Genomic DNA, 56,878 nt, shown 5'->3' with positions numbered 1-56,878 from the left:
CCGCGTCCGACGTCGTTGCCAAAGAACCAAACGCAAGGCAAAACCAGGAACAATGGAGTTGCTCGCCGACCCAAACCTCCTCGAGTACTGCTTAACTTGATGCCTATGAGGTGGCGCTGCGCTGACCGACGGCTATTTTCTATCATCCCTTTCGGGATACTTCAGGGTGTCCAGCAGCTCGTTGCTTCGTCCAATACGACACTGATTGCTCCCGCGCTCCTAAGCAGCGGACTGGGTGGCCGGCGGTTCAGGAATCGATTGTTCCCCAGGGGAGTCCTTTACCGCGTCAGGTTTTTCCTCGGCTGCGGGGGCATCTTCAGCCGCAGGCGCTTCTTCAGCTGCGGACGTTTCCTCAGCTGCAGGCGCTTCCTCAGCAGTTTGGGCTTCCTCCTCTGGATCGGCTTCCGCTCGGGACTCGATGTCTCGCTGCAGTCGCGCTTGTTCGGCTGCAAATTCGAGTTCCCATTGCTCAGCGACTTCGAGTTTGCGGACTTCTGCAAGGAGCAGCTGCGAGGCGTGCAGCCGGCCACTGTGGCGGTAGATTGAGGAGAGCAACAACAGGGCGGGCGGATCGCGGGGCTCGATCGCGAGTGTTTCGTTGAGCAGTTTCTCCGCCTCGGCATAATCCGCCTGCAGATACGCCAGTTGGGCCTGCGGGAACGGATCCGGCTCAGCGCTGGCTCGTCGCGGCGTCAGCAACAGTGGGAGTTCTCGGATCGACCGGACCGTCAATACCACCCAGGCGGCTGCGACCACCCAGCAGGCGAGCATCACCAAGCCGCCCGAGAGCCAATCGGAATAGATGAATTTTGCGACCAGCAGCGCGTTGACGACAGCTGCAAAAGCGACCGCGGTCGGCAACGCCGAGACCCGGCCCCGCCACCACAATTCAGCCATCCCCGGCCAAAGGCAGGTGAGATAGTGTTTCGGCTGGATCGAGATCTCTTCCATCGTGGAAGAGATACAGTTTGAGGCGTCTGCGAAGCAAGAGAATCTGGGTAACTACACCCACTCTTGTGTCGTCGGTTTGATGACGATTTCCGGTACGCAGGCACGCGGTGGCAGCCGACAGATGGTCAGGACGAGTTCGGCAATGTCTTCGGGTTGGAGGATCGACTCGCGATGTTCGTCCGAAACGGGCACCGGCCGCTGGTCCAGGATGGGTGTGTTGACTTCTCCGGGATAGACATTGGTGATCCGCACGCCCTCGTGGCGGACTTCATTGGCCACGGCGGTACCCATGGCGGTCATCGCAAATTTACTGGCGCAGTAGACGACTCCGCCCAACGAAATGGCCCGTTTCCCGGCAATGGAGGATACGTTGACGACTAATCCATCGCGACGATCTCGCATCGCGGGCAGGACTTCACGCATGCAGCGATAGGCGCCCGTGGCGTTGATCCGCAGCACGCGGTCCCACTCATCGGGATCCATTTCCGCCATCGTCCGTTTGGCAATATTGATCCCGGCGCTGTTGATCAGGATATCGACTTGCCCGGCCTGGTCACGAATGTCGCTAAAAAACGCCTCGATGCTGGCGTTTTCAGCGACGTCGATGGTGTGGGTGCGAATGGGCAGAGGCGAATCGACTGAATCCGCAAGGGTTTGGAGTGGTTCACTGCGGCGTCCGCCGACGGTCACGTTGGCGCCGGCCAATGCCAGCCCACGGGCCAGTCCCGCGCCGATTCCCGTCCCGCCACCGGTGATGGCAACAACTTTCCCGTTTAACGTCATCTGAATTCTCTCTCTCGTGGCTGCGGTCAAATAGGGGTAGAGCCAAATGAAAAGCCTGTTCATTTCCTATCGGCTTGCCTACTATCATATCGTGAGTCCCCGATTCTCTCCCTCTGATCCTGTTGGAATTCGACCGATGACACGACTTTTTTTACTCGCTTTGGCCCTCGGATGTTTCATGACCGCACCTCTTTCGGCCGCAGACGCCGTCTCTGCTGAGCACAGTAATTCTTTGGATTTCACCGCCAAAACGATCGATGGAAAATCCGTCGACCTGGATGACTATGAAGGCAAAGTGGTGCTAATCGTGAACGTTGCCAGCAGGTGCGGCTACACCAAACAGTACGCTGGATTGCAGGATTTATACGAGAAGTACAAGGACCAAGGACTGGTCATCTTGGGATTCCCCTGCAACGAGTTCGGCCGTCAAGAACCGGGCACGAACGCGGAGATCCAACAGTTCTGCAGCGCCAAGTTTGGCGTCACCTTCCCGATGATGAGTAAGGTTGAAGTCAACACAGACGACGCCAGCGAACTCTACCAACACTTGACGAGCGAAACGGCCCCGCCAGCGGGCACGGGGGCGATCAAGTGGAACTTCGAGAAATTTCTGATCGGTCGCGATGGTCAACTCGCCAACCGCTTCCGTTCGGCAACGAAACCATCGGATGCGGAAATGACCACCGCGATCGAAAAACTCTTAGCCGAGAAGAGTTAGTTCTCGCCGATGAGTAGGACCGCGGCCGCAGGATCAGCCTGAGGACTCATTGCCCATCGGGTAGAGTCAACTCGGGCAATGTCATCTCGGGCTGTTCCGACTCAGGCAGCGCCAATCCATCGAGAGCATCTTCGGGTGATTCATCGAGCGGTTCGAGTTCGCCGAACGGAGCTTCTAATTCGATGGCATCATCGAGTGCATTGGACTCTTCGAGCAGTTCTCGGAATTCTCGCGGTTCGAATTCTTGATAGATTTCTGGTGGCGAAAACTCTTCGTCGGTCTGCGACGTTTGCATGCGATCGTCGCGGGGACCCACCAGAAGCACCTCCCAAGGCTTGGGGTAGAAATAGTGCTGCTCGACCCGCTCTGGTGGACAGTGCTTCCCAGCAAATGCCCCTTTGATCCCGTTGTCGTCGTAGAGCCCGAGTTCGTTGGAGCGATGGAATGCCATCGCCTCTTGGCTCGAAGGTGCAATTTTGGCGGCAATCTTGCCGCCGATGTAGCTGGGGCGATTGTATTGGCGTCGGTACGAGGGAGGCAATCGGTTTCCGATGGGACCGATCACGTCGATTCGTCGCGATCCCTCAAATCGCGACCAGGGCCACGGGCCTTCCCATGGCACATACCAGGGTGATCCTGCCTGCAGTGAGGACGTCATCAAGAGGATGGCGAACGCCGTCCATGCCAATCTGCTGCGCTGAGTTGGGATCATCCTTGATCGCATTGCTGAGTTGCCTGAATCGAACCGGGTGAAATGGACGCGTGCCGCTGATGAAGATCATCGGTCTGTTGGGTCCACTGATGTCAGGAAAAGCGATCGATCATGTTGTGCTCAGCAGTCATTTCGTAACGTTCGATCGGGTTAGTGAAGCTTTGCGGGGTGCCCGCTCGCTCCAACTCAATCGATCACCATGGTGGATTCGATTAACGACCCCATTTCGTGACCGGCGCAGTGTGCTTGTTCGTAGTACAGTTTTTCACTGTGGTGATTGCCAACGGTTTGGGCGCAGTCGAAAGCGCGGACGGGCAGCGGTGTCCCGTCATGACGGCGGGCGAAGCAGCGTGGTCCAGTGTACCCCAGTGCTTGACCGCCAGGATTGCGCGAGACGAGCTTGAAGAATCTCAAGGCGATGTCACGGCGGTTGTAGAGCAGCGACAAGCGATTCATGTTCTGGGTCGCTAGCCCATGACGCCCCTGTGGCATCATCCAAGTTGTGTCGACCGCGGGAGCGAGCAACCCCACATCAATATTGGCGCCGGTGATGGCGGGGGCCCCGGTCGTGCGTCGTCCCACCGTGCCGCCAGCCAAGGCGTGCAGGGCTCCGGTAACAATTCGTCCGCCGAAACTGAAGCCAATCAATCCGGTCGGTTGAGAACGCTGGTAATGTTCGCGGAGCAACCAAGCCACGTAGAGGCCTTGAGAATCGGTTCGCTGTGCTTTTTCGCGTGCGTCGGCGATGAATAAAGCACTCGCATCGCTCGGCCAGCTCCAGATCACCCAGTCAAAGGGTTGGTCCCCGTGCCGGTGGCAGGCGAGTTGACGATAAACATAGAGTCCTTGTGAGATCGCTCTGCATGAGTCGCGGCGATTTCCATGAACGTAAATGATTCGTGGGCGTGTGGAATCCATTGATGAAAGGTATTCCTCGACACTCGAGGCCCGGCGGCGGCCGCAGGGATCGAGTCGCTCGACACGAAAATCAGGCCGGTTCAGATCCATGCAGCAAGTGTGGTGCGACAGACAACGCGTATTGATCAGCCAGATTCGGTCGCTGCGTAGGTCTTTGGTCAAGCTTGATGGCAGCGTCGGCATCTCGGACGCCGGTTCGGAGAGCGCTCCCAACTCTGCTGGGGTCGCGGAATGGTCTGTCGCCGTCAGGAGCCGAACATCGGGCCCGAGGTGGACGCTCAGGTCAGGGTCGGGGATCGACGAAGCCGGGTCAGCCGAGGGAGTCGGTGTCGGCAATGGAGGATCCGACTCTTCGAGCCATTGGCGAGGCGTCGCGGAAAGCCCCCCGTTCGCGGACGGTTCGGCGTACGTGGATGGTTCGGCGTAAGCGGACGGTTCGGCGTGCAAGGGCGGTGTGACGAGAGTGACTGTGAGGGTTACCCAAAACGCAGCGAGGATCTTTCGAGCAACCAATGAGAACGTGTTCGTCGCGGTGATTTCGTTGCTGCGCAGTGCGTGGCGGCAGGTTGCCGCCGGTGTGTTCCGCGTTGGGAGGGCTTGCGCCATCGAAAACGCGGTTGTCGCATCGTGAGAGTACCGAGGGTGCATCATCGCTGAGACCAGACGTGCAAAAAAAGGAAGTCAACCAATAACCGACCGTTGGGGATATCGGCCAATGCGCCGCATCGAGCATCGCTGTTGCGCCCCAACAACCAATTGTTGCTGAAAAAAAACAATGTTGCGTTTGCACAACACGAAACGCGACCTAGTTTTCAGTGGTCTCCCATCGGAAGCCACCGTTTACACCTGCTTTGCTTATGAAGGAAACTTTGATGACTATCCGATCTCTCACACTTGTTGCGCTCGTGATGGTCATGGGCAGTAGTTCCGGTTGCTGTGGCATGAAGAACTTCTTGTTCGGTCGCGGTGCACGTTGCGGCTTGTGCAACCAGGCCCGCGCCATTGGCACCGCCATCAATCCTTTGGCGAACAATGGTCCAGCGGCTCCCATGGCGGCGCCGGGTCGGCCTGGTTGCTGCCTGCCTCGTTGCGGGCTGCTCGGTTGCAACCAGCCACGGGCCGCTGCCCCGGCCTACGCTCCAGCGCCGAACTACGCCCCGGCTCCCAACTACGCACCGCCGCAGGCCTGTGCTCCGGCACCGACCTGTGCCCCGGCACCGAACTACGCTCCCAACTACGGTGGCTGCCAAGGCGGCTATGCGGGGCAAGGGTATGCAGGCCAAGGTTATGCGGGCAACGGATGCGTCGACGGTGGATATAGCGCGGCGATGCCCGGTGATTGTGGCTGCGGTTCCTCTTGCGGCGGTACTTGTGGGTCATCATACAGCGGCGGTGTCGTCGACCCGTACCTGGGCAGCGGAGCGGTCGGTGGCGGCTACCAGGGTGGCGAAGGCATCCAGGGTGATGGGTTCCAGCCCCGCACCTACGAGTCCCGCCGATATGATGACCAGGGCGATCGTATCATCAGTGAGGATCCGATGCCTTCGGGGGTTCAGTACATCGACTAGGGGGCGTGCTTGTGCTTCCCGTGAGAAATCGGGATGATGGTGGCTTCGTTCCCTGCAAAAATCACGCTCGTTTGCAAGTTTGCCTGTCATGTTCCCGCTTCGACGCACGCCGAAAGAGCCGGAGATCGATTGGCCTGCATTGTTAGGGTTGTTGGAAGACGACGATCGCCGGGCAGCGGTCGCCCGTTTGGCACCGGTTCCGGGGCGTGAAAGCTACCTGATGGCGTTGCGGCGGATGCAGTCGCCGGTCGCCACAGAAACCCTGACGGCGGGTCGTCGTCTCGATACGGCAGCACGCTTGGTCGATCGGCCGACCCTGGCCGTCGCTGGCATGCTCAACAGTGGCAAAACGAGTCTGGTCAGCTCCTTCCTCAGCCCGGCTGGTCAACAGCGAACCCTGCGGGGCACGAGCAACCGCGAAGGCACCCACCGGTTCGTTTTATGGCTGCCTGAGTCTTGGCGATCGGACGTCGAGTTGTGGAGTCTGTTGGTTTCACGCATAGGCGATTCGCTGGGCCAACCACCGGAGAATCTTGCGGAAGACCCTGTTGAGGCGGCTGCCCAGTACAACAATCGTTCGGGAGAAGAATCACAACTCGCCGTCGCGTTGTTGGCGACCGATCCCGGCCTCGACGAGGTGGGCGTGGGGTTGTTGGATTGTCCTGACATCGTCTCGGACGAGGAGCTGGGCTTGGGATCGCCGCAGCGGCGCAAGGAGTTGCTCGGCCGCGCAGCAACACTGTGCTCGGCATTTCTTATCGTCAGCGATGCGGCGTCGTCGCGCGACACGACGCTGGCTGACTTAATGCGGATCGCCGCCGACCTGATGCCGGGGGTGCCCCGCATGCTGGCGGTTAACAAAGTGCGTCCGCGGCAGACACCCGACCAGATCTTTGAGACCTTTTCGCCGCTGTGCAAGAAAAACGGTGTTTCCTCGATCTACGCCGCCTACGACTACGACGTTCCCGCCAGCCGTCCGTTCATTCCACAGCAAAACGATGACGACGACGGCGGTCGGGGTAGTCCCTCGCGAGACAACGCGGTCGCCGTGGGGCTGGCGGGCTCATCCCTCGACGACAATGAACCCTTGCCCGTGTTCTTTGAGGTGGCGTCCAATCCGGATGAGAACCCTCCGGCGTCGATCGATGACGAGCGGTTCCTGAAGTCACTTCCCCAAAGGCTAGATCGTGGGGTCCTGTTCTCTCAACTGCACCGCGCCTTGCGGATTAATTTAGAGAAAATCGTTTGGGATCAAGGACTCGAGTCGATTCGGGAGAACGCGGAAGCCTCCTTTGTCAAAACTCAACAGTGCCAACGTGTCCTCTTGGATGCGTCTTTAGAGTTTTTTGCCAACCATAATATGAGCGGTGAAGTTTCCGAGCTGCGTCTTCATCAGAGCGAACGGATCGTGCGTCAATTGTCGGAATCCTTCGCCGCCACGGCGCCCTGGTACGCGAGATGGGGCGTGCGACTGAACGCTACGATTCGCAATTTCGTCGGCGGTGCCGGTGACCTGATTCGATCGCTCACGCCGTCGGCGCTGAGCCAGCGTGCGGCCGACGACATCAAGGGACGGTTCCGCAGTGGCGAGTATGGCGGACTGATAGCGCCGGAACGTTTGCTAGCTGAGATCGGACGACAGGGCGGCACGGTCGTGTTGTCACACTATCGCGATCAACATGCCGACTCCGAGACACCTCCGCGGCAGGCGGGAGATGTCGTGACGGGGGCCGAGCCAGCGGACGATCGCTCCCCGGCTGCCGTCCGCCCTCGAGCGACCGATCGCGGCAAGGAGGATAGCCGTGGCGATGACGAACTCTTGCTCGCCCCGATCGAGCGAGCGGTGACGCGATTTGAGCAGGATGATTTCACGACGCTCGATCCCCGGCGGCTCGACGATGCGATCCGCCAGATGTGGAGCGAGATTCCGATGCACAAGAAACTCGCTCATGGATTGACGCCCTTAGCGACGATCCTGGCGGCGTTCGGGGCAGCTTTGATGGTCCCCATCGACTTTGGTCACAGCTTTGTGCTCGCGGCCTCCATCCCCGAGTTGTTTGCGGCCGCGGGTCTGGGGGCGCTGGCGGCGATGTGGGCGGGGAACCAAGGCGCCCGCGAGGTGGGCCAGCAAGCGGCGCGGCAGCAGCTCGCCGATTTCCTCGCCGTGCTCTGCGACGAACTGGGCATCGCCCGACCCGACCCACCCATGAAAGTCCGGGTCGCCGGCAATGACGTGACCCTCCCGCCCTCGCGGATCACCCGCAGTGAAACGAGCGGACCGAGTATGCCGGTCTATCGTGTCCGCGATGAATTTGTCGGTGAGTTGCAGAAACTGATCCCACGGTCCGCGGAGTCGACGAAATGAATGACCCTTCGCCAACGACTCACCCCGATCCGCTCGCCGGCGATACGGGAGATCGTTTTGTTCGGCGCGTCCAGCGGGCTTCCCGCCGCGTGCTCGGCGGCAGCGAAGCAGGCCGAGAGATTACCGAACTCTGCCGGGCGCACGAAGACGCAGCAGCCGCGGTCTTGGCCGACCGCGCCGATAACGCGACCGTCATCGCGATCGTCGGTGCGACCGGACAAGGCAAATCGTGGATCACCCGGCAACTGGTCCATGAACCGTCCATCGCAGCGGCCATTCGCAGCGGCAACCAGCTCGACGACGCTACTGAAAAGTTGACATGGATTGGTCCCCGGCCGCCCTCGGATCTGGATTCGCGTCACGAGCGGTTCTTAGCCTGTGAAGCGGCCAAGATGCAGTCCATTGGGACGCCTTATTTGATCGTCGATGCGCCGGGGGCGACCGATGACCGGAGGGCCATCGCCGGGGTAGCCGAGCGAGCCCTCTCGTTAGCATCGGTGTTGCTGTTGGTGGTCCGTCGAGATCAGCTTCGTAGTCAGCGGGTTACTGGACTGGCGTCGGCGTCCGAAGGCACGATCGTTATCCCAGTCGTCAACATGGTTGGTCAGGACGAGCCAGCTCCGGTGCAGAACAAGGTTGGCGGCTTGGCGAGCCACGACGATTTGTCTGCCGACGTCGAAACACTCGTCTCCCGATTGCGCTCGATTGCTCCGCAGAGTCACATCGCCCCGGCCGTCCGGGTGCCCGATTTTGAGATCGATCCCCGTGGCGAAATGGAAATTGGCGGTGAGGCGGCAGAACGGATCGCGGCGGCCGTCAAGGCGGCACTGCTGGAGTCAGGCAGTGGCGATCATCGCCGACACACTCGCTTGGCGGCGCTCGATGCCCGGTTCACTGCCGCGGTGGCCTCGGTGCTGACGACGGAACTACCCGAATTGACCGCCGCGGTCGATCGACTCGACGCGGAAGCGCGGAAATTACCAACGCAGATCGCGGGCACCTTGCTCGGCGGTGACACGCCGCTGCGGGCAGCGATTCGCAGTCGTCTGCGGTTGACCCTGTTGGCCGACACGGCTGCGATTTGGTTCCCCTATCGAACCGTTCTGTCCGTTTTGAACCTGACTCACGGCGCATGGGACCGCGTGCTGTTGACGTTCTCGGGATCCATCCCGTCGCTCGTCGGTGCTGTCTACACCAGTGTGCAGAATGTTCGGGGAGGTCAGGAAACCGCCCATGATCTGCGTAATGGATTGCGACAGCGGGCTGCCGCCGCGGTTACCGATCGGCTGGGACCGATGGCGGATCGGTTTCGGCATCAACTGCGAGGTCTCGATGTCACGCCCGAGAGTATCGCCGATCCGACCTCGCCCGATGACCAACCGCTGGCGATGCTCGCGGGTATCGATGCGTTGCAAGAGGGTTCGCAAACCGCCTTTGATGACAGCATCGATCGAGGAAGTGTTTCATCAGGTTTCGCGTTGCTCGGCGGGTTGGTGGGAACGCTGATCTTTTGGGCGTTGATGGCGGGGCCTCTGGTGGCTTTGTACCGCGGCTATCTCGACGCGAGTTATCTGGCAATCGGCACGCCGGGCGAACCGGCACACGTGCACCATTGGCTCGATCAGTTCCCGCACCCCAGCGCTGCGATGCTGTTGACGAGTTTGTTTTTGTCGCTGTTGCCGATGGCGATCTTCTCAATGATTATTCTGTCGGTCTGTCAGTCGCGGCGGCGGGTTGACCGCATCGCAAAATCTCTCCGTGATCAACACGACACCATGATCGAAAAACTGCAGAGAGAGGGAGTGCTGCGGTTGCGATGGAGTGACCCGGTCTTGGCGGATGCCGAGTTTTTGCTATCGATCGGCCGCTCGGTAAAACCGTCCCGCACTTCGCAGGCGAGTACCAGTGGGGAGGCCGAGGAGACGTTATGAATGGAGTCGAAATGTTCAACAGCGAGCAAGTGTTGGCGCAGCCCGAGGCGACGATCCCGCCATCGGTAGATGGATCGACAGGTGGATCGGCCTGGGAGATCATCACCAGCGGCGGTGTTCCCGGATTGGTGATTCTGCTGGTCTTGGTCTTGCTGAGTCTCGTGGCGGTTTATCTCGTCATCGACCAAGTCATCTCATTGCGGCGTCGCGATTTTATTCCCGAGGGATTGGCGAGCGAAGTCGCCGCGGCGCTGCGTGAATCGCGTTGGTCCGATGCGGAGTCTGCTCTGCAGCGGCGTCCCAGCGTGCTTGCTGGTGTCGTTTCGATAGCGCTCGCCAATCGAGAGTTTGGTTGGTCAGAGATGGAAAAGTCCGTCGAGAATGCACTTGTTGAGCAATCGGCCCAGCTGCACCGCCGGATCGATTACCTGTCGATGATTGCGAACCTCTCGCCGATGGTCGGCTTGCTCGGGACTGTATCGGGAATGATTTTTGCGTTTCGTCAGGTTGCCGCCAGTCGCGGGGCCGCAGGGGCGGGCGATCTGGCGGAGGGGATTTATCAGGCGTTGGTGACCACGGTCGGAGGTTTGATCGTCGCGATTCCTGCCTTAGCCGCTGCCGGGATCCTCCGCGCGCGTGTCGACGAACTGCTCAGCGAGGTCACTCGGAATGCGGAGGCGGCGTTGTTGCCGCTGCGGCGACGAACTTCGCCGGGCAACCCAGCCGCTGGGAATCCCAGCCGCATGATGCCGGTGGCGCCCGCCCGTATGCAGGGCACGAAAATGAACCCAGCTGGGGGCGGCACCAGTCCACCGCCAGCGGTTCCGACCGATCCCCAAGGCGACCCACCTCGTACACGCTCTAGGAAATCATCGTGAAACGTAAACCACTGATCCACTCATACAATCCCATGCCCATACTCTTTAGCAACGCACGATCCATTTCTGTCGTAGTGAACGAGGCGACGAGTCCAAAGCCGCAGGACTCGGCGCCTCGTCCACTACTAAAACCGACACTCATTCATCGTGTGTTGCTTATCCTGGTGGTCTTGTTCGCTCACGCCACGTTCGATAGCACCCATCTCGCTGCGCAGACGCAGGAGCCGGGACAGGAACAGGCCCCGGCGAGCGACGGTCAGGCAGCGCCACCGATCCCCACTGAGGAGGTGGCGGAGATTCCACTCCCGAATTTTGACGCGCCGCCTGAGCAGCCGGGAGCAGCGGACAAGATCGAGGCCGCACTCCAGGGCGACTCGTCGGCGCCGCTGCCCCAGGGAGTGTTGGGAGACGTGATCGGTATCATTCGCCAGAACGGCAGCGTGCTCGATGGATCGAGTCTCGATCCCCGGCGAGAAACAGAGCTGGGCGGTCACCAGGTGCAGGCCGAGCAGGCTTCACCCGCTGCCGCTGCGGCACCCTTCGAGACGGCGGAAGCTCTTTTGCGATCAGCCCGATTGCTCGAGTCTTATCATGATCGGCGTCCCGAAGTGAGTGACGCTGCTGGCAAGCGGATGCCCGTTCTCACGCTCGTCCGTCAGATGCGGATGCAGGCCGCTCGCTTGCTCGCCGCTGAGTTTTCCCCAGCCATTCCCTAGCGATCGCGTAACTTTTTTGGCGGTGATGGCTCCCTCGCCGGGGCCATTCCGCTCGCGAAAATCCTGTCGCCTCTCCCAAGTCTCACCGGAATCCCTCGTTGTCAGAGAAATCACCTCACACGCTCCTCCGCCGGCCCACCATTGTCGCCTTCATTGCTGTGTGCGTGTTGATCGCCGGTGGAGTGCTGGTGGATTACTATCGCGGTTTGCCTACCGATGCGGTAGCAACCTTCGTCGGTCGTGATGCCTGTGCCCAGTGCCATCCAACCCAAATGGATGCCTTTCACGGCTCGCATCATGATCTCGCCATGGACCATGCTACCGATGAGAGCGTGCTCGGGGATTTCGACGATGCGACGTTCGTTCATGATGGGATCACCAGCCGGCTGTACCGCGATGGATCGAAGTTCATGATCCATACCGAGGGCCCCACGGGAGAGATGGAAGACTTTGAAATCAAGTATGTCTTCGGAGTCGAACCGTTGCAGCAATACATGGTCGAATTTGATCGCGAGGTGGATGCTCCCGAAGACGAGGTTGGTCGCGTCCAAGTGCTCCGGATCAGTTGGGATGTCCCACGCCAAAAATGGTTTTATTTGCGGCCACCCGACGTGAGCGAGAAATTGGCTCCGGGCGATCCGCTGCACTGGACCGGCATTGCCCAACGCTGGCAAACGATGTGCGCCGAATGCCACAGTACCGATCTGAAACGCAATTATGATGTCGCGACGCAGCGGTATCACACGACGTTTTCAGAGATCGACGTCAGTTGTGAGGCTTGCCATGGCCCAGCGAGTCTGCATGTGGAGATGGCGCGCAGCCACTCATTGTTTTGGGACAGGAAACGTGGCTATGCCTTGGCGGACCTCAAAACCGCCGACACCAAGCCGCAGCTGGAAACCTGTGCTCCCTGTCACAGCCGGCGCGGGGTGCTCGACGCTGCCATGCAGCCGGGTGCCGAGTATACCGATCATTACAGTTTGGAACTGTTGCGTCCGGATACCTATCACGATGATGGCCAAATCAAAGATGAGGTATACGTTTATGGATCTTTCCTGCAGAGCAAGATGTACCACAAAGGGATCCGCTGCACGGATTGTCATGACCCCCATTCGTTGCAGCTGAAGCATCCCGGTAACGAAACATGCACTTCCTGCCACCAACATGCGCCCGGTAAATATGACGTCCCTTCACACCATCACCACGCCGTCGGCAGTGAGGGGGCGAAATGTGTGAATTGCCATATGCCTCATACAACCTATATGGCAATTGATGCACGCCGTGATCATAGTTTGCGTGTTCCTCGCCCTGACCTCTCCGTTGAGTTGGGCACTCCCAATGCATGCAGCAGTTGCCATGTGGAAGATCAGCGTGAGCTGCTCGACCCCGCTGTCAGCGAAGAACTCGATCTCTATCAAGATTGGTTGCAGGCTGCCGAACAGGGCAACGAAGAGGTCGCGGAAGCGATCCGCATGACTGATCAGTGGTGTGATGATGCGTGTGAGAAATGGTACGGGGAGGCCCGATTGCAACCATCTCATTATGGCGAGGTGCTCGCGAACCTGCGGGCCGGGGATCGTTCGGCCGTGAAAGACGCGCTGCGATTGATCGCTGGATCTTCTACCCCAGGGACGGAGTCGTTGACCCCGATGATCGCTCGGGCAACAGCCTTGGAAGAGTTGGTCCAAAGTGGTCACCGTGATGCTGCAGTGGCGGCCCAGCGTTTGATTGATGAAAACAAGGAATCGCCGGGGGCGGTGCCTCCCGTTTTGCTCGCGACGGCCGCGCGTGCGGTCGGGGTTCTAGGTGCTGGCGGAGCGATTGCTCCTAAAGACATTGTGAAATTGTTATTGCCCCTGAGCAAGGACTCCTCACGGTTGGTGCGCAGCGAAGCGGCTCGTGGAATTCTCACAGGGGGTGCCTACCCTCAGGTGACCGGTTCAAAACGCCGCGAACTCGATAAAGTGCTCGCCGATGCGGAAGAGGAATACATGGTTGCCGATGATCGTGCCAACTCGCACATGGGCTGGGCAATGATCAGTGAACAGCGTGGGCAATGGGCTGACGCGGTTCGCGCCTACAGCAACGCGATGCGTGTCGAGCCCCAGACGACGGGACCGCGCAGCAACCTCGCGACGTTGCTCGATCGAATACGTTCGGTAGCCGATCAGGACCCTGCCGCTGCAAAAGTTTTGGCCACAGTTGGTGGTTCCGAGGGCATGGCGGGCGTGCAAAATCAAATTGATCAATTGCGACGTGACGAATTGCCGCTGCTCGCTCGCGACGCCAAGCTCGCCCCGGGGCTGGCCGACGTACAGTATCGTTACGGTTTGGCACTCTATCTGTCGGGCGATTCCGAAGGTGCGCAGAAGTACCTCAAACGAGCAGTCGAATTGGCGCCCCACGTGGAGGCCTTTGGCGTCGCGTTGCGAGCTCTCCAGCAACAGATGAACTCACCGTAATCGGGCTCGCTGCCGGTTTGTTTGACGGTCTATCGTCAATGAATACGAGGGGCCGCCGAGCGGCTTCGGTCGACGTCTCATGACCTTGGTCTTGATCAACACTCTTCTTTTTTATTTCCGCTCTACGTAAAACAATCTTATGCTTCACGCAATCATCATGGCAGGCGGCAGCGGCACTCGGTTTTGGCCAGCCTCGCGGCGTGCGATGCCAAAACAATTGCTGCCGTTGGCAGGACCCCGCTCGATGCTCCAGGGGACTTGCGACCGGATCAGTACCATCACCGATGCTGAGCGAACTCTTGTGGTGACCTCGATGGATCTGGTGCAACCGATCGTTGATCAACTGCCCGAGTTGCCAGCTGAGAATGTGATTGGTGAACCCAGCCGAAGGGATACTGCCCCTTGTGTCGGGTTGGCCGCTGTGTTGGTCCACGCCAACGACCCTGACGCGGTGATGTTGGTCTGTCCATCAGACCATGTCATCGAGCAACAGGATCGGTTCGCCGAGGCGATCGGCCGAGCCGAAGCGGTCTTGAAACAGCATCCCGATGCCATCGTGACCTTTGGGATCCAGCCCAGCTATCCAGCTGAATCGTTCGGCTACATCCAGCAAGGCGAGAGGATCGAGGGGCATGAAGCGTTCACTGTCGAGCGATTTCGCGAAAAACCGGACGCCAAGACGGCTCGAGAATACGTCGATGCCGGGAATTTTTTGTGGAACAGTGGGATTTTTGTATGGCGTGCTGATGCGATCCTTGATGCACTGAAAACGCATGAGCCCGAGATGTATGCGAGGCTGCAGACGATTGCTGCGTCGATCGGAAAGGACGATTACGACGAGGTTTTGAAGCGTGAGTTCAAGGCCATTGAAGGCAAGTCGATTGATTATGCGGTCCTGGAGAGACACGAAAAAGTGATCGTGGTCGCCGCGCCGTTTGATTGGGATGACGTGGGGAGTTGGCAGGCCGTCTCGCGACTGCATCCTCATGACGCCCATGGCAATGCGGCGGTGGGATCTCACATCGGAATTGATTCTGGAAATTGCATTATCCACGCCAGTCCTGGGCATACGATTGTCACGATCGATGCCCAGGATTTGATTGTCGTTCAAACTGCAGATGCTACTCTCGTCGCCCCGCGATCGAGTGAGGAGCGGGTGCGGGAGGTCGTGGCGGAATTAAATCGTCGCGAAATGACTCCATTGATGTAGGTGACACAATCACTATTTCCGATACACTTGTGGCTTCGCACGCTTTGCGCGGATCTCGCTCAGAGCGCACTTTTTGACCAAAAATGACACCAAAGTACTTTCGAATTGTCTGATCACCCCCCCGAAAAACCGGCTTCGCCTGACGATCCTCAATCGCAGCAGAAGGCCGCCGCCGAAAAGTACGCGTCTCGCAACCCAATGGAGACGCCCAGTCGCGCCATCCGCCCACATGGGCTCGAGGATGCGAGAAAACTCGCCGCCGAGGCTGCGCGCGTTGCCCTCGATAACAATGGGCGCGATGTGATGGTGATCGATATCAGCGGCCAGTCCGCTGAATTCGATTTCTTCGTGATCTCGACCGGTACGAGCCGGCGACAGCTGCACGCGATCAGTGAACAGATCGACGATGCTCTGGAAAAAGGACTCGGTGACCATCGCATGGGCATCGAGGGATATCAGGAGAGTAGTTGGATCGTGCTCGACTACGGCAGCCTCGTGGTCCATCTCTTCGATGAAGAAACTCGCGAGTACTACGATCTCGAATCGTTGTGGGCCGATGGCACCGTCGTGCCTTTAGCTGATCTGGGTTTGACAGCGAACGATTGAGAGCGAATACCGATGAACCTATCTGCCTATTTTCGTGCGCGTTTCCAGACCGCCTTATCAAGTCTCACCGACGATCCCGCACCCTATGCGGGCATGATCCGTGTCGCGGCGGACCCGAAATTTGGTGACTATCAATCCAACGCCTGCATGTCTTTGGGAAAAAAGGTTGGCAAAGCTCCACGCGAGGTCGCTGCGATTGTCGTCGACCAACTCGATGTGGCGGCGGTCTGCGAACAGCCTGAAATTGCTGGCCCCGGCTTTATCAATCTTCGGGTCCGTGATGAGTTCCTTTCTCAGTCGCTCTTCGGCATGCTGCACCACGAGCGTGCTGGGGTAGAACCAGCCGACCATCGTGAAAAAATTCTGATTGATTATTCCAGCCCCAACGTGGCTAAGCCCATGCACGTCGGGCATATCCGCAGCACGGTCATCGGTGCGGCGCTGGCCAATATGTTTCGCTATGTCGGCCATGAGGTGATTACCGATAATCACCTCGGCGATTGGGGGACCCAGTTTGGGATCATTATCTATGGCTATAAACATTTCGGTGACGCCGATACCGTGGCATCCGACCCTGTGCCGGAACTCGCTAAGCTCTACCGATTAACCAACGAGTTAATCGAATACACCAAAGCCAAAGCCTCACTCAGCACCCTGCAGGGGAAGCTCGGCGAGGCAGAAACGTTTGCCAAAACGGAGTCTCAAGCCGCTGGGGCTGCCGCTGAGACCGCGTCAAAGGCCGCTGAGAGTGAGTCCAAAGCAGCAGCCAAGGAGTCCAAGAAGGCGTCCAAAGCCGCTCAAGCGGCGCAGCGACGCGTCGCGGCGGTCCAGTCGGAGATTGAATCCGCCAAGGCAAAGGTGGACGCTGTCGAAGCGGATCCGAAATTGGCCGCGATCGCTGCAGAACATCCTGACGTGCCAGCGGCAGTGCTCCGCGAGACGGCAAAAATGCATGAGGGCGATGCTGAAAATCGTGCCTTGTGGGAAAAATTCCTGCCGCACTGTAAAGACGAAATTAACCGCGTCTATGACCGCTTAGGGGTTAGCTTTGACCATACTCTTGGTGAGAGTTTTTATCACGATCGATTGCCTGGTGTGGTCGAAACACTGGACAAGCTCGGGCTCACGACCGAGAGCGATGGTGCAGTCTGTGTGTTCCTCGAGGGCTTTGAAAGCCCGATGATTATTCAAAAACGTGATGGGGCCTACCTATACGCAACGACAGACTTGGCAACATTGCAGTACCGCCAAGAGGTTTTTGCCCCGCATCGTATCCTTTATGTCGTCGATTCGCGGCAGAGTGAACACTTTGAGAAATTCTTTGCCATGGCCGAGCCATTGGGAATGAATGACATCGATCTCGTGCACGTGCAATTTGGTACTGTTTTGGGCAAGGACGGCCGGCCGATGAAGACACGCAGTGGATCCTTGATCGGGCTGGAAAGCCTGCTCAATGATGCTGTCTCACGCGCCCAGCAGGTCGCCTGCAATCCAGAACGGCTGGCGACGATGGACCCTCCCATGCTCGCCGACGAGCAAAACCAGATCGCTGAAACGGTTGGAATTGGCGCCATCAAGTACGCTGATCTCTCACATCATCGCACCACGGATTACCGATTTGACGTTGAGAAAATGGTGGCGTTAGAAGGAAATACTGCGACATATGTGCAGTATTCCTATGCCCGTACCCAAAGCATCTTGCGGCGCGTCGCCGCTGAGATGTCGATTGACGATGTGCCTGCATGGCTCGTCGAGAATACAACGGAGGATCAATTGCAGTTCCGCGAGCCCGCTGAACGGGCACTCGCACTCGCTCTGGTCCGCTTCGAGGAAGCCATCGACGCGGCGATTGCCGCATATGCCCCCAATCAATTGTGTGATTATCTGTTCGAGACGGCAAAAGCGTACAGCACGTTCAATGATGCTTGTCGCGTGTTGGGTAATACCGACCCTGTGGTTCTGCGAACGCGGTTAGCTCTGGTTGTGATGACCGGGCGTGTGATCGAGCAAGGACTGCAGATATTGGGGATCGGTGTTTGCGAACGAATGTAGGTAGTTGGGGGTGGTAGTGGGATTGTAAGGGATTTTTCCCGGCCTCAATAAACAACGACTAATATTTGGCAATTGACAAAACCTATTATTTGCCTATTTTATCAATAGTGTTTCCAATCATTGAGGATGGTTACCGGTGGGCATGAACGCCAGTGCGGTACCACCTTGCACACGAACGATAAAAAGACAACATGGCCAAGAAGAAATCCAGCGGAGTCAACAAGTCGCAAGCGATTCGCGATTACTATGCCGCGAACCCAACTGCCAAACCAATGGAAGTTGCCGATGCGATGAAGGCACAGGGCATTGATGTCAACGCTCAATTCGTCAGCACCGTCAAATCGAATTCGAAGAAATCGAAAAAGACGGGCCGTCGTGGCCGTCCGCCAGGTTCGACCGCTAAGAAGTCGAGTGTCGCTAAGAAAGCGGGACGTCCACCCGCTTCGAAGGCGAAGGCGAACAGCGACGAAGTGTCACTTGATTCGCTCATCAACGCCAAACGCCTCGTCGAAGAAATGGGCGGCGTGGAGAACGCACGCAACGCACTGAGCGTTCTCGAGCAATTGATGGACTGATGCACCCTCACAGCTTGGTCAATTGGCATCTGTCGCAGCACGCTCGTTCGTGGTTCTTCGGAGCTTCGAGCTAGCAATCTGCGGTGGATTGGTGTCGGTTGGTTCTAGCCGGGTGTTTTGAAATCAGCTTGGGTGGGCCAAGCGGGCTGTGGCGCTCTCGGCTCGCTCCGCCTCTAGACTGGCGACGAATTCATTGACCACCGCCCTCTCGGTCAAGCGAGGGTTGACGTGCGGTCGTTTGCTCAGCAGCAGCGCTTGGGCCTCGTCAGGCGTCATTTGACGATGCTCAATCAGCCAGCATATGGCGACGGTGGCGCTGCGTGCGCGACCAGCCTTGCAGTGGATATAGACGATCTCACCCTGTTCCACATGCTTTTGGATGAATTCGACGCCCTGACGGACATTGTCGATCGTCGGATGGGTGAAATCCACGGTGGGAATGTGCAGTTGGACGATTCCCAGTCGACCGTATTCTTCGATCGGGCCAGTGTACTCTTCACAAGTATTCACGACCGCTCGGACGCCCAGGGCGGCAAGCGTTTCGACATCCCGTGTAAACGGGCGGGCTCCAACGATTACATGGTCGTCCACGGAATCCCACCAGCGGCGGACTTTAAGGACGCGACCTAGCATCACGTTCCAGGCGAGTGTTGGGTAGAAGACCGAGCCCGCATACAGGCGTTCGTAGAATGATCGCGTTTTCATAAGATTCGATTGTCGATTAAACGGGTGTTGCCGACACGGGCAGCGACCAAAGCGACTGCCGGACGCTGCAGGGTTCGCATGGGCTGCAGAGAATCCACTTCAGCGACGACGGCATAATCAATGCTGTCGCACACCGCCAGTGTTTCGGTCATGGCTTTTTCGATGGACTGCGTGTCGCGTTCCCCCGCCGCGACCATCGCCTCGGCCCGGCCGAGTGCGCGAAACAGCGACAGGGCAGCCTGGCGTTGCTCGTCACTGAGATAGCGATTGCGACTGCTCAGAGCCAACCCGTCATCATCACGGACGATCTGGCAGGAGACAATTTCCGTGGGGATGTTCAGATCTCGAACCATGTCCTCGATCACGCGCAGCTGCTGAAAGTCTTTTTGTCCAAAAAATGCTGCATCCGCGGGGATGATCTGTAGAAGTTTCATCACCACCGTCGTGACGCCGCGAAAATGCTCTGGTCGCGATTGTCCTTCGAGCGGCAAGGCGACCGGCGGCGGGAGGATAAAACTCCCGAATCCAGGCGGGTACATGATCCCATTGTTGGGCAAAAAAACCGCATCGGCACCCTCGTTTGCAATCAGCTGAAGATCACGCTCGAGCGGTCGTGGGTATCGACTGAGATCCTCATTGGCAGCAAATTGGGTCGGGTTGACGAAAACGCTCACGACGCAGACATCGCACTGGGCTTTGGCTTGCCGGACGAGCGAAAGATGTCCCTCGTGTAACGCGCCCATGGTGGGGACGAAGCCAACGGTTTGCGAGTCGCGTTGCCGCTCGCGGCACCAAGTCCGCATCGGCGATATTTCGGAATAGGAATTCAAGTGATAGCGACTAGCAGAAGGGGGATAGAAGACCGACCACTCCACCAACCCGGGTTGTTAGTCCAAGTTAGCAATCCTGGTCCTCATTTCCTGTTCGCAGGTAAACAGGCTGTTTATTCTTCGGAGAGGTCTTAAAAGTCGGGGGTCTCGTCGACATCGCCCCCGGAGGCGGCGCCGGTGGCGCTTTCGAGCACCTCTTCGGAAACATAGATCGGCAGCGGTGGGTCGTAGGTGACCGCGACTGCGATCGCGTCACTCGGTCGCGCGTCCACTTCAACTACCTCACCGGAGGAGGTGCGGAGATTCAGATGCGCATAGTAGGTGTGTTCGTTGAGGTCACTGATCACGATGCTCTCGATGACGGCATTGAGCGACTCCGCGACAGCAACAACTAAATCATGGGTTAGCGGTCGTGGTGGGATATACTCTTGCTTGACGCGGCGCTGGATATTGGTCGCTTCAAAGATTCCAATCATGATTGGAAACTGGCGGTCCCCGTCGACTTCCTTCAAGTAGATGACTTGATTATCGGTGAGCTCGGAAATGATGATCCGAGCGAGCTGCATTTCGACGCTCATGAAAAACCCGTCAATGAATGTGATTGATTAGCTGCACGGTCGGTGATGGGTGGCGACCGCTACCCGTCCCCTGACCGAGCCCCATGCCCGTGCCCATGGCAGGGCTATTCTGCAAGCAGTCGCTCCACGACAGGAACGATATCGTCTTGGTAAGAGAATCCACCGGAGTGGCTCGCGTCGGTAAATCGTTCGACGAGTTTCCCTTGCTCATCAAACACCAAGACAGCGGGTAACGCATTTATCTTAACACTTTGGAACACTTCATCGCTCGGCGTTTGGCAAATATAGTTTGGAAAGTCGGCTTTGACCGCCTGCAAGAATGCAGTCGCGCGAGGTTCATACGACTTCGGGGGATATTTCTTGCCACCATAGAAGTCCACATTCACGCCGATGGCCTGGATGCGATCAGGGTATTTCTTTTGTAGGGCCACGAGGTGAGGATATTCACGGAGGCAAGGGATGCACGCCAGGGACCAAAAGTCGACGACTGTCACTCGTTTAGTCTTGCCAATCGCGGCATCGATTTCTTTCCATGAGGCGAACTTCAGCTCCAATTCCGAATCGGTGGCTGGGGCATCCGGGGTCGACTCGGGGGCCGCTTCGCCATCCTCAGAATGTAACGCCACGAGCTGTTGGGAGTGATCGCCGCGCCGGCGATCGAAGTTCGCGGTGGGCGGCAGGTCGTCGGGCAATTGCATCCCTTGGGGTTTGCCACCGCTGGCGCCGGCTGGTTCGATGAGTTCGGTCGGGTCAGGCAGCGGCATGTCATCGGGCAGCATCATGCCGGGATGGGCGGCTTGCGTCGGTGCGTCGCCACCGGGTTCGTTAACGGCTTCGCCGCCGGATGCGCTAATAGGTTCGCCGCCGGATGGGCCAGCGGGCTGCTCTGGCTGTGGCGGAGGTACTGCCTCGTCGAAAGCCGGTGCATCTCCATCGGTTGCCGGCAACACGTCCGGCGGGGTCTCGCCCCCGCAGCCAGCCCATAGCGATAAAGCCAAGGCGAGTGAGGTCACGCGGAATATCTTGGTCAACAGGCGATCCATCGTTGAAGCTCGGTTGGTAGAGAGGAGAAGCGGTTGGGAAAGCGTCGCACTCATGATAAACGATCCCAACCCGGTTTGGCCAATGCCGCAGGGGTTCTTTCGGCGCTTCACGTGTGGCGGGAGAGAACCGGGGCGGAGCAGACACGGGCGAGACACGATGCTGAGCTCTACTTCTTTCGCAGCACGAACACGGCATCGGTTAGGTCTTCGTCAATCACACGCTCCTGATCGACATCGCAATCGAAATCAAAGATCCCGGCAATTTCAAAGACGTCGTTGACACTGGCGAGTAGCGACTGGGCTTGCGAGGGTGTGTAGAGCCGCAACGGGAACTCGCTGCGGATCCGCTGCACCGCCCCGCTGGGTTTGGTCGCCTTGATCGAAACTCGGAGCGTTTCGAGTCGGCGTCGACGCTGGAAATCGATCACACGCAGCGTCACGCTGACTTGGGTGCCCGCGTGGGAGGCTTTCCATCGTTCGGTACAGTCTGGATCGGCATCGAGGGGGATGCAGTGAAAACCGAGGATGTAGATACCACCTCGCCGCAGAGATTTCGCCACACTGCGGAGGTGCCGTTGGGCAGACTCCGCATCGACCAAGTGCCGAAATGTATTAAAAGTACAGAAGGCGGCATCGACGAGCGGCCGACAAACATGTGTGGTCATGTCACCGAGTATGAGTTCAGCATCGAGGCTGCGCCGCGACAACCTCCGCCGCAGGTACGCGAGCATGGCTGGGTTGTTATCCACGGCCGTCAGGTGGAACCCCTTCGCTGCCATCGCGGCGACCAACCGACCGCTGCCACACCCGGGCTCATACAATCTCTTGGCGGGCCGCGACAAATAGCGATCGAAGATCTGTTGAAAGAACTCGACTTCGTCCGCAGTCTCGTCACGGAAGACCATATCAAAGTATTGAGGATGGTCATACCAAGAGCTCGACGTGTTCTTGGGGGAGGAAGCTGCTTTGGGAGAGGAAGCGTTCGTTTGCGAGCGGGATGTCATGAGGACGCCGCCGCCCGAGCTTCATATTCTTCCCATTTCGCGAACGACGTCTCAAGCTCCGCTTCGGTTTCGTGGAGTACTTTGGAGGTCGCTGCGATCTTTTCGCTGCCGGACTGATAGAACTTGGGATCCGCCATCTCGCTGTGCAGTTGTTCGATCTTGGCTTCGAGCGATTCAATTTTTGCCGGTAGGGATTTCAGCTCCCGCTGTTCGTTGTAGTTCAACCGCTTCGGCGCTGCGTCGGTCGCCTTTTCGCTCGCTTTGTTCTTCGTGTCGCTCGACGGAGATTTAATTTTCGCTTTGGAGACTCGTTCGGGTGTCTCACGCTCGCGATTCGCTCTGGCAGCTTCCCACTCGTCATAGCCACCGTTGTACTCTTTGACGGTCCCTGGCTCTGCGTCGTTCTCGAACACGATCGTGCTCGTCACCACATTGTTGAGGAACGTGCGGTCGTGACTGACCATTAGCAACGTGCCGTCGAAGCCGACGAGTTGTTCTTCGAGCATCTCCAGCGTTTCTGCATCGAGGTCATTGGTCGGTTCGTCGAGCACGATGACGTTGGCTGGTTGGGTCATCAATTTGGCCAGCAGGGCGCGGTTTCGTTCGCCGCCGGAAAGGTACTTCACGGGCGTGCGAGCACGCTCGGGTGTGAACAGGTAGTCCTGCAAGTATCCGACGATGTGTTTGGTTTTGTCACCGACAGCGACTTTGTCGCTGCCGCCACCGACGTTCTCGGTCACAGTGAGTTCGGGGTCGAGTGTGTCGCGAAGTTGGTCGAAGTAGGCAATCTTGAGGTTAGTGCCGAGTTTGATCTCACCGTCGGTCGGTTCGAGACCGCCGAGGATGAGTTTCAACAGGGTTGTCTTGCCAGCACCATTGGGACCGATGATGCCGATCTTGTCGCCTCGCATCACGAGTGTGCTGAAGTCGTTCACGATTGGGGTGTCGCCGTAGGCGAAGGAAACGTCATCCAGTTTCGCGACGAGGGCTCCACCGCGAGAAGCCGTTTGCAGGTTGAGTTTGGCGGTCGCTTCGGTCGAACGGCGTTCACTCCGTTGCACCCGCATCGCCTTGAGCGCACGCACACGGCCCTCGTTACGGGTCCGCCGCGCCTTGATGCCCTGCCGAATCCACGCCTCTTCCTCGGCGAGTCGTTTATCAAACAACGCGTTCTGTTTCTCTTCGGCATCGAGTGCAGCGGCTTTCCGTTTGAGAAACGTGGGGTAGTCGCAGGTCCAATCGAACAGCCGGCCGCGGTCAATCTCCCAGATCCGGCTGGCCAAGGACTGCAGGAACGAACGGTCGTGGGTGATGAACATCAGCGTCCCGGGCCAGCTGCCGAGGAATTTTTCGAGCCACAAAATCGAATGGATATCGAGGTGGTTGGTCGGCTCATCGAGCAGCAGCAGATCGGGTTTGGCAGCGATCGTTCTCGCCAGGAGGACGCGTCGTTTCATGCCGCTCGAAAGCGATTCAAAGAGCGCGTCGCCGGATAGGGCCATCCGGGAAAGAGTTTCCTCGATGAGCTGTTCGATTTCCCAGTCGTCTTTCGTGGTTTTGTCCGAGGGGCCGAGCGACCCGGCGAGCCCGGGGATGTCTTCGGCCTTGGCGAACATCAGCTCTTGCACGCTGCCATGAATGTCCGCAGGAACATCTTGGGTCAGCCGCGCCACCCGGAGGCTCGCTCCCGCGTCGGCCACCACGCTGCCGTGATCGGGGGTGATGTCGCCAGCGAGTATCTTCAATAGCGTGGTTTTGCCGGCGCCATTGCGGCCGAGCAAACCGATCCGATCACCACGCCCAATCCGCACGGTGACGTCGTCGAGCAATTGGGGGCCACGAAATCCGATCGTGATGTTTTCGAGTGTGATCATACAGTGCTGGTCGAGGTGGTTTTAGTTTTGGTGCTATTGTTGGCTGACGATTCTTGGTTCTGCATCGATTCCCGAAACAGATCCGCAATGACATCTTCGAGCGGTGGGTCTTCCACCACGATGTCTTCGATCGCATGGTCACGAAGCGTTTCGGCGAGCAGTCGTGGCACATCGCCGCGAGGGACCCGGTACTGGATCTTGGGCCAATTTTCATTGACGATGCTACCGAGCGTCTTGGGCAGGGTCAGTGACTCCGATGCCGCGAACTGCAGCGTGACGAGTTTGTCACCGCTGAATTTATCAACGATCCCCGAGAGCGACCCATCGTACTGGATCGTCCCGCGGGCGATCACGACGACGCGGCGACACAAGGCGGCGATGTCCTTCATGTAGTGGCTTGTCAACAGAATCGTGATCCGGCGTTTCTCTTGATAGTACCGCAGAAACTGTTGGATGTTGTGCTGGGCGATGACATCGAGCCCAATGGTGGGTTCGTCGAGAAACAGCACATCTGGGTTGTGCAATAACGCTGCGATCAGTTCCATCTTCATCCGCTCGCCGAGGGACAGTTCGCGAACGGGCTGATCGAGCAATCGAACGACGTCGAGCAAATCGCTGAGCTCGTCCAGCCGCGCGGCGAACTCCTGTGGGTCAACGCCATAGATATGCTGGTGCAACCGGTAGGATTCGCGGGCGGGGAGGTCCCACCAGAGTTGGTTTTTTTGGCCCATCACGAGCGCGAACCGCCGCCGGTATTCGTTCTGGCGCAGCCAGGGCACGTAACCCATCACCGACGCCGTCCCGCTGGTGGGTTGGATCACCCCAGAGAGCAGCTTCAGGGTGGTGGTCTTTCCTGCTCCATTGGGACCGAGAAAGGCGACGAATTCGCCTTGTTCGACGCTGAGGTTGATGCCCTCAACAGCGTGAACGTCGCGGAACTCCCGATGAAAGAGTCCCTTGATGCTGCCGCCGATCCCCTCGCGTTTTTGATACACGCGGTAGTGCTTTGTCAGATCGTTGACTTCGATAATCGGCATCGCTGACTGCCTGGCGAGTGAAAATGGGGCATTATAGCGCCGCGATCCGCATACGAATAGGCTTCCCCGGATCGCTGGCTCGCGGAAGGCCCTCGTTCGTCCGCAGCGCAGGCAAGCAAATAAACGCATCGGGAGAAATGATTCCGCACAACTCTTGTCAGCCGACGGCGCTAGCCGAATGGCACTTACTTTCGTTTGCGAAGCGGTCTTGGTAACCCGACGCGTGAGCGAGGATGATCTCTTGACCACGCAAAGCACTGCATTTTCCTCGCTGACGCATCGGGTTACCAACCTAGCCATGCCCCAAACGGGACCAACGTAAGTGGCATTTGGCGCCAACCACGGGTAATTCATTCCATCGAAAAACTTCACTTCACCCGACCCGCTTAGACGGCGAAAGGGCGTTCGGCGTCTCCGGGGAAGGCAGCTATACCGTCACGCGTCCCCGTGGGCCGAGGCGGCCGAACATGCGGTCGAGTTCATCACGGCTGAAGAACAACGCCGTCGGCCGCCCATGCGGGCAGTGGTGCGTGTCCTGATAGAGGTCTTTTTGTTCGAGCAGGCTGACGATTTCCTCCGGCGAAAGTGGATCGCCGGCCTTCACGGCAGCCTTGCACGCCACGGTGCTGAGCAGATGGTTGAGCAGATCGATTGGATTGGGATCGCGGCCCGCCCCCATCACCGATTCGAGGATCGTTCGCAGCATCTCAGCGGGATCTTTGTTGGGCATGATCGCGGGATAGGATTGGATCAGGATGGTCTCGCCACCAAAATCCTCGATCTCCAACCCGATCCGGGCCAGCGTGTCTTTCACATCCAGGGCCGCAGCCCGCTCGGCGGGGGTCAGCGAAACCGGTTCGGGGACGAGCAGTCGCTGCGCCTCGAGGGAACCGTTCTCGCCGAGTACCTTTTTGCAGACCCGCTCGTAGAGCACCCGTTCGTGCAAAGCGTGTTGGTCGATCACGACCATTCCCTCTTCATCCTGAGTGACGAGGTAGCGATTGTGGACCTGGAAACCGAGATAGCAAACACTCGGGCTGGCTCCGGGCGTCCCTTGAGCGGGGACGAGGGCAGCGTGCTCAGGTGCACCCTCTGGTGACACGGTTTGGGGGGGCGTTGACGGGTCGCCATCCCATGGCGCGTGGTCCGGAGCTCGCTGTGGGCCACCATCGAAGGGGCGAAAGTCAGGGGTTGTTCCTAATGCGGAGGCCGGGGCGTTGCCCGCGGCAAAATTGCCAGCCGAGTGGTTGCCCGCTGGGTCGTTGGCAGCTGGGTTATTGGCAGCTGGTGAGAGTGAGGAGTCGAACCGGTGGGTCGTCGACGACGCAGCAGCCGGGCCGCTGGTGTCGTGGCCCGTCCGCGCCCAATCGATCACGGCTTGGCGTTGCCCATCGACGTCTCGGGCAGGCATGCCCATCACTGATTCGCCGCGTGACTGCAACTCGTCACCGGTAGCTGGGGTCGGTGGCGGGGCTGAACCCACGCGGTGGGTCATGTCCGTGGAGAGAAACCGCTGGCGGAGCGTTTGCAGCAATCGGCTGTAGACGCGGCCGCTGTCGGTAAATCGCACCTCGAGTTTCGCTGGGTGGACGTTGACGTCGATCATGTCGGGCGGCATCGTCATCCGCAAAAAACAAACCGGATGCCGTCCCACCATCAACAGCCCCCGATAGGCTTCGCCCAAAGCATGCTGCAGGGCTCGGTCACGGATGTGTCGTCCGTTGAGAAACAGATACTGCATCCGGTTATTGCCGCGGCTGACAGCGGGGTCACAGGCAAATCCAAAGATCTTGACCTGCGCGTCATCGCTCTCGATCAGGATCAATGACTCGGAGATCTCAGTTCCGAAGAACGCCTCGATCCGGTCGGCCCAACGAGGTGTCGGCAAGAGATCGTACATCTCTTTTTCGCCGTTTCGCAGCACGAAGTGGACTTTGGGATTTGCCAGGGCCAGGCGTGTGAATGCCTCGACGATATGCCCACGCTCGGTCTGCGGCGTTTTCAGAAACTTTCGCCGCACAGGCGTATTGAAAAACAGATTGCGAACCTCGATGGTGGTCCCCACCGGGCAGCCGCAGGGGCCGGGTGACTCAATCACACCGCCGCGAACATCGATCTGGCTGCCGCTCGGAGTGCCCTCGGCACGGCTGCGGATGGTCATCTGGGAAACACTCGCGATCGACGCGAGCGCTTCGCCGCGGAACCCCAGCGTGCCGACATGGAACAGGGAATCATCTTCGGGCAGTTTGCTCGTCGCATGGCTGGTCACCGCCAAAGGTAGCTGCTCGGCGGTCATGCCACAGCCATCATCGCTGATCCGAATCAATTCCACCCCGCCACCGACGATCGTCAGCTCGACCCGCGAGGCTCCTGCGTCGATACTGTTTTCGAGCAGTTCCTTGACGACCGAGGCTGGCCGCTCGATCACCTCCCCAGCAGCGATTTGGTTGACCAACTGCGCTGGTAGCTGGCGAATGATTCTCGGCCCATGGGCCGCTGCGGAGGTGGGGGCGGTGGAGTCGGTCGCCGCTTCGTTGGTGGTGGTCGCGTTCATACCCCTGAATGTAGCTGATCGGTGACTGCGGACAATCGCAAAAGTCTCGCACCCTCTCCGTGCCTCCGTGTTACTCCGTTCGGATGTATTGCCGGACAAAACCCGCGTCCAGCAAAATCAACGCAATCCCAACGGAGAACACGTGCGCCGGCTTACCGATCCTAACGCTGGGTTCGCGTCGAACGCCCGGCAGTCTGGATGCCGCCTTTGGGGCGTAGCAAAAACACCTTGGGGTCATCGATAATGAACGAGGTGCTCCATCGGCGACCATCGTCGGCGCTACAGATGTTGTAGAAGAACGTCCGCATCCGCTCAGCTTGGTAGCTATATGGGAACTGGCTCGTGATGTAGTCTTCTTCGTTGAGGTCTTCGACACCCGGAGAAGCGTAGTAGTGAACCATGCCGTCGGGCGTAACGCTCATGCCGAGCGTCCACCAACCGGTCACCGTGATCTGCGGGCCGCGGAAATCGCCGCCGTTCTTGTTGCTGCGGATGCGGAGATAGGCGTAATCGTTTTCGCTGCCGGTTTGATCCTTGCTTTCAAACTCGATGAACATGCCGGGCCAGTAGATCTCGTTGCCGAGTTCTTCCACTTTCCGCTTGAAAAGGCCGACTTCCTTTTCGATCATGGCCGTTGTTTCGAGGCCCAGGCGAAATCCGAAGTGCGGTCCCGAACGATTTTCCCACTCGGCGACGGGCGGTAGGAAAATCCGTGTCGTCACGCTGGGGGCTTCCGAGATATCAATGCGACGTCGCAGCCGATTGTGCACGTTGCAAATAAAGTCGTCCTGGTGCATGGTGCCGCTAGCTCGTCCGGGAATGCCCGTGAACTTGCTCCGCAGGAGCATGGAGCCCTGGCTGCCGGGCAATCCCCCCGGTGGTGTGGCGACGCGTTGGACCACATCGGGATGCCCTCGCTTGATGCCTTCGTACCAGCGGCCGTTGCTGCTCTTGCCGAGGGGGCCGCGTTGGTTTTTGTCGATGTCTTCGGTGCTTTTGGGATTATTGGGCAGGTATCGCCACTGTTCATCCTCAAAGTCATCGGCGACGCCGAGTAGCTCGATACCGGTCCCTGGCACGACCGGCCGCTGCGCATCGGCTTGCTCCGCCACCGTTGTTGAGACCACGCAAACCAGGCACGCCATCAGAGCTTTCCAGCAGTTCATCCGCTTCATGATATTCCGTCACTTCCGTTTCAAAAACGTTGAAATGGACACGACAGGCTGTCAGCAACCGCTGTTGCCGCCCTGAGAAAACGCAACGCTGGACGCGCACAGCGCCCAGCGAATACTCCTGTCGTGACGGAGGCCCCCCTCCAACCCTTGTCCATCGGAATATCGGCAGCCCAACTCGATTCAAAGCGACCGACAAACTGCGAATTAACGCTGTAACCGTTACGAACGGTCCGATTGGGGCGACCCGGGCAGGCCTGAGAGAGAAAAAACGAAGAAAACCGATCCAGCAATTTTTCTTCGGACTAGGATCCAATGAGACGGGCGGCTGACGCGACTGACAGCTTGATCGTGACCGCATGATAATCCGCGTCCCCCCGTGCGAGGCGGGGTCGGTTCCTTGGAATCGGCCCCGCTTTTTTCATGGGCTTTGTGGTCGGCACCGAGCGATTTTCGTTGACGGCGGGCTAGTCCTCGGTGAATAATGGGGATTGCACCGCAGGTCGCTCCGGTGGCCTCCGTTCTTCTCTCTTCTCGCAGGTGATGCGTTGCCTTCGCACAACGAATACTCAACCGTCTCAAGTTCCCACCGCTCAACCCGCCGCCAAGCGTCGGCTGCCCCCGCCTCGGCGGCGATCGCAGCCGCCTGCTGGGGACGGGACCGTTCTCGCAACGGGGCCGTTCGATTGTGGTGGACGATGGCGTTTGCCGTGGCCGCTTGGTGCCTTCTCTCCGGGGTCGCCACGGCTCAGAAATATGAAACCTATCAACTCGACAAGAGATTCGAGTCGTTCAAGGATCCCAAGAAGGCAGGGGAACTCGAACGGACGGTCAGCCAGCTGAAAATGGCTCGCGATTTGAGCAATCTGAACAGTCGCACGCCGGCAATGGCAAAGTTCTATTTGGAGGAGTACATCCCTTGGAAACTCACTCAAAAAGAGAACCTGCCCGAACTGAGCAAGACGATTGAAGAACTGCTCAAAGATCTCGAAGGGGCCCAGCGAATGTCCAGTGCTGGCACACGGACGCTCTTGGCAGGCACGTTCGTCGGCATGAAAAAGATCGCCGAAGGCAACTACATGCCCGCCGCCCGGATCAACGCGATCAACGCCCTGGCACGACTCAATTCGCGTCCGCTGGATATCGCTGCGGGACGGCCGCCGCTGCCGCTGAGCTATAGCTATCCCGTTCTGTTCAAGCTCTACGCCGATGAGAGCGAGAACGATGGCGTGCGGGCCGCCGCTCTGCATGGCATGCACCACTACGTCGAGTTTGCGTTCCCAGCGATCAAGGGCGACGATAGGCAGGCTCTCATCGATGAAATGAACGAACTACTCGCGGCCCAGCCGCCTGGATCACGCAACCCCGAAGCGCACGCTTACTTGCAGCGATTCGCGGTCGATATCCTCAATACCCTCCGGGCCCCCGATGACGCGTCGCTCGGGACGCAGTTGTTTAGCATCAGTACGTCGGAGGCGCAGCCTGATTTGATCGCGCTTTATTCTGCGTCCAAGCTCGGTGGATTGGATGCTGGGTTGCAAGGCAAAGTCGACGATCCAGAAGAAGTGACCAAGCAGTGGTCATTACGAGCTTTCAACGCAGTCGAGTCCGAGCTCGCGCGATTCGCGTCGCAAACACCGCCGCCAGCCTCCTCACCGCAACCGCCGAATCCGATCACGTTTCTGCAGAAGAGCGAGACCACCCGTGACCGCGAACGCTCTCAGCGCGCTGGCGGACGCGGCAGCATGGCAGGTGGCGGTGCGATGGATAGCTCCTATGGTTCGATGGACCAATACGGTGAGATGGACATGATGGGCGGCTCGATGGATGGCAGCATGATGGACAGTGCCTACGAAGGGATGGATGCCTACGGCGGCATGGACATGATGGGATCAGGGGGAATGATGGGAATGGGGATGATGCCTCAGGCTCCGCCCCAACCACCCGAGGTCAGTCTCTCTCGCCGCAAGTTGAGCTTCGTGTTGCAACAGCTGCTGCGTGGAGCCACTGGGTCGCCCAAGGGCGAAATTGGAGAGACACCAGGCGGCTTGATCGCTGCTGTCGAGGAACCCCAGCGTGCAGCCGTGCAAGAGTGGGTCGACAGCATGCTCGCTGTTGTCGAAGCACTCAATGACAAGACACTCTCGGACCTCGAACTCTGGACCGAGGCCTTGGAAGGCCAGCGACCCGCACTCGGGGCCTTGGCAGGTGTCGATGTCGGCCCGATCGAAGATCCCGACGCGATCGATACCCGCCCACTGCTGCCCCTGCCAGGCATGGGCGGCCCGGCACCAGCGGAGCTGCCCGGAGAACTCCCCGCTGGGCTCCCTGCCGAAGCCGCGACGCTGCCTGGTTTGCCAGCAACGGAATAGTGATCTGCGCGCCGGTCCCAAAGGTGTCGTTGAGGTACTCGGCCAGTTGTTGCTGGGCGATTGCTTCACCGTGCAGGTTGTCGCATCTGGTGGTGTTCGCTTGCGCTCAAACCATCGGCTATTTTCTAAAACGCCGTCGGCGTACAGCAACTTGTGGGTAAAGGACAGCTCATCGCCTCCTGTTGATCAACCACAAGTATCCCGAAAGGGATGATAGAAAATAGGCTCATCCGACGGAAGCGTGCGCGGAGCACAGGGGGAAGGTTCTTCTAGGCATGGCTCTAGTATCCAATAATCTTACACAAATGCGTCCCTGACGAACGAATGTCCGCCAGGGACCGGCAACACCAATGGCGTACCATCGACCGAGATATCCCTTGCCAAGCCCGCACCTCTGCAGAGCTCGGCTCCGTTTCTCCCGGCAGCTCCAGTCTAACATCCACTATCACCTCCGACAAATCAATCATTGGATACTGGAGCCACGCCTCCAAAACCTCCAGCGCACGCTTCCGTCGGATGAGCCAGAAAATAGCCGTAGGTTAGCGCAGCGCCACCTACGATTGTTCGTTGAAGATGGAGCGTCGACCCCGAGGTGGGTCGCAGACCTCGTCGTGAATGATCTTCAACCCCCTTCGGGGTTGGCTCGCGTGTTTTGCGGCGTTTCCGGTGGTGTTCGCTTACGCTCAAACCACCGGCTATTTTCTTCAACGCCTTCGCCGTACGAAGACTTGTGGCTAATGAACAGCTCGTCGCCTCGCCCACTACGGGAACGCATTCGCGAAATTCGCCGCTTGTTGGGTCGCGTGCTGTTTAGGAGGCCGGGGGCGGAGGCGGTGGTGTGGCGGTACTGAGAGAATTGGCCAGTGCTGGGATGGTTGAGGCCGGCGACCATGATGCCATTCCTGCGGACCAGAGCATGGTTTGTCCATTGACCTCTCCACTGGCGATTCCCGAGCGAATCTGATCACTTGAAAACGGCCCCTTGCTCTCGCCACCGGCCGCCACGTACCACGCTTCGGTGGGCGGTGGTGGTGGTGATCCAGAACCAGCTGCTGCACCTGGAATGGCTCCTTGGCCGGCCCCCGGCATCATGCGATTGGCCATCGCAACACCGAGTCCGAGGCCTAATCCCTCGGCGGCTCCTCCGCCGCCACCGCCCTCGGCAGCCGACGTCATCGCTTGGCCCATCTGGTACTGTTGATAGCGGTTCAGGTCACCCAAGACGCCCATGCTGGTGCGCGCATCAAGTGCTTTCTCAACCGACTCGGGGAAGGAGATATTGACGATGAACAATTGCGGGCAATCCAACCCATATTCATCATCAATTCGTTCCACAACTCTCTCGCGGAGGGTGGCAGCGAGTTGTTCGTAGTTGCTTGCCAAGTCGAGAGCGGCGATCTGGGAGCTGCCGATCAGATCCGCGAAGGTGCTCTGGATCACCGAACGCATCAACGTATTGACATCATCGGCGCCGAACTCGCCGTTAGTGCCTACGACTTCTTGGAGAAGGGCTTTCGGATCGACTGCCTTGAGCGTGTAGGTGCCGAAGGCGCGGATGCGGATGGGGCCGAACTCGGGATCACGCAACATGATCGGATTGGGGGTTCCCCACTTCAGATCCGTCAGCTGACGTGTGCTGACAAAGTAAACTTCCGCTTTGAAAGGGCTCTCAAACCCATACTTCCAGCCCTGCAGCGTCGACATCACCGGCATGTTTGCCGTCGTCAGTTCAAAATGCCCCGGGGGATAGACATCGGCGATCTCGCCTTGGTAGACGAAAACGGCGACTTGGCCAGGGCGTACGATTAGTTGGGCCCCGTTTTTGATCTCGTTATCGTGTCGTGGAAATCGCCACATCAAGGTGTGATGCGAGTCATCAATCCACTCGATGATGTCGATCAACTCGGACCGAATCATGTCAAATAATCCCATGTGGATTCCTTCATTGGGGTGGTGTCAGGAGACGGGAACGAACTGGGCTAGCGCGTCATGAGTATAAGGCATGACACGCCGTTTCGGGGATGCGTGCGGACGGATTTCAGACGGCGCCCGCCATGTCAGTGAGCTGGATGCCGGCGCGGGTCTGCTCTTTCTCGAGGTAAGCCCGGCCAAATTTCACGTTGACGTGATCCCAGGGCAGTTTGTCGAGCAGTTCATATTTTTGATGAACGATCGCGTTCACATCGAGCCCCGCGTCGGCGATCGCCGTCCACCAGCGTTCTGGGTCGAGGTGTTCGGTCCAGCCATCCATGCGGGCGCCACGTTCCCAGGCCAAGCGGATGGCGTGCCCGGTCCGGCGGTCACCCCGGCTGAGCACTCCCTCGAGCAGGCTGGTTTCGATGTCGTGACACTTGATGTTCACGCTGCGAATTTGCCGTCGACGATAGAGGTAGCTGTGTGCCCACTGAAAATACTCGCGTGATTGCATCCCGTTCCACTGGTAGGGCGTGTGAGCCTTGGGAACGAAGTTCGAAACGCTGGCAGTCACGCGGGCATTGCGACCATTGACCTCTTTCCCTACCGTGGCAATGGTCTCCGCCAGATCGACGATACCATCGAGGTCGACTTGCCGTTCACCCGGCAGGCCGCACATGAAGTACAGCTTGACGCTTTCGAATCCATTTTCGAATGCCGCCCGGCACCCGTCGATCAAATCGCTGTTCTTGATCTTCTTGCGAATTTGTTCCCGCATGTCATCGCGAGCTACCTCGGGCGCGAGCGTCAGGGAGCGTCGTCGATCGCTGCCGATCAATTCGGGCAAACTGCGTAATTGATCGTTGACCCGCAGGCTCGGTACGGTGATGTTGACGCCGAGCGGGCGGAAGACCTCGTGCAGGCGACGGATCAAGGGTTCGAAATGGGGGTAGTCGCTGCTCGAGAGCGACAGCACACTGATTTCGTTGTACCCAGTGTTGCGGTAGCTCTCCAGTGCCGCATCAACGATCGTGTCGACTTCACGAATCCGCAGCGGCCGTTTGATGACCGTGCTCTGACAAAACCGGCAGAGGTGCGGGCAGCCACGCATGATTTCGATCGCGATGCGGTCGTGGACACACTTGACATACGGCACGATCGGGGCGGTGGGCAGCGGTGTGCCGTCGAGATCGGAGATGACACTCGGAGCGATCGTTTCGGGGACGTCACTGCGCGTACGAGTGAGCGACGCGATGCGATCGTCGGAGTATTCCGGGCTGTAGAATCGAGGGACGTAGGCGAACGGCAGGTCCGCTGCGATCTTGGCCAACGCCTCGCTACGCTGGCGGCGGCCCTCCTCCCCACTAGCGTAGCTCCCGTCGTCTTGACGAGCGGCCTCTCGCAGTTCCAGCCAGGCGTCGCAGATTGCAGGGAGGGCTGGCTCGCCATCGCCCGTGATCATCACGTCAAAGTAATCCGCCATCGGCTCGGGGTTTTGGCAGCAGGGCCCGCCCGCCACTAGCAACGGATCGGCCATCGTGCGATCCTCGGCCTCCAAGGGGATGCCGCCCAGATCGATCATTGTCAGGACGTTGGGAGAGCTGATCTCATACTGCAGCGACAATCCGACCACGTCGAACTCGCTCAAGGGCGTGAACGTTTCGAGCGAGTACAACGGCACGTCGTACTCGCGGAGCTTCGCTTCCATGTCCGGCCACGGCGTGAAAACACGCTCGGCGCACCAATCCTCGCGGCGATTGATCAACGAATAGAGCACCTGCAACCCGTGGTGACTCATCCCGATCGTATAGGCATCGGGGAATCCAATCGCCAAGCGGCCGCGCAGTCCCGCGTGGTCCTTGATCACAATATTGCGTTCACCGCCCACGTACTGGGCTGGCATCTGAACGTGGGGTAGGATCCGCGATTCGAGTTTGCGTTTGAGTGCGTGATTGATCATGACGATCTGTTGGGATAGGGTCTAAGACGATGGTTTGCCGACTCCGTCGGTCCGGAACAGGCGTCTCCCCGGACGAGCGAATCGTGCAGCGTTCATTCGTGGATGCTCCGCAGGCTCTAGGATAAGGGTTCGGTGCAAAGGCAACCACCGCCAGGATGTTAGCGAGCATGACCGTTATCTGGTCCACCACACGAAAAACCACGATCCGGAGTGATGATGAGCGAGTACGAAAGCGTTGGAAAAGTCACGGATTTTGAGGATAACGTGGGCCGTGCGGTCGCCATCAAAAATCGCATGGTCGCGATCTTTCGCAAGGGAGACCAGTGGTATGCCATCGATGACATGTGCCCGCACATGGGGGCGTCCCTAGCCGAAGGCTATGTCGATGAGAACACGGTTACCTGCCCTTGGCACGCATGGCGATTCTGTATCACCGACGGTACGTGGGAGGACAATCCGCGGACCAAAGTCGATTGTTTCGATGTGAAAGTGGAGGACGGCGAAGTCTGGCTGCGTGAGAAACCCGCTGAGTCCCCCGACACCTAGCGATACTGGTCGTGGCAATCGGCGCAGGATTGGCTGATCTCGCCGACGACGCCGCGAACCGCCTCGAAGTCCTGACGCTCGATCGCCGTCACGACCGACCGTGCTGACGTGGTCATCGCGTAACTCAGGATGGCGTAATCGTCATCTTCGGCATCGTCCATTCCGTCTTTCTTGAGGATCTCGCCGACCATCGCGATTAGCTCCGCGTTCTTTCGGATCGTGTCGACGTTTTCTTCGGTCGACGCGGCATCGGTGGACTCGTCACCGAGTTGATCCAAGAGTTGTTCGAGGTACTCCATGAGGGGCGAGCGGTCGACGATCATCGACCAATCGTTGTCCTCATCGCTCGGTTTGGCTGCGGATATCCCAGAGCCCGATACGAGATCCTGCAGATCGGCTTTACGAAGTTGTGCCTCGTTGAAAACGGGGGTGGAGCCCGCGGCGCAATTTCTGGCGGTTTTGGCGACCAGATCCCGAGCGGTTTTCGCGTCCTCTTTCCATCGCACGTCACCGGAGTATTCCGAGAGCACGGCGAACAGCGAAGCCAAAACGGAGAGTTGGAGGCGGGCATCTTGATAGCCGCCACTGTTGAACGCTCCCGGTGTCGTCAAACCTCCATCGAACTGCAGCTTCACCCGTTTGACTTCGTTTTCGAGTGAGAGCGGTGAAATGAGTTTGCTCCAGAGTTGGGTTTTTCCGTCGCCTTCCTCGGTGGAGGCTGCTTCGGCTTTCGCCATCGCCGCCGCTGCCTCGAGTTCCTGCAGACTCGACAACGTGGGCCGCTCGCCCTGAAAGGCTGTCGACATATCGGGAAAAAATACTCGCGACGTCACCGCTTGGTCAAATTCGGGCGGCCGAGCCCGTTGTTGCTGCGCCGAAGCGGACCCGACCCCGACCGCAATCAGGGGGAGAGCGAGTGCCAGTGAAAAGCATCGGAATCGAAACTGCATGAGAAAGCGGGGGGGCGATGAAGTGAGGTCCAATGGCAAACCGATCAGCAGGAACTGTGGTGCGCGGCGACCGCTGCGAGCAGAGGATCGATCGTTTGAGATTGGATGTGATGAGGAGGCGACCATGCGAACCACTCGAACGAGTCATGCTCGCTGACGTCGATTCTAACAACATCAGGCACGTATGCCAAAAAGTACCGGACATTCTTATCGAAGACTCTTTTGGGATGCTTTCGATAACTGACCTGATAGCGGAGGTCGAAGCGAAATTGGTCGTCAAACCGGCAGGCCAGCGGATCGATTCCGGTTTCCTCCTGCAACTCACGTTGAGCGGCTTCCAAATACGTTTCGTCCCCGTCGCAGTGGCCTTTGGGCAGGTCCCAGCGGTCAGGGTGCCGCATCAGCAGGAACCGAGGCTGCGACGTTTCGGTTAGCACCAGCACACCGGCCGCTCGGACGAGATCAACTTGGGACATGGTTTTCAGGCGAAGGGTGTTTTCAGGCAAAGGGTAACCGGTGGTGCCTCGGCGGCCGATCGATCGGGTCACGATCGCCAGAGTTATGGTACCATTCGCCCATGAAAATATACACACGCAGCGGAGATGGCGGCACGACGGGGCTGTTCGGCGGCCCCCGAGTTCGGAAGGATGATGCGCGGATCGAAGCCTACGGGACCGTCGACGAACTCAACGCGATCCTAGGCTGCATTCGGAGCGTCTTGGATGCCACGCGGGCGGAGAATGATGGAGCGGCTGGGGCCGACGGGGTGGCGGAGACTGTTGCCGCGCTGACACATTTCGACGCTTGTTTTTCCCTCATCCAGCACGAACTGTTTTCGCTCGGCGCCGAATTGGCGTCCCCACGCCCGGCCGAATTCGACTTGCAAGTGATCGGGGAGGCACAGATTGAGCGACTGGAGGGTTGGATCGATGAATCCGAGAGTCGACTGGCCCCGCTGAAACAATTCATCCTGCCCGGCGGTTCCGCACTCGCGTCGCACGTCCACGTCGCCCGTGCGGTTTGTCGACGCAGTGAACGACGCGTGATTACTTTGGCCGAGACGACCGCCGCGGAAGCACCCGTCCGCGTTAGTTTGATTGTTTATTTGAACCGGCTGAGCGACTGGTTCTTTGTGGTTTCCCGGGACATCAACCGAGTGCTCGGACGGCCCGATCAGCCCTGGGTAAAACCGCAGGTCGCAGGGAACGCGAAAGACGCTACGTCGGTGTAGCGCAAATGGGAGTATCCTGTTTCTCTGAATCCAACATCCTCGTAGGATTGGAAGTCGCTCATGCCTGCTACCCAATTTCCCTACCGAGCGTGTAGAATAGTCTTGGGCACCGACGATCATCGGACCCATCTCACGCACATTTGTTACTTCCGCCGGAGCCCTCTGCCGTGAAAAAAGTCGAAGCCATCGTTCGCCACTTCAAGCTCGAAGACGTCAAAAACGCGTTGACTGAGCAAGGCATCCAAGGCATGACCGTTAGTGAAGTCCGTGGATTCGGTCGCCAAAAAGGTCATACGGAAATTTACCGGGGCACCGAGTACGCCATCGATTTCGTCCCCAAGGTCAAGATCGAGGTTGTTTGCACGAGCGAGAATCTGCAGACAGTCATCGATGCAATCTTGCAGACGGCTCAAACGGGCCAAATCGGCGACGGGAAGATTTTTGTTACCGATCTCGAAGACTCGATCCGGATTCGTACCGGTGAACGAGGCGAAGAGGCACTCTAGACTGTCTGAGATCCAATCTGTGACGAATCCTGATTCGTTTTCATCGGCGATTCGATATCGGGATCAGCTCAGTGAAGGGCGTGCTCGCCTAGACACTCGATTTCATGCCGGTCTGCCAAGCGTGCAAACGTCGACGGCGCTCAGCGATCTGTATGACCAGATCGTATCGAAAATTTTCGCTCAATCTCTCCAGCAGGCCGAGACGAGCGGGGTGAACCCGCGGTATCTCAAGCGGTTCGCGTTGGTGGCTCATGGGGGTTACGGCCGACGCGATCTTTCACCTTACAGTGACGCCGATTTGATGTTGCTCACCCCGCGTGTGGCCACTGCGGCGGCAGCACCGGTGGCGGGTAGCTTGGTGCGAGATCTGACCGACGCCAGCATGGATGTGGGGTTTTCGGTGCGGACGCCCGCCGAAGCCCTGTCTCTGGCTTGGGCGGATCCGAAGATTTACTCTTCGCTGACCGAGTCCCGTCTACTCTGCGGTAGTGAGTCCACGTTCGGCAGCTTTTTCGAGCGGTTTCGCAGCGGTGCGAAGCGACGCTGGAAATCACTCAACAAGAAAGTGATCCAGGCGCGAATGGAAGAACGCCACCGCTGGGGCGAGACGATCTATTTGCTCCGCCCGAACGTGAAACGCTCGCGGGGCGGCCTCCGAGACATCCAGCTCGTGCGCTGGCTCGGTTTCGCTACCCACGGCCAAACCGATCTCACCCAACTGCATCGACTCGGGGCACTCTCGAGTGAGGACCTGCAAACACTTCTGCGGGCACATGGGTTCCTCCTGCGGCTGCGGCACGAACTGCATTTCCGGACCAAACGCAGCCAGGATGTATTGGACCGACCGACGCAGATGGAGATCGCTCGCGACTGGGGATACTACGGCCGGACGGGCGTCCTGCCCGTAGAAGACTTCATGCAGGACTACTTTGAGCACACCCGCTCGGTGCGATATGTCTCCGGGTTTTTCGACGCCGATCATCGGGCTCAATCACGGGCCGCCATGGCGGTCGAACGGATGTTATCGCATCGGGTCGAAGATCGAATTCGCATCGGACCCACTCAGGTCTGGGTCGACTCCAAAAACCTAGATGAGTTCGCGGCGAGCCTTCCTGATGTGCTGCGCTTGATGCAGCTCGCCAATGAAAACCAACGCTGGATCGCACACCCCACCTGGCAGGCGATTCGGCAAACGATGCTCGAACGCCCGCCAAGTCCGCCGGATCCGACCAGTGTGAAGGCATTTCTGGGGCTGCTCAGTCAACCCGGTCGGTTGGCGCATCTGCTCCGCCGGCTTCATGAACTGCGAATTATCGAACAACTGATCCCCGCGATGCGGCGGTGTCGCGGTCTGCTGCAGTTCAACGCTTACCACAAGTTCACGGTGGATGCCCATTGCATCGGAGCCGTCGAGGCGGCCACGGATTTCGCCGATCAAGATAGTGTGATGGGGCGGCGTTATCGCCGGATCAAAGACAAAACACTGCTACACCTCGCGCTGCTGATTCACGATCTCGGCAAAGGGTACGACGAAGACCATAGCGAGGTAGGATTTCGGATCGCCGGGGAGGTCGCCGACGCGTTTGAGCTTCAGCCAAGTCAAAAGGAAACCCTGCAGTGGCTCATCCATCGGCATCTCCTGATGACCACTGTCGCTTTTCGACACGACCTGAATGACCCCGATGTCGTCCATGGTTTTGCAGCGGAGGTTGGGTCGGTTCGACGCCTTGAACTTCTGCTCGTCCATAGCGTTGCTGACCTGATTGCGGTCGGCCCAGATGTGCTAACAGACTGGAAGATGAATCTCATCGAGGATCTGTATATTCGCACGCGGCGCTACTTTGAAACCGGGAACCTGCCGGGCGAGAACGATCCTGAACTGGATTCGCACCGCGACGAGATCATCGACTTGGTGCAAGCGAGCAGCGACGGTGACTCAGCGATGGAACTCGCCCGCGATCTGCCGCTATCCCTTCTTCGCCACCGCAGCAGTGAAGAGATCGCTGGGGAACTGATCGAGGTCGGCAAGTGGCTCGGTGAGGACAAGGGTTGCTACTGCGCCTGCTTGGTGGCGCCCGAAGGAAACGAGGTTCGCTACAACGTCGTTGTCAGGCAGGGTGAACGCCGCATTGGTACGTTCGCGCGAATCACCAGCGCCCTGTATTCCTGTGGCTTGGCGATCTATCGAGCCAGTATCGAGACGGTCGGTGAAGACCTGCTGTGGGATTCATTCTGGGTCAGCGACCCCGATTACGCCAACGACCCGCCACCCAATCGCATCGATCAAGTATGCCGGGTAATTTGTGAGGCGCTCGACCGCCCCGACACTCCTATTCGCACGGCTCGTAAGGTCTGGATGACGAAGGACGATAGCGAACCAGAGAGCGTGTTGTTGTTGCCGACCAAAATTGTCTTCGACAACGATACCTTCGATCACCAAACGATTCTCTCGTTATTCACCTACGATCGTCCTGGTCTGCTCGCTGACGTCACCACCGTTTTGGCTGCCGAAGACGTTTCTATTCAGTTCGCCAAAATCGATACCCACCTCGATCAAATTGCCGACGTGTTCTATATCACCAATGCCGCGTCCGAGCCTATCCTCGATGGCGAGTATCAGGCACGTATCCGAGAATCGATGTTAGAAGTGCTCAACCGCTCACCCGCATAACAGGCGATCGTTGCTAGCACGGCGGTCGGGTTGCCAACCGTTGGACAGGGGAGGAGTGAGGCGTCGACGATTGACAGCCCGTCGACCCCGTGCACCTGAAACTCAGGACTGGTGACGGCGTGACTGATCTCATGACCCAGTGCACATGTCCCGCCGGGATGGTAGAGCGTCTGGGCGTAGCGGGCGATCGCTGCGAGAATTCGCGCGTCGTCTAGCCGCCGTTTGCCAGGAACCCGTTCGGCATCCCATCCTCCGGCCTGAGCGATCTGGCGTGCCCACCGCACCCCGTCGGGCAGCGACGCCACGTCGGCTGGATCGCTCATGTAATTGCTATGTAGATCCATCGGCGCGTCGGGCGCATCGCGATGGGGTGCAATCCATCCACGCGAAAGGGGGCGGGTCAGCTGCACGCCGAGCGTGACCGCAGACGCAGCGGTGCCCTGCGGATAGCGAAGGTAGTCCGTTGGTGTCACGTGCAGTTGAAACTTTGCATCAGGGTCGAAACCACCGCACTCGGCGATGTTCGATGCCAGTGGTCCCGTGCCCTCTCGTTCCCACTGCTCCACCTCGCCTGCCTGCGGTGCCCCCGGCAAAAACGCGGGCGATTCACGGTCATAGATCACGGGCATGATCAAGTGGTCGTGCAGGTTTCGCCCCACTTGCATGGACGCGATCCGCGGAGCCACCCCGGCCTCGGCGAGCAACTCGGGGGAGCCAATCCCACTCCGCATCAAAAGCGCGGGGGATGCTAGTGCTCCGAGACAACTGATCAATCGCGCGTCGTCACCCAACCTCACCGTGCGACGATCGCGACCGTCGTGCAACGTCACGCTCCGCACTCGCTCACGCTCGACCGCGACACTTGCTGCCGCCGCTCGGACGCAGTTCAGCCGCGCTGCATGCTCAAAATGGTTCTGCAGAGCATCGATGAGCAGTTGCTCGGTCGTCCAGCGGCGGCCGTTGCGATTGATCCGTCGATAGGCTGAGAACTCACCGAGGTCTCGGCGATCACGCAGCGCTGCGAGGACCTGCTGCGAGGGCGGGCTGAGGTATCGCGGCGACTCCACTGCGATCAATTCGCTCGCCCGCTGCCACGCGTTCTCCAAACGATCCGGCTGTAAACCCGCGAGCGTCAAGCTTTGGAAGTCGTCAGCGTGCGGTGGTACCCAAATCATGGCGTTGATCCGTCCGCTGCCACCGAGCCCGCGACCGCGCGGCCAGGTGATGGCCCGACCAGCGAGGCCAGAGTTGGGCATCGTGATGTGCGAGTCATCGTCCGTCGAGCCCAGCAGGTGCAGCCACCGAGCAGGCTGGCTGCGGTCGATCGCATTCTCGTCCTGGCGCCCTCCCGCTTCGATGATCCAGACCGGACGGTCGCCGCGTTGCAACAATTCGTGCGCGAGCAAGCAGCCGCATACACCGCCGCCCAAAATCACATCGCCATCGAAGTGGTCGGGGGCATCAGCCAGTGCAGTGGCGTCAATCTTGTCGTGCATCCTTCGCGTCCTACAGATACTTGGCCAACGCGTCGCCACGTGTCGCTCGCGCATCCACCTTGGCGGTCGTTTGCCGATCTTCGATCAATGGCGGCGCATGGTGCGGTTTGACACGAGCATCGATCAATAGTGGCCCGCGACATCCCCAGTGCTTGTCGAGGACGAACTCATCGACACCTCCCACGTCCATCGCCGGGTTGCTGCGAGTGAAGGTGGTCCATAACCAATTCTTCAAATCGGCCGCTGCGAACTCCGCGTCATCGCACAGCGTGATCAAGGGGAACGTTTGGGTGTCGGGTTGAGACGAAAGAGCGGTACTCAGTTCGCTGCGGTCGCCGCCGCGCTCGGGCCGATCAAAGGCAGGTGCAGTGATGGCGAGCACGCCGGGCATCACGATTTTTGCGCCCGTAAATCCGTCGGGTAGGCGGAGGTTCGCCGGTAATTCGGTCGGTAAGTCACGCCGCGGACGGCCGGTCGCGGCGATCACAGCTTTCGAACCTTGATTGAGGCCAGTGCCCGAATAGTCGAGCGTATCGATCGTCGTGCGTGTTTGGAAATGCAGATCCCGCCGCCAATCCACTCGTCGGAGCATGTGCTGCAGGAACTGGCCAATCTCGTGGATGTCGAGCTCACCGCCGGGGTCGTCGGTGATCCACAAGTACTTCGCCAACGACAGTTGTCCATTGCCGAGAATCGCATTGGCCTGTGTAAGTAACTCCTGCGGTTCTTGGGCGTCGAGGTAGGGCATGTATCGCTCGCTGCCAATGGCCAAGAGCAACGGGTGCACGCCCGCGGCATCGACCGCGTGTACCGCTCGGACGCCTGGGATCACCGTCGGGATAATCGGATCGGTCAACTCGTGGATCAGTTGTCCAAACGTCGTGTCCTCCTGCGGCGGTCGGCCGACGACGGTGAACGGCCACACCGCGTCATCACGATGCCAGACATGTTCCACTTTCATGAACGGAAAGGGGTGTTGCAGCGAGTAATAGCCCAGGTGATCGCCGAATGGGCCTTCGGGCATCGTCGCCCGCGGGTCGATCCGGCCGACGATGGCAAAATCGGCATCGGCGGCAACGGGGGCGTGATCGCCCTGTACCATCCGCATCCGACGACCTGCCAATGCTCCGGCAAAGGTCAGCTCGGTGAGCCCCTCGGGCAGCGGCATCACAGCGGCCAACGTCATTGCCGGCGGGCCGCCGACGGTGATCGCCACGGGCAGTTCCTCACCGCGTGCGATCGCCTCGCGATGATGCACTCCGATACCCCGGTGAATCTGATAGTGCAGCCCCACCTGGGACTGCGGGTCATATTCGTTGCCCGACAATTGCACCCGGTACATGCCCAGGTTCGCACGCATCAAGTTGTCCCGGTCTCCCGGATCCGTCGTGAGGACCTGCGGCAAGGTGACGAACGCGCCACCATCCTCGGGCCAACATTTCAGCTGCGGCAGATCCGGCAGCGAACACGAATTGGCCATCACGGCACCACGACGCACCCGTTTGGGAAGCATCCGCATCGCCGTGGAGGGAATCCCCGCATATCGCAGCGGATGTTTCGGGAGTGCCGCGGGATCGAGCTTCACTTCGATCAGACGCCGTACTGCCTCGAGGGTGCTGCGAAAGAGATAACGCGCCTGATCGAGTGAACCGAAGAGGTTCGACGCCATCGGAAACCGACAGCCACGCACGTTGGTAAACAGCAGCCCAGGGCCGCCGTTGGAGTAAACACGCCGCTGGATCTCAGCGATCTCCAGATGCGGGTCCACTTCGTCGGTGACCTCGATCAATCGATGGTCACGACGCAAGTCTTCGACAACGTCTCGGGTGCTACGATGCTTCAACGGACTACAGCGAACGGAAGCGGATGTCTTTGTATTCCGCCCACATCGCTTTGCCCGCGTGCAGCTGCAAGCCCAATACGCCATCGCTCAGGGCTTGCTCGGGCGAATCGGTGAAGTCGAGGATCAAACGCCCGTTGAGGTAGTGTTGAATATGGCGACCCTTGGCAACGATTCGCACCTCATTCCAATCGTTCAAATGGAAGAGTTCCTTGAACTCATCCGCTGTGATCAAAGTTTCGAGCACTTTTTTCTTGCCATCTTCCTGAACGGCTTTCTCACCGACCAAACAGATCCGGCCGCGTCCGAGCCCCTCGCCGTAGATGAATCCCGACACGTTGGGGAAATTGATTTCGTTGCGGATTTCATGTTGATAGCCCTTGAGCGACCACTTGTTCCGAGCATTCTTGCTCGTGTTGTGCGTCGACCGATACTGAATTCCGGAGTTGTTTGTGGCGTTGCAGCGGAAGGACAGTTGCAGCTCAAAATCGGCGGTATTGCCGCCTTGCCAGATCAAGAACGTATTGCCGCTGGCTTTGTTTTCGGCCGTGGTTTCGCCGTGGATGACGCCGTCGCGAACCGACCACAGCCGCTCGTCACCGCTCCAGCCTTCGAGGTCTTCCCCGTTGAAGATCGATTGGGCGTCCGACGAGGGCGTTGTTGCCGTTGGTCCATCGGCGAGAACGGGGGCTGCGGCAAACAGAAGCAAGAAACCGGCAAGACTGATTTCACGAATCATCGAGGACTCCAGCGAATTATTGAGGTGGGAGGGTGAATATGAGGCGCGTGAAAGCGAAAGCCTTCACGTGCTCGCAAGGGAGCGATCGCGTACGTACGCTCAGGCGTATCCTAGTTTAACCACGCCGCAACGCCATCCCACCACCGCAAAACGCCACCGATTTTACTACCCGTGGCCCCTCGCCATCGACCGGTAGCCCCTCTGCCGGGAGCAGCTTTCAGCCGCCGAGCCGCCGTCTGCCAAAGCACTCTCAGCAATACAGGTCGTCGAGCAAACCGCGACCACGGCGTGGGGTTCGATGGGTTGCGGAGAATCGCGGCGTTGGTGGCTGGAGGGTTGCCGCGGACGCCGATGTGCGCTGGCTTCAGCGTGAGGCCGATTCGGATGGCTCTGCCATCTCGCTTGCGATCATCGGCGGCAGTTCGTCGCCAGGCACCAATCCGGTTCCGGGGATCATCCCGCGACTCGGACTCTCAGAGGCTTCCAACACTGGCCATCCAGCGTCAAATCGGGTCTCAGCGGTGTAGTCGACCGGCGGACGTTCAAAGGATTCCGGCGGTGAGCCAGTTTCGCTACGACCAAAATGCACCAGGTTGCTGCCCGCCAACCGGGTTTCATTGCGAATCGAGCCTGCTTGGAATGGTCCGACTCCCATCACCCAGGTATCCCGCGCGGTCGAGCGTGACTGGCTGATTCCCGATTGCCAGACGGCGTGACGTGTTTCGCGATTGTAAGCGAATGCCGCAATCTTAGCGGCGCTTTCCCGATTGTCACGGCGTGCGAGTGCGATCTCCGGTAGCGGTGGAAGGCTCGGTGTTCCCGGCACCAAGCTGGCGGCAGTACCGAGTGCATTGTTTTCCGGGATGCCGTAGGTCACACGGTGGTCATCAGCTCCGAGGGTGCCGATCCGAGCCTCGATGATTATGTCCGCATCCTCTTTCTTATCCTGCATCAAGCATCCAGCGGCCATGATCTGCTGTCGCAGCGAACTGGTGACGTAGTCCGCATTGACGAACAGGTCACCTTTGACCGATTTCAGGTAGCTCGTATCGAGAAACACCTTCTGTCTGCTCAGCGGCCGGAAATCGATCGTCGAAACGCTGCGGTCGACCGCGTCGGATAGCAATAACTGTTGGGTGGCCAACTGCTCATTCGTCGTCCCACAGCCCACCAGTGCGACTATCAGCAACGATAGCAGCAGTGAAAACACGCCTTGGCGGGCGAGTTCGTTTTCACAGCAAGATAATGGGACAGTTGGATGCAGACGCACGGGTGGCACGTGAACGGCAGCAGTTCACTCTCTCGCGGAAAATCGGGGTGAGCGATCGTCGTCACGGTCCTGCCAGGATCCCATCGCCGACGATCGGCCGAGTCAACGATTCGGCGGTTGCACTCATAGCAGGTTTCCTCGCGATCTCGCAAGTTCGATTGTCGAACCAAGCGATGGGCTGAGGTCCAGAGGGCCTGATTTCTCGAGGGCCTAGTGGTCTGTCACGACTTATTCTTAGGGTAGTGGACGAGGCGACGAGTCCTGAACTGGCGTCAAATCCAAGGACTCGTCGCCTCGTCCACTACGATCAACCCTAACTTTTAACTGTGACAGACCATTAGTTTCCCGATGATCTGATTTCTCGAGGTGCGGGCAATCATTGCCCCTGAGAGTCTGGGGGCGTGCCGCTACGCAGTAAGCGTCGCAGTCGGGTTTCTCGATTGAAGTGCTGCACGTCGTTCGGATTTGCCACGGTCGGCAATCGGGCGGGGCGACGAGGTCGGGACCCATCATCAGCAGCTGGCTCGGTCGCTTTCGGGGCCTGCACGGAATCCGAGACTTCGGTTCGATGCGCTTCTTGAACTTCCGTAGAGAAGTAATTTGACTTCGGGCTGGCGAGCGAGGATGCGACGTGGGCGGGGTGGATCGGGTTGAGCGTCGGGAGCGGCGAGCCAGCCTTCGTTGAGAAATCGGATGTTTCCTCGAGTGCTGGGGTGGTCGCTTCGGACGCCTCCTGCGAACGATCGTCCACCGTGGCAATCCATTGGCTAAGTGTTTCTACCAAGGAGCCTTCGTATTCGGCGATGGGTGGTTTTCCGGGCGCCGCACCGCCATGTGCAGTGGTCGCCATTTGGATCAATCGGCTTTGCATGGGAGCATCGGGCTCGCACAGTGGTACGGTCGCATGGAAGTTGGCCAAGCTACCAGGCTGGGTGACTCGCACGGCGCCACCGGGCGGCAAGACGAGGTGCCAGGACGTTTCCACGCCAGACTGGGCATGATGGCACTGGGAGCAGCGCGCCATCAGGATGGGTTGAACTTTGGCTGTGAAGGGGTGCAGTGCTACGGGAACCGATGACGCGTGGATCCGAGGCTCTGTGTACGAAGCGCTGGAAACATGACTCGTTTCCAAATTGCCCGTCGGCAAATCGCCCGTCGCCAGTTCGGTATGACTGACGCTCTGCAGTTCGATGCCGCGATCCGCTGGACTTTCCATGCCTGCTGTCGCGACCGAGTGGACGGGCGTCTGCGTCGACTCTGGTGATTGCTCGAGTAAACGGCGTAAGCGATTCTCTAGCTGGATCGCAATCGGATGGTCGGGGACGACCGCATAAACGCTCATCAGCGCCTCGGTCGCGTGGGCTGGCATGTCATTGTCGATGCACCACCGAACGTCGTCGATTCGTTGCGAAACCGTCGCTGGCGAGCGTCGATGTTGAGACCGAATTCTAGCCTGATAGAGACTGGGCATGTCGTCGGCGACAGCGATGACCTGGGACGAACGAAGGGTTAGCTCAGCTTCGTTGCCCCGCCGCAGGATAACGGATTGGCCTTGGCGAAACACGGTGCCCGTCAGCACGTGAGCGTTGTCGAGCAGAACGTACTGAGTTTGAGGACCGCTGGGCGAGGCCGGTTGGGCCGACACGCGGTTCCAGCCCCAAAAGCAGAACCCCATGCATAGAGCGATGCCGAGGCAGCAGCGATGATTCAGCATGGAGAATTCAGTGGAGGAACGGTAGGAAACGAAGGACTTGCCCATGCTGAGAACGGCTACCAGATGCAGCGCACCAGAATCAATAGCGATCCGGCTGCATTTGATCTTTCGACCAGCTGGCTCGATATCGGACACTCACCGACATAGAGCCACTCGAGGAAATCCTTTGCCAGGAAATCCTGTCGCCTCCCTTTTGCGTCGCACCCCGACGGCCTGAGTCCGCAGGTAGTTTGCGGCGCAGGCCTCGATCGTCGCCCATACACCGATTCCATGAAGTCACTCCACTGCACGGCCGTTTCCCTGCTCCTGCTTCTGTGCTGCAGCGGTGGCGATGCGCTGTCCCAGTCGCCGGGGCAACCGCAACCCTCGGCGCAGAGTTCCACCGGGCAACCTCCGCCCTTCGTTGCCGTGGAGGAGGACGACGACACGCAGACTTCCGATGCCGAGGCGGCCGATACAAATCCAGCCGACACCAAACAGACGCCGTTGAGGAATGCTAAAGCGGTCGCGGCAGAGATCGAACGAATCAACAGCGACAGTTCGATTGATCCTCACCAACGCGAACTCCTGCTCGCCGCACTCCAGGACCTGGCTGCGGTCTACGCGGACCAACGCGTGGTCGCCAATGCTTTGGCAGGTGTCCAGAAGTCGCTTGAGAATATTGAGACCGACAAACAGACTGCCCAACGCGAATCCGAAAAACCGCTGGACGAGCTCGAACCGATCAATGATCGGTACCTCTCGATTGAAGAGGTCAAGCAAAGCGAACTGCAGGCGACCACCAGCTTGACCGAGGCTCGCGAGCGGTTACAAAAAATCGACGCCGCTCTGGCATCGCGGACGACACGACTGGAAAAACTAGCGATCGATATTTCAGCGCTGCGGCGCGAGATCGAGACCTTAGAGGCGTCATCTGTCGGCAAATTCAATGACGACCCGGACGGTCAACTGCGTGCGGTGCATGAATCACTGCGCGACGCCAAGCTGGCTACGTCCAAAGAGCGACTCACCCTATTGCTGCAAGAAAAACTGCTCGTGGAGGCTCAGGCTGACCTGCTGCCACTGCAGAGAACGGCGGGCCAACGCAGGGTGCGGCAGGCGGAGGTGATCTACGATCTGTGGTCGAGCCTGTTGAAGGATCGTCGCCAGAGTCAAATCAAACAGGACCTGCAGCAGTACGAAAAGTCCATTAACGACGCAGGCGGCGATCCTAACTCTTCCCAGGTGCTGCGTCAGGGAGATCTTTGGGTGGAAATCATTGGTGACACCGATCAAGCCGATCGGAGTTTGGCCAAGGAGAAACTCGAAACCGACAAATGGTCCGCACAACTCGCTGAGACCGAGTCTCAAATCGCCCAAGCCAAACGCAGTGGCGAACGTTTCACAAACAGCATGGGGCTGCAGCTCCAGTTGATGGACAGTCAGTTACCCTCGCTCACGAGTATTCTCGCCCGCATCGAAGCAATCGACAAGCTGATTGAGGAACGCCGGGTCCTGCAGCGACAACTCGAACTCACGCTTCAAGGCACCGACAATTCGCTGGCCGGAGAGTTGCCGATGGAGTTCTTCTCCGATCGCGTCCTGCTCGGCAACGATCGGGGATTCAAGCACCTGCCGAGTGCCGAGTCGGCACTCTTAGAGAAGTTCATTGGCGATCTGCAGACGCATCTCAATAAACTTGCGGAACGACGCCGTGAACTCGAGAGCCTCCGAGAGGCGGTCACCGAACTCAGCCAGTTGATCGATTCTCATGTGATTTGGATTCGGAACGAAGCTGTCTTCCGCTTCGCCGATATCCCATTGGCGTGGAAAGCATTTCGTTGGATGGTCCGGCCTCAGTACATCCGCTTGCTGTCGACGAGGATGGGAGAGGGCTTCTGGTATTACCCTCAGCTTATCCTGATCGCCCTGTTTGCGTTAGCAACGGCTACCTTTCTCGGGACTCGATTGCGGCGACGCATCATCGAACTGGGCAAGAAGGCGTCCAGTCGCCAAAACCTTTCGCTTCGCCCGACGTTCGCCACGTTGCTGTGGTCGTTCGTACTGATGTTACCCATCGTCGTGTTGCTATGGGTCGGCAGCGAGGCTCTGGCGAAATCGCCGCGGGGCGAACCGATTGTCCGCGCGGTCTCACATGCCCTCGCAATCGCAGCAATCGCGGTGGCGCCGATTGAACTGCTACGCCAATGGCTGCGTCCCGAAGGGCTCGCCATCGCCCACTTCCAAACCGATGCCGATTCCATTTCCGGCCTGCGGCGGTGGCTAAGAATTCTGATCGACATCGGCCTCCCACTGCTGGTGCTCTATGTCACGGCATCGCATTTGGGACGCTACCAACTCACCGAAGCGCTCAGCCGCGTGACGCTGATGGCCGGCATGGTGCTGCTCAGTGTCGTGCTATGGCGAACGCTGGAGCCTGAAAGAGGAATCTTCTCGGTCGCAATCCGGGACAAGCCCAATGGTTGGTTAGCGCGATTGAAGAACATTTGGTTCCTACCCATCGTGTGGACACCGATCGTGTTTGCGATCGTTTCTATCATGGGCTTTGGCAGTGCCGCCGAGGTTCTGATCCGGCAGTTCTATCTCACGTTCTGTCTCGTAATGACAACGTACTTCATGAGCGGTGCGATGCGCCGATGGTTATTGACCCAACGACGCCGCCTCGCCTGGGCGATCCATCGCGAGCGATTGGAACAGTCCGAGCGGCTCGGCCAGACCGGTGTGGATGTGGAGCCCTTGGCGAGTCTGGAAGCCTCTGAAATCAATGCGCAAACGACGCATCTGATCAGCACGTTTCTCGCTATTGGGACCCTCTTCGGCGTTGCGTGGATTTGGTCGCCCGTCCTGCCTGTGGTGGGATACCTCGACGCGATTCACTTGTGGGGGAGCGTTGATGCCAAAGGAGAAATCAGCTACATCACCCTCGCCGACCTTGTCAAAACGATTCCCATCGTCGTGCTGACTTGGGCGTCGGTCCGAAACCTCCCGGGTCTGATTGAAGGAGTGTTATTGGAGCGACTGCCGATCGAGAAACCGGTGCGATACGCCATCACCACACTGGGGACGTATCTGCTGATGTTCATCGGTTTGACGATGGCCGCGAAGACTCTCGGGCTGCGATGGGACAATATTCAGTGGCTCGTGGCCGCTCTCGGAGTGGGCTTGGGCTTCGGCTTGCAGGAGATCTTCGCGAACTTCGTCAGCGGTTTGATTCTCCTGTTTGAGCAACCCATCCGCGTCGGCGACGTCGTGACGCTGGGCGACACGACAGGCGTGGTCGCCCGCATTCAAATGCGGGCAACGACCGTTACCAACTGGGACCGCCAGGAACTCATCATCCCCAACAAAGACCTAATCACGGGGCGTTTGATCAATTGGACATTGACCGATACCACCAACCGCATCGTGATCGACGTCGGCGTTGCCTATGGTAGCAATACCGAGCATGCCTGCGAATTGCTCCACCAGGTCTGCCGCGAGAGCGAACTGATCTCCAAAGATCCTGAGCCAGTCGTGACGTTCGAAGGTTTCGGCGACTCGTCCCTCAATCTTGTTCTCCGGTGCTACCTCGCCGACCTGGAGAACCGCTTGAACTCGATCCACGAGTTGCACACTCTGATCAATCAAACGTTCCAAGCCGAGGGAATCGAGATCGCATTCCCTCAGCGAGACTTGCACCTCCGATCAATGCCTCCGGAATTGACGAAGGCACTGCTCAACGGGACTTCGCAAGCCTAGGCGACCGGCTTCTTCATGAATTCCGTTTCCGCAGCGATGTCGCTGTCATCGGGAGTGGCGTCGTGATCGACGTCAAACCACTCCTCTTCGAACTTCATGTAGCCGCTTTCGCCCCGATCGGCGCGGGCAAAGGCGACGTTCGTTCCCAGTGCGATAACAGCATCGCCCATGGCCACAGCGGGATAGCAGCGGGGGTGATTTTCCGGGTCTGGGTTGCGGATGCAGTATGCCCAGTGCTCGATTTCTTCTTGATAGCCCCGGCTGACCGGGCCCGACGTTGCGGCCTGAGCGACGGGGGCGGCGAAATCACCTGAGGCGGAAGTATCGAGGGCGTAGCCACCGGTTTTCTTGGAGACGCCGGCTTTGCTGCTCGTGTCGCTATCGCGGTACAGGTAAACGTCGGTTTCCTTGTCCATGACCAAAGTCCCTTTGGACCCCATCACGACCTCGCCCCACCCGCCGAAACCGTTTCCATTGATCGATGAATAAGTCACAACGATCTTTTTGTTTGGATCGGACTGGTAGCCCGGAATCGGTTCGAGCTGTTCGTAGCCGTTCTTGACCTTCTTCGACTTCGGATAGTCTTCGACTCGGTCGTAGTACCCAACGTCGAAGGATGCGGGGTACTCAGGTCCAGGGAATTCATACATGCAGTACACATGATCGCGGACCTCACGATCGAGCGGCATGATCTCCCGGCCACCGACGGCGTGCACGGTCAACGGATGGACTTTTTTGCCATCGTCACGCAGCGAGCTGAGGAAGATGCTGACTGCATCGAGTTGGTGTGATCCCAGTTCGGCCATCAGGCCGGCGCCGGTGCGTTGGAACAATCGCCAGCGGTGGAGTTCTTCCTCGGCTGAAAACATTTTGTCGCCGACCGAGAAGTCCTGGTAACCGAATTCCCTCGGATCGACGCTCTTGTCTGCGTCCCAGGCGCTGAACAGCGCGACCTCTTGCTGCAGACGCACGATTTCATCGGGATCCTTCGCTTCCTTGAGAGCGTTTTGGCGGTACCTCAGATCGCTGGCGATGCGATCGAAAGTGCCCCGGTTGCCCGCCATTTCCTCACCACCGGGAATCGGCATCGACCAGCTGTCAGCACCCGGCAGGTTGCCGCGGTGCCACTGGGCGCGAATGTGGTGCAGTTGTCCTAGCAAACCCCAGCGGATCAGGTTGACCGCGTTTTCGTACTTGATGTTGTAGTGACGCTGGTGACCGGTGGCCAAATGCAGCGGGTTGCCGTTTTTGTCCTTGAGCTCGGCTGCCATCCGCGACATCACCTTGCACTGGGCCACGTTGCGGGCCATCAGTTTCTCTGTCAGCACGTGCAGACCACGCTCCATCGCTTGGGCAGCGACAGGGGCGTGCAACCACAGCGGCAACGCAATGATGACCGCTTCGATATCTGGATCGTCCAAGCACTCCGTGATGCCGCCGGTGGTGCTGCCATCGTAAACCTTCACGTTCCTCCTGGCTTCGGCTTCGTCTTTGTAGCCGGCGATATTGATCAGTCCCGGCCGCCGTTTGAGAGCCGATGAGCTGGACCAATCGCCGTGAAAGGCGCGATGCTGACCGAAGGGGCGGATGTCGCAGATGGCTTTGACGTCGATGTACTCGGGGTTGCACCCGCCAATCAAAACGTTGCCCTCATCACCAGTACCGATGACCGCGACACGCACGGGGTCGGCAATCTTTTCGTAGCCGAAATAGGCTGCTCCGACTCCGGCACCGCCGACGGCACCCGCCGCCACGACGCCGCGTAAGAAGTCTCGACGGTTGACGTCGTAGTAACTGCCCACGGCGTTGTAATAATTCGATTCGCCAACGTCACGTTGGTCTTGAGAGAGCTTGTCAACCATGGCAGTAAAGGTCCCGTGGGAGTGTTGCTAGAGGTGGGGGAGGAGGGTCTAAACAGTCCGTGCCGCTTCGCCGGGGCTGTAGACTTTTCGCACGATGAGGTGGAGGAAGAAATCGAGGCCTGCAAATCGCCCGGCACCGGTAGCCGCCAATACGAAACACGCCAAACTCTCGATCAATTGGTAGTTCGACGAGCCCGGCCCCGTCGTCGGTGGGTACTGGCTCAAAAACACCGAGAACAGGAACGCACCGACTGCCAACGCTGCGACAGGGGTGAACAGTCCCACGATCAAGCACCACCCCATGATCACATCAAAATAGGGGACTATGCGGTCGATCACGCTCGTGTCCATCATCGCTAGACGAGGTCGCACCAGTTTGTACGGAGGACGACTGGCCAGCTGTTCGTCGGTAGCCAGCTGATTTTGGGCGGTTTCGTAATTTTCCCAGATCAAATCGATCTGAGACAGCGTCGCGGAAATCAGGTCTCGAAGTTCTTTGCGGACCATTTCTCGCTGCCCGCCCAAGGAGGTGACGCCGTCTCGAACAGGGTCTGCATCGAGTTTCGCGATTCGATCGAGGCCGAGACGGTACTCCTGGACCGCGTTGGCATTGAGCTCGATAACATAATCGTACTGATCGACTGCTTTGATGTAGTTGTCTTGAGCGGCTGCCTGTTGCTTCTCATCGAAGCCAAAGTGGTCAGCAATTTGATTGCGGTAAGTCGCCCATACGATTTGGGTCTGATTTTTATCCAGCCGCGTCGCTCCGTCATAATCCCAGACCATCTGACGGAAATCGTTGGCAAATGGTCCTTTGGCGTTAGCAAAGAAGGGCTTTGCCGACCAATTATCATCGCGGAATTTCTCCGACCCTTCGCTGAGGAAGTGAAATCCAATCGTGATCCGCAAGAGAACCAACATGGCGATCGCCAGGTATCCCAGGATCCGCGGGGAGAGCCCGTAGCCTACGGCCAGACGAAGCGGGAGCAGTAATATTTTGGCCACCGAGTGGGGTCTCCAAACGAACTCAAAAAAGGGGAGATTTCGCGCGCATTTCGCTGCGAGGCGGGGCAACAGTATGGCAGCCCAAAGACCATTCGCCAAGGATAGTTACGGAAAACCCGTCGACAAACTCGAACCACCTTGCGCTGTAATGCGGACTCGTTAGATTAGCAGCAGCCCAATGGCACTATTGGATACCCCCATCGAGCCCTTCCCAACCGGAGCCCCGTGCCTGTGTCGATTTCCATCATGCGTCGCTTTACCTTCTGCGCGGGCCATCGGCTCGTCGGCCACGAAGGTAAATGTCAAAACCTACACGGCCACAACTACGTGCTCGAGGTCTACGTGACCGGTCAAGAGCAGGATGCCGTCGGTCGTATTCTCGATTTCAAGCAATTGAAGCTGCGCTGCAAGAACTGGATCGACGAACACTGGGACCATGCCTTCGTGCTGTGGGATCAAGACCAGAACGGACTCGACGCCATTCGAAGCTCACAACCGCACCGCATCTATGAGCTCGACTGCAACCCGACCGCCGAGAACATGGCCAAGCATTTTCTCGAGGTGGTATGCCCTGACATCCTCGGCGATAGTGGGGCAGCTGCCTTCAAGGTCCGGTTGTGGGAGAGCGAAGAAACCTACGCTGAGGTCGCATTGAGCGGATCATGAGCGAATTCCCATCCCCTGCCGATCTTGAGCCGAACGAGGCCGCCTCGCCGCGAGACAGTGACCGACCATGGCAACGGCTCGAGCAACTCGCCGATGCCGGCGACGCCGAAACGCTCGCGGAGTATCTCGATAGCCTTTCAGCGGGCGATCAAGCGCTCGCGCTGAGCCGCACCGACGAGATTCACCACCAACTCGTGCTGACCACGCTCGCGGTCGAGGACGCAGCCGAATTGCTCCGTCACCTGAGCGAGAGTCAAGCCGCGGAACTCGTGGAATCTCTGCCAGCGGCAGAAGCAGCCGCGATTGTTTGTGAAATGCCCAGCGATGAGCAAGCTGACTTGCTGGGCGATCTCGATGACAACCAAGCCGCGGCGATTCTCGAGGCGTTGCCGCGCGCCGACGCCACGGCCGCTCGCGAGCTCGCTGCCTACAGTGACGACGAGGCGGGCGGGTTGCTGGTCCGTGAAATCCTGCGTTTCAACCGCTCGACGACAGTCGCCGATGTGATCACGACTCTCTCGGAGAATGCGGACGAGTTTCGGGATTACGACGTGCAATATGCTTACCTCACCGATGATAACGATCGGCTCGTCGGCGTCCTGCCGATGCGGAACCTGCTGTTCGCACGGCGTAGCGATCCTGTCGACGACATCATGATCGCGAACCCACTGGCGCTATTGGATTCGACTCCACTCGATGATCTGATTGAGTTTTTCGATATCCACCATTTTCTCGGCGTCCCCATCGTGGACGCCGATGGCAGGTTGCTCGGTGTGGTCCACCGCAATGCCGTGGATTACGAAGCGACACGGGCTGCCGAGAGTGATTTTCTGAAGAGCCAAGGGATTATCGGGGGTGAGGAGCTACGCACGATGCCGTTGCTCCAACGCGCCCGGCGCCGGCTGAGTTGGTTGAGTATCAACATCGTTCTCAATATCGGTGCGGCCGCTGTGATCGCCATGTATCAAGATACGCTGGCTCAAGTGATCGCCCTGGCTGTTTTCTTGCCCATCATCAGCGACATGAGCGGGTGCAGTGGCAACCAAGCTGTCGCAGTGAGTATGCGGGAACTATCGCTCGGTTTGGTGCGCCCGACCGAAATGATGCGGGTGTGGCTGAAGGAAGCCTCGGTGGGATTGGTCAACGGCGCCGCCTT

The 56,878-nt window shown here is 58.8% G+C and carries 43 protein-coding genes (1 of these 43 cut by a window edge); 19 read left to right on the top strand and 24 right to left on the bottom strand.

Annotated elements, in window-relative coordinates:
• Positions 1 to 219: 219 nt before the first annotated feature.
• Together CA85_RS01145 and CA85_RS01140 are read right to left on the bottom strand one after the other, a co-directional pair.
• A complete protein-coding gene (locus CA85_RS01145) occupies positions 220 to 951 on the bottom strand; it encodes a hypothetical protein (protein ID WP_246112389.1) in 732 nt (243 codons plus the stop codon).
• A 51-nt stretch (positions 952 to 1,002) separates the two neighbouring features.
• On the bottom strand, positions 1,003 to 1,734 hold the full coding sequence (locus CA85_RS01140; protein ID WP_146389393.1) for an SDR family oxidoreductase: 732 nt from the start codon (positions 1,732 to 1,734) through the stop codon (positions 1,003 to 1,005).
• A gap of 136 nt (positions 1,735 to 1,870) precedes the next feature.
• On the opposite strand from CA85_RS01140, the gene CA85_RS01135 reads away from it, so the two are divergent.
• Positions 1,871 to 2,452: a glutathione peroxidase gene (locus CA85_RS01135; protein WP_146389391.1), complete on the top strand. Its 582-nt coding sequence runs from the start codon at positions 1,871 to 1,873 to the stop codon at positions 2,450 to 2,452.
• 46 nt (positions 2,453 to 2,498) lie between these two features.
• On the opposite strand, the gene CA85_RS25530 is transcribed toward CA85_RS01135, so the two are convergent.
• Together CA85_RS25530 and CA85_RS01125 are read right to left on the bottom strand one after the other, a co-directional pair.
• A complete protein-coding gene (locus CA85_RS25530; RefSeq protein ID WP_246112388.1) occupies positions 2,499 to 3,164 on the bottom strand; it encodes a hypothetical protein in 666 nt (221 codons plus the stop codon).
• A 186-nt stretch (positions 3,165 to 3,350) separates the two neighbouring features.
• The gene (locus CA85_RS01125) at positions 3,351 to 4,688 is read right to left on the bottom strand and encodes an alpha/beta hydrolase (protein WP_146389885.1); all 1,338 of its coding nucleotides are present in this window, start codon (positions 4,686 to 4,688) and stop codon (positions 3,351 to 3,353) included.
• Positions 4,689 to 4,954: 266 nt separating this feature from the next.
• Here CA85_RS01125 and CA85_RS01120 point away from each other — a divergent pair, with 266 nt between their 5' ends.
• From CA85_RS01120 to CA85_RS01075, 10 genes are all read left to right on the top strand, one after another.
• Positions 4,955 to 5,650, top strand: a complete 696-nt coding sequence (locus CA85_RS01120) for a hypothetical protein (protein WP_246112387.1) — start codon at positions 4,955 to 4,957, stop codon at positions 5,648 to 5,650.
• Positions 5,651 to 5,738: 88 nt separating this feature from the next.
• Positions 5,739 to 8,015, top strand: coding sequence for a hypothetical protein (locus tag CA85_RS01115; protein ID WP_146389376.1), 2,277 nt, complete (start codon positions 5,739 to 5,741; stop codon positions 8,013 to 8,015).
• Positions 8,012 to 9,946 carry a hypothetical protein gene (locus CA85_RS01110; RefSeq protein ID WP_146389374.1) on the top strand — a complete coding sequence of 645 codons (1,935 nt, stop codon included), beginning with the start codon at positions 8,012 to 8,014 and terminating at the stop codon, positions 9,944 to 9,946. The genes CA85_RS01115 and CA85_RS01110 overlap by 4 nt, the downstream gene beginning before the upstream one ends.
• Entirely contained in the window at positions 9,943 to 10,824 is an 882-nt protein-coding gene (locus CA85_RS01105) for a MotA/TolQ/ExbB proton channel family protein (protein WP_146389372.1), read from the top strand. Before CA85_RS01110 ends, CA85_RS01105 begins: the two co-directional genes overlap by 4 nt.
• Before the next feature lie 149 nt (positions 10,825 to 10,973).
• On the top strand, positions 10,974 to 11,540 hold the full coding sequence (locus tag CA85_RS01100; protein ID WP_186774676.1) for a hypothetical protein: 567 nt from the start codon (positions 10,974 to 10,976) through the stop codon (positions 11,538 to 11,540).
• A gap of 677 nt (positions 11,541 to 12,217) precedes the next feature.
• Positions 12,218 to 14,002 carry an ammonia-forming cytochrome c nitrite reductase subunit c552 gene (locus tag CA85_RS01095; RefSeq protein WP_246112461.1) on the top strand — a complete coding sequence of 595 codons (1,785 nt, stop codon included), beginning with the start codon at positions 12,218 to 12,220 and terminating at the stop codon, positions 14,000 to 14,002.
• 139 nt (positions 14,003 to 14,141) lie between these two features.
• A complete protein-coding gene (locus CA85_RS01090; RefSeq protein WP_146389366.1) occupies positions 14,142 to 15,212 on the top strand; it encodes a mannose-1-phosphate guanylyltransferase in 1,071 nt (356 codons plus the stop codon).
• Positions 15,213 to 15,317: 105 nt separating this feature from the next.
• A complete protein-coding gene (rsfS, locus tag CA85_RS01085) occupies positions 15,318 to 15,818 on the top strand; it encodes a ribosome silencing factor (protein WP_246112386.1) in 501 nt (166 codons plus the stop codon).
• Between the two features lie 12 nt (positions 15,819 to 15,830).
• Positions 15,831 to 17,870 (top strand): arginine--tRNA ligase, encoded by a 2,040-nt coding sequence (gene argS / locus CA85_RS01080; RefSeq protein ID WP_146389364.1) that lies wholly within the window; start codon positions 15,831 to 15,833, stop codon positions 17,868 to 17,870.
• 191 nt (positions 17,871 to 18,061) lie between these two features.
• Entirely contained in the window at positions 18,062 to 18,445 is a 384-nt protein-coding gene (locus tag CA85_RS01075) for a hypothetical protein (RefSeq protein WP_146389362.1), read from the top strand.
• A gap of 123 nt (positions 18,446 to 18,568) precedes the next feature.
• Here the strand turns inward: CA85_RS01075 and CA85_RS01070 are convergent, their stop codons facing one another.
• The 9 genes from CA85_RS01070 to CA85_RS01030 form a co-directional block, all read right to left on the bottom strand.
• Positions 18,569 to 19,150 (bottom strand): phosphatidylglycerophosphatase and protein-tyrosine phosphatase 1 family protein, encoded by a 582-nt coding sequence (locus tag CA85_RS01070; RefSeq protein WP_146389360.1) that lies wholly within the window; start codon positions 19,148 to 19,150, stop codon positions 18,569 to 18,571.
• On the bottom strand, positions 19,147 to 19,980 hold the full coding sequence (gene panC / locus CA85_RS01065) for a pantoate--beta-alanine ligase (protein WP_146389358.1): 834 nt from the start codon (positions 19,978 to 19,980) through the stop codon (positions 19,147 to 19,149). The genes CA85_RS01070 and panC overlap by 4 nt, the downstream gene beginning before the upstream one ends.
• Before the next feature lie 131 nt (positions 19,981 to 20,111).
• Complete coding sequence (locus tag CA85_RS01060) at positions 20,112 to 20,558, bottom strand: bifunctional nuclease family protein (RefSeq protein ID WP_146389356.1); 447 nt, start codon at positions 20,556 to 20,558, stop codon at positions 20,112 to 20,114.
• A gap of 104 nt (positions 20,559 to 20,662) precedes the next feature.
• Complete coding sequence (locus tag CA85_RS01055; protein ID WP_186774675.1) at positions 20,663 to 21,655, bottom strand: TlpA family protein disulfide reductase; 993 nt, start codon at positions 21,653 to 21,655, stop codon at positions 20,663 to 20,665.
• 113 nt (positions 21,656 to 21,768) lie between these two features.
• Positions 21,769 to 22,605 carry a class I SAM-dependent methyltransferase gene (locus tag CA85_RS01050; RefSeq protein WP_146389352.1) on the bottom strand — a complete coding sequence of 279 codons (837 nt, stop codon included), beginning with the start codon at positions 22,603 to 22,605 and terminating at the stop codon, positions 21,769 to 21,771.
• The gene (locus CA85_RS01045) at positions 22,602 to 24,479 is read right to left on the bottom strand and encodes an ATP-binding cassette domain-containing protein (RefSeq protein WP_146389350.1); all 1,878 of its coding nucleotides are present in this window, start codon (positions 24,477 to 24,479) and stop codon (positions 22,602 to 22,604) included. Before CA85_RS01045 ends, CA85_RS01050 begins: the two co-directional genes overlap by 4 nt.
• Positions 24,476 to 25,516, bottom strand: coding sequence for an ABC transporter ATP-binding protein (locus CA85_RS01040; RefSeq protein ID WP_146389348.1), 1,041 nt, complete (start codon positions 25,514 to 25,516; stop codon positions 24,476 to 24,478). The genes CA85_RS01045 and CA85_RS01040 overlap by 4 nt, the downstream gene beginning before the upstream one ends.
• Positions 25,517 to 25,943: 427 nt before the next feature.
• Positions 25,944 to 28,070 (bottom strand): DNA mismatch repair endonuclease MutL, encoded by a 2,127-nt coding sequence (gene mutL / locus CA85_RS01035; protein ID WP_146389346.1) that lies wholly within the window; start codon positions 28,068 to 28,070, stop codon positions 25,944 to 25,946.
• Between the two features lie 161 nt (positions 28,071 to 28,231).
• Positions 28,232 to 29,245: a hypothetical protein gene (locus CA85_RS01030; RefSeq protein WP_246112385.1), complete on the bottom strand. Its 1,014-nt coding sequence runs from the start codon at positions 29,243 to 29,245 to the stop codon at positions 28,232 to 28,234.
• Positions 29,246 to 29,790: 545 nt separating this feature from the next.
• Here CA85_RS01030 and CA85_RS01025 point away from each other — a divergent pair.
• Complete coding sequence (locus CA85_RS01025) at positions 29,791 to 31,614, top strand: hypothetical protein (protein WP_146389344.1); 1,824 nt, start codon at positions 29,791 to 29,793, stop codon at positions 31,612 to 31,614.
• An 810-nt stretch (positions 31,615 to 32,424) separates the two neighbouring features.
• Here CA85_RS01025 and CA85_RS01020 read toward each other — a convergent pair.
• The gene (locus CA85_RS01020) at positions 32,425 to 33,546 is read right to left on the bottom strand and encodes an SPFH domain-containing protein (protein WP_146389342.1); all 1,122 of its coding nucleotides are present in this window, start codon (positions 33,544 to 33,546) and stop codon (positions 32,425 to 32,427) included.
• Between the two features lie 106 nt (positions 33,547 to 33,652).
• Entirely contained in the window at positions 33,653 to 35,488 is a 1,836-nt protein-coding gene (locus CA85_RS01015; protein WP_146389340.1) for a TIGR03960 family B12-binding radical SAM protein, read from the bottom strand.
• Positions 35,489 to 35,704: 216 nt separating this feature from the next.
• On the opposite strand from CA85_RS01015, the gene nirD reads away from it, so the two are divergent.
• Positions 35,705 to 36,034, top strand: a complete 330-nt coding sequence (gene nirD / locus CA85_RS01010) for a nitrite reductase small subunit NirD (RefSeq protein ID WP_146389881.1) — start codon at positions 35,705 to 35,707, stop codon at positions 36,032 to 36,034.
• On the opposite strand, the gene CA85_RS01005 is transcribed toward nirD, so the two are convergent.
• Together CA85_RS01005 and CA85_RS01000 are read right to left on the bottom strand one after the other, a co-directional pair.
• A complete protein-coding gene (locus CA85_RS01005; protein ID WP_146389338.1) occupies positions 36,031 to 36,984 on the bottom strand; it encodes a sulfite exporter TauE/SafE family protein in 954 nt (317 codons plus the stop codon). The two genes, nirD and CA85_RS01005, sit on opposite strands and share 4 nt — an antisense overlap.
• Positions 36,985 to 37,028: 44 nt before the next feature.
• Positions 37,029 to 37,460 (bottom strand): bis(5'-nucleosyl)-tetraphosphatase, encoded by a 432-nt coding sequence (locus CA85_RS01000; RefSeq protein ID WP_146389337.1) that lies wholly within the window; start codon positions 37,458 to 37,460, stop codon positions 37,029 to 37,031.
• Positions 37,461 to 37,561: 101 nt separating this feature from the next.
• On the opposite strand from CA85_RS01000, the gene CA85_RS00995 reads away from it, so the two are divergent.
• The 3 genes from CA85_RS00995 (at position 37,562) to glnD (ending at position 41,392) form a co-directional block, all read left to right on the top strand.
• Complete coding sequence (locus CA85_RS00995) at positions 37,562 to 38,215, top strand: cob(I)yrinic acid a,c-diamide adenosyltransferase (RefSeq protein ID WP_146389335.1); 654 nt, start codon at positions 37,562 to 37,564, stop codon at positions 38,213 to 38,215.
• A gap of 167 nt (positions 38,216 to 38,382) precedes the next feature.
• Positions 38,383 to 38,721, top strand: a complete 339-nt coding sequence (locus tag CA85_RS00990) for a P-II family nitrogen regulator (protein ID WP_146389333.1) — start codon at positions 38,383 to 38,385, stop codon at positions 38,719 to 38,721.
• A gap of 19 nt (positions 38,722 to 38,740) precedes the next feature.
• Complete coding sequence (gene glnD / locus CA85_RS00985) at positions 38,741 to 41,392, top strand: [protein-PII] uridylyltransferase (RefSeq protein ID WP_246112384.1); 2,652 nt, start codon at positions 38,741 to 38,743, stop codon at positions 41,390 to 41,392.
• On the opposite strand, the gene CA85_RS00980 is transcribed toward glnD, so the two are convergent.
• The 5 genes from CA85_RS00980 to CA85_RS24670 form a co-directional block, all read right to left on the bottom strand.
• Complete coding sequence (locus tag CA85_RS00980; protein ID WP_186774674.1) at positions 41,338 to 42,888, bottom strand: GMC family oxidoreductase; 1,551 nt, start codon at positions 42,886 to 42,888, stop codon at positions 41,338 to 41,340. The two genes, glnD and CA85_RS00980, sit on opposite strands and share 55 nt — an antisense overlap.
• A gap of 10 nt (positions 42,889 to 42,898) precedes the next feature.
• Positions 42,899 to 44,731, bottom strand: a complete 1,833-nt coding sequence (locus CA85_RS00975) for a UbiD family decarboxylase (protein ID WP_246112383.1) — start codon at positions 44,729 to 44,731, stop codon at positions 42,899 to 42,901.
• A gap of 4 nt (positions 44,732 to 44,735) precedes the next feature.
• Positions 44,736 to 45,467 (bottom strand): 3-keto-disaccharide hydrolase, encoded by a 732-nt coding sequence (locus CA85_RS00970; RefSeq protein WP_146389324.1) that lies wholly within the window; start codon positions 45,465 to 45,467, stop codon positions 44,736 to 44,738.
• A 364-nt stretch (positions 45,468 to 45,831) separates the two neighbouring features.
• Positions 45,832 to 46,737 carry a DUF6655 family protein gene (locus CA85_RS00965; RefSeq protein ID WP_246112382.1) on the bottom strand — a complete coding sequence of 302 codons (906 nt, stop codon included), beginning with the start codon at positions 46,735 to 46,737 and terminating at the stop codon, positions 45,832 to 45,834.
• Positions 46,738 to 47,113: 376 nt separating this feature from the next.
• On the bottom strand, positions 47,114 to 48,451 hold the full coding sequence (locus CA85_RS24670) for a hypothetical protein (RefSeq protein ID WP_186774673.1): 1,338 nt from the start codon (positions 48,449 to 48,451) through the stop codon (positions 47,114 to 47,116).
• 270 nt (positions 48,452 to 48,721) lie between these two features.
• On the opposite strand from CA85_RS24670, the gene CA85_RS00955 reads away from it, so the two are divergent.
• Positions 48,722 to 52,189, top strand: a complete 3,468-nt coding sequence (locus CA85_RS00955) for a mechanosensitive ion channel domain-containing protein (RefSeq protein WP_146389320.1) — start codon at positions 48,722 to 48,724, stop codon at positions 52,187 to 52,189.
• Here CA85_RS00955 and CA85_RS00950 read toward each other — a convergent pair.
• Both CA85_RS00950 and CA85_RS00945 read right to left on the bottom strand, forming a co-directional pair.
• Positions 52,186 to 54,051 (bottom strand): Gfo/Idh/MocA family protein, encoded by a 1,866-nt coding sequence (locus CA85_RS00950; RefSeq protein WP_146389318.1) that lies wholly within the window; start codon positions 54,049 to 54,051, stop codon positions 52,186 to 52,188. The two genes, CA85_RS00955 and CA85_RS00950, sit on opposite strands and share 4 nt — an antisense overlap.
• A 48-nt stretch (positions 54,052 to 54,099) precedes the next feature.
• Complete coding sequence (locus CA85_RS00945) at positions 54,100 to 55,056, bottom strand: DoxX family protein (protein ID WP_146389316.1); 957 nt, start codon at positions 55,054 to 55,056, stop codon at positions 54,100 to 54,102.
• Positions 55,057 to 55,302: 246 nt separating this feature from the next.
• Between CA85_RS00945 and CA85_RS00940 the strand changes: the two genes are divergently transcribed.
• Positions 55,303 to 55,722: a 6-pyruvoyl trahydropterin synthase family protein gene (locus CA85_RS00940; protein ID WP_146389314.1), complete on the top strand. Its 420-nt coding sequence runs from the start codon at positions 55,303 to 55,305 to the stop codon at positions 55,720 to 55,722.
• Positions 55,719 to 56,878: the 5' portion of a magnesium transporter gene (gene mgtE / locus CA85_RS00935; protein WP_146389312.1), read on the top strand. Its footprint extends 250 nt past the window's final position; 1,160 of the gene's 1,410 nt are visible here — the first part of the coding sequence; it begins with the start codon at positions 55,719 to 55,721; its stop codon lies off the right edge, out of view. Before CA85_RS00940 ends, mgtE begins: the two co-directional genes overlap by 4 nt.

Origin of the sequence: Allorhodopirellula solitaria (assembly GCF_007859855.1) — a bacterium.
Classification (GTDB): domain Bacteria; phylum Planctomycetota; class Planctomycetia; order Pirellulales; family Pirellulaceae; genus Rhodopirellula; species Rhodopirellula solitaria.
Note: the sequence above shows the minus strand (reverse complement) of the source record. Positions and strands in the feature narration are given on the sequence as shown.

Coding starts and splice junctions, on each gene's coding strand:
- CA85_RS01020 (WP_146389342.1), bottom strand. CDS start 33,546: ATGGGATTATTTGACATGATTCGGTCCGAGTTGATCGACATCATCGAG.
- CA85_RS01055 (WP_186774675.1), bottom strand. CDS start 21,655: ATGAGTGCGACGCTTTCCCAACCGCTTCTCCTCTCTACCAACCGAGCT.
- argS (WP_146389364.1), top strand. CDS start 15,831: ATGAACCTATCTGCCTATTTTCGTGCGCGTTTCCAGACCGCCTTATCA.
- CA85_RS00970 (WP_146389324.1), bottom strand. CDS start 45,467: ATGATTCGTGAAATCAGTCTTGCCGGTTTCTTGCTTCTGTTTGCCGCA.
- CA85_RS00995 (WP_146389335.1), top strand. CDS start 37,562: ATGAAAATATACACACGCAGCGGAGATGGCGGCACGACGGGGCTGTTC.
- CA85_RS01145 (WP_246112389.1), bottom strand. CDS start 951: ATGGAAGAGATCTCGATCCAGCCGAAACACTATCTCACCTGCCTTTGG.
- CA85_RS01060 (WP_146389356.1), bottom strand. CDS start 20,558: ATGAGCGTCGAAATGCAGCTCGCTCGGATCATCATTTCCGAGCTCACC.
- CA85_RS01030 (WP_246112385.1), bottom strand. CDS start 29,245: ATGAAGCGGATGAACTGCTGGAAAGCTCTGATGGCGTGCCTGGTTTGC.
- nirD (WP_146389881.1), top strand. CDS start 35,705: ATGAGCGAGTACGAAAGCGTTGGAAAAGTCACGGATTTTGAGGATAAC.
- CA85_RS01115 (WP_146389376.1), top strand. CDS start 5,739: ATGTTCCCGCTTCGACGCACGCCGAAAGAGCCGGAGATCGATTGGCCT.
- CA85_RS00950 (WP_146389318.1), bottom strand. CDS start 54,051: ATGGTTGACAAGCTCTCTCAAGACCAACGTGACGTTGGCGAATCGAAT.
- CA85_RS01075 (WP_146389362.1), top strand. CDS start 18,062: ATGGCCAAGAAGAAATCCAGCGGAGTCAACAAGTCGCAAGCGATTCGC.
- CA85_RS01050 (WP_146389352.1), bottom strand. CDS start 22,605: ATGACATCCCGCTCGCAAACGAACGCTTCCTCTCCCAAAGCAGCTTCC.
- CA85_RS01105 (WP_146389372.1), top strand. CDS start 9,943: ATGAATGGAGTCGAAATGTTCAACAGCGAGCAAGTGTTGGCGCAGCCC.
- CA85_RS01110 (WP_146389374.1), top strand. CDS start 8,012: ATGAATGACCCTTCGCCAACGACTCACCCCGATCCGCTCGCCGGCGAT.
- CA85_RS01040 (WP_146389348.1), bottom strand. CDS start 25,516: ATGCCGATTATCGAAGTCAACGATCTGACAAAGCACTACCGCGTGTAT.
- CA85_RS01095 (WP_246112461.1), top strand. CDS start 12,218: ATGTGCGCCGAATGCCACAGTACCGATCTGAAACGCAATTATGATGTC.
- mutL (WP_146389346.1), bottom strand. CDS start 28,070: ATGAACGCGACCACCACCAACGAAGCGGCGACCGACTCCACCGCCCCC.
- CA85_RS01070 (WP_146389360.1), bottom strand. CDS start 19,150: ATGAAAACGCGATCATTCTACGAACGCCTGTATGCGGGCTCGGTCTTC.
- CA85_RS01135 (WP_146389391.1), top strand. CDS start 1,871: ATGACACGACTTTTTTTACTCGCTTTGGCCCTCGGATGTTTCATGACC.
- CA85_RS01090 (WP_146389366.1), top strand. CDS start 14,142: ATGCTTCACGCAATCATCATGGCAGGCGGCAGCGGCACTCGGTTTTGG.
- CA85_RS00955 (WP_146389320.1), top strand. CDS start 48,722: ATGAAGTCACTCCACTGCACGGCCGTTTCCCTGCTCCTGCTTCTGTGC.
- CA85_RS00980 (WP_186774674.1), bottom strand. CDS start 42,888: ATGCACGACAAGATTGACGCCACTGCACTGGCTGATGCCCCCGACCAC.
- CA85_RS24670 (WP_186774673.1), bottom strand. CDS start 48,451: ATGCTGAATCATCGCTGCTGCCTCGGCATCGCTCTATGCATGGGGTTC.
- CA85_RS00940 (WP_146389314.1), top strand. CDS start 55,303: ATGCGTCGCTTTACCTTCTGCGCGGGCCATCGGCTCGTCGGCCACGAA.
- CA85_RS01000 (WP_146389337.1), bottom strand. CDS start 37,460: ATGTCCCAAGTTGATCTCGTCCGAGCGGCCGGTGTGCTGGTGCTAACC.
- CA85_RS01005 (WP_146389338.1), bottom strand. CDS start 36,984: ATGCAGTTTCGATTCCGATGCTTTTCACTGGCACTCGCTCTCCCCCTG.
- CA85_RS01045 (WP_146389350.1), bottom strand. CDS start 24,479: ATGATCACACTCGAAAACATCACGATCGGATTTCGTGGCCCCCAATTG.
- CA85_RS01140 (WP_146389393.1), bottom strand. CDS start 1,734: ATGACGTTAAACGGGAAAGTTGTTGCCATCACCGGTGGCGGGACGGGA.
- CA85_RS01015 (WP_146389340.1), bottom strand. CDS start 35,488: ATGATCAATCACGCACTCAAACGCAAACTCGAATCGCGGATCCTACCC.
- CA85_RS01125 (WP_146389885.1), bottom strand. CDS start 4,688: ATGGCGCAAGCCCTCCCAACGCGGAACACACCGGCGGCAACCTGCCGC.
- CA85_RS25530 (WP_246112388.1), bottom strand. CDS start 3,164: ATGATCCCAACTCAGCGCAGCAGATTGGCATGGACGGCGTTCGCCATC.
- CA85_RS01120 (WP_246112387.1), top strand. CDS start 4,955: ATGACTATCCGATCTCTCACACTTGTTGCGCTCGTGATGGTCATGGGC.